Source organism: Shewanella sp. 1180_01, assembly GCF_052850535.1.
Genome location: NZ_VXCT01000020.1, coordinates 1 through 57,671 on the forward strand (window position 1 = coordinate 1; position 57,671 = coordinate 57,671).

A 57,671-nucleotide genomic window follows, 5' to 3' on the forward strand; every position below is an offset into this window, starting at 1 on the left:
GCTAAAGCAATATCAACTGGAAAATAAACCGGTCCTGCGCAGTAAGAAGAAGGATGGGGTGTATTAAGAATTATGGGGGATCTTGACGACCTACAATATTGTTCGGCTAGAGATGGCCGCAATGGCAGTACAGCATAAAGTTGAGCCACAGAGGATAAGTTTCATTAATGCCCTGTTTTTAATCCAGGATGAGTTTGGTTGGAGCGACAGAGGGAATCCTGGAGTGATCCCACAGCACTTAAAACGACTGAGGGAAAATGGCAAAAGGTTGATTTTACCTCCGAAGAGGAAACGACCCAGCTACCCGCGTGTGGTGCTAAAGAAAACGGTGAAATATCCAAGTAAAAATGCCACTCGCTCTTAAGCGAGTGGCATTAAGCAAATAAGCTGGCGTTATTTGTTTAGACTTGAAGGTTCACGCCAACGTTTCTATTATTTTTTGATTATTTTTTCAGAATAGTCGCTGGTGTACGGCCATCATCATGGCAGCTTTCACAGGTCGGTTTTTCACCTACATTCATATCATGCACCGCATGACAATCTGCACAGACTAAATTGCCGTCATGTGGTTTATGCACAGCGTCCATCTCAGCAAGAGAACCGTGACAGCTTTGACACTGTTCAAATTCAAAGGCACCATCCGCAGAAGGTGTGCCATCTTTATGACAGCTTTCACATCCACCCGACTCAGCGTGGAAATCAGACAATTTTTGATCTGCAGCAAATGCGGTTGGCGACAGCGCTAACGCTGCGAGACTAGCCCCGAAAAGCGCACTTAATAGTTTTTTGCTCACAATAGTATCCTCCAATGGCGATTGTCAGTGGAAATTCTTGTCAGGGTGACTTCCATCTCGCAACCAAAAGTAAATAGCACGACTCGATATAACTTAGCTAAGGATGTATGAATAAGCAAACCCATGCTAAGCACCCCAACTTTATCAACATACTCAAGGGTAAAATGTGCGCTGCATCATGTAACCACATGCTTATATAAGAGTTTTACATATGCCTAACCTAGAGGCTACATAATGTAAATCCCTAGAGCGACTAAGGACAAAATAAAAAGCCTGAATTAGACAATATGAGCTCTATTCGAGGGGCTTGAAGACAAATGACAAACCCCGAAGGCAATAACGCTAAACAGGAAATATAGCGAGTGATTGATGAATATGTGTAATGGAGACGAAACGTGGCGCCTATATATGTGCCTAAATGTGCGCCTGAACGCCCTACTCGTCTCTGGCATTGAAGTTCCATGACGGTACTCAATGCTCACAAGGACAAGCTAAGCAAACCGTTCAGCGAGTCGGCATCAACTCGCATCGAGTCCATGGAGAGTTTCAACCTCAGTTTTAGGCCAAGCGTTAATCACGGCTTTAACCAAGGAAGCCAATGGAATAGCAAAGAATACCCCCCACACGCCCCATAAACCACCAAAGACTAATACCGCGGCTATGATTATCACTGGATGCAAATCCACCGCATCGGAGAACAAAATCGGCACGAGTAAATTACCGTCGAGCGCCTGAATAATGCCGTAACCCAACATCAAATAGCCGAATTCAGAACTAAAACCCCACTGAAAAAATGCCACTAAGGTGATCGGCAAGGTGACTAAGGTTGCGCCAACATAGGGGATCAATACCGACAAGCCAGTCAACACCCCGAGCAACATTGAATACCTCAGCCCCATTAAGGCAAACAAGATATAGCTCGCGACACCAACCACCACGATTTCAATCACTTTGCCACGAATGTAATTGAAAATTTGCTGATGCATTTCAAACCACACTTTGCGGGCTAATTGACGATTAGCAGGGAAAAAACGCTTACTGCCACTGATCAGCTGATCTTTATCCTTTAAAAAGAAAAACACCAACAGAGGCACTAAAATCGCGTATACCATCAAGACGAGTAATGACGCTGAATAGCCAATTAATTGCTTAGCAATATCCAGTACATGCTGAGTATCGAGCAGTTTTTTAAGCTCTGCGACCATCAAATCTAATTGCTCAGGATTGATAAATTGCGGGTATTGGTTGATCAAGGTTTGTATCGTCAGCAGCCCTTTATCTATCATGCTCGGCAAATCGGCAATTAAGCTCACGCCTTGACGCCACACACTCGGAATTAAGCCAAATGTCAGTAAGACCACAATGCCCAAAAACAACACGATAACTAAGGACGCACCAGCGGTGCGATTAATGCCTAATTTCAGCATTTGCGCCACGGGCCATTCCAATAAAAATGCCAACACCAGCGCGACTAATAAGGGGGCAAGTAAACCTGCGGCAAAATAAATCACTAACGCGAACCCAACAAGAATAGCCATTAAGGTCACAGCTTGTGGATCACTAAAGCGCTCTTGATACCAACGAGAAAAAACAGTAAACATGGATCATTCCAATAGTGATGGTTGGCTAGGCTTCCCAAACGCTCAGGAAAGTTTATTTATCATGGTGTTATCTACGACGTTACTCAAACTACTTTCACTTCAACTTGTTAGCAGAACTGAAATCTTACGCCCAGCTAGCAAACTCATTTGGTGAACTTATCTAGCGTGCACATTAAATTAGGCCGCGACTCGGACAGGATTTAACATGGAAATCCTCAATTTATCCCAGAGATAGATCAACTTTGGTGATCATCAAGGCTAACAGACTCACATCATTACGCAACTCTTGCACGACGTGACCTTGTTTTTTTAAATATTGGGGAACATCTCGCCTCGAGCCTGAGTCAGAGAGTAAGATATGCAATTGCTCGCCGTCTCGCATTGGCTTCAATGCAAGCTTCACTTTAACTAAAGGCACAGGACAGCGAAATAGCGTTAAATCAATAAAAATCATAATGAACTTGCTATAGACGAACTTGGGCTATTATCCTAAGTTGCACCTCAAACTACAAGCTAAGTGCAGTATCTCTGCCTTTAGTTGAGATAATTAGAAATAAAAGGATCCGCTTGCGTAATTTGACTTTTTTGACTCGATTAAAACCTTTTGTTGCAGGCGCACTCTCTTTGATGCTGCTAACCTTCGCCGCCAAAAGCTTTGCTAACAATGACTTACCGGATTTAGGTACGGCCGCAGTTAACACCTTCAGCCTTGAAAAAGAAATGGTTTACGGTGATGCCTACATGCGCATTATTCGCTCCTCGGCGCCTATGTTAAATGATCCCGTGTTAAGTCAATATCTTACTGAGCTTGGCAACAAACTGGTCGCCCATGCCACAGGGGTAAAAACGCCCTTCTATTTCTTCCTGTTACAAAATGATGAAATCAACGCCTTCGCCTTCTTCGGCGGCCATGTTGCCGTGCACACTGGCTTATTTCTCAATGCCGATAACGAAAGCGAACTCGCCTCAGTACTCGGCCACGAAATTACCCACGTTACCCAACGTCACCTTGCGCGTTCGCTCGAAGCACAACAAAAGAGCAATCCTGCGACAATTGCGGGTTTACTCGGCGCCATTTTATTAACCATTGCCGTACCACAAGCCGGTATGGCTGCACTGGCGACGACCCAAGCGATGGCAACACAATCAAAAATCAACTATACCCGTTTGCACGAGAAAGAAGCCGACCGCATCGGTATGCAAATTTTGGTGGATGCAGGCTTTGATCCCAACGCTGCAGCGGATTTCTTTGGCAAGTTAGCCACTCGTTACCGCTTTACCACCACACCGCCACAAATGCTGCTAACTCACCCATTACCAGAGTCGCGGATCACCGAAGCCCGTAACCGCGCCGAGCAGTATCCTAAGCGTTATATTCCCGACAACCTGAATTTCCAGCTGGCGAAAGCCCGTATTCAAGTCCGTTTTTCCAGTTATAGCGACGAAGCGGTTTTAAGCATGTTTGACAGACAACTGAACAAACAGACCTACAGCTTTAAAGAGGCAGCGCTCTATGGCAAAGCGCTGGCCTTGTTTAGATTGAAGAAGTTTGGTGAGTCGGAAAAAATCGTCGATGAACTGTTGAAAATTGATGATAACAACCTGTTTTATATCGATACAAAAGCCGATTTACTGACCGAACGTAAAGACTACGCGAAGGCGATTGCGATGCTTGAAGCCCAGCGAAAAATGAAGCCAACATCGCAAGTGATTAACGCCAACTTAGCCAATATCTACCTCGAAGCTGACCAAGCCCCTAAGGCAATCCCTTTACTAGAAGATATGATATTCCTCGATAAGCAAAATCAGCTGCCCTATCAATTGCTGAGCGCTGTCTATAAAAAAACAGGCAATCAGGCATTGGAATATTTTTCCACCGCTGAGCTCATGGCATTAGGGGCTAACTATAAGGGCGCTATCGATCAGCTTAACTTTGCCTACCGTGCATCCGAAAGTAATCCCTTACAGCTTGCACGTATTGAAGCCCGTATTCGCCAATTCAAAATGGCCGATAAAGAGATGGAAGCACTTAAGTAATCAGTTGTTTTATAAATTAATTTAACTTAATAGCTCACTTATGCGCCCCGAACACACTGACGGGGCGCTGTTTTTTCTGTTATCATCCGCTCCATTGTTATTTCAGCCCGTATTGAGCCTCTAGCACTATGACCCAAGCGACGATTTACCATAACCCACGTTGTTCAAAAAGCCGTGAAACCTTAGCTCTACTTGAGCAACAAGGTTGCGATATTACCCTAGTGGAATACTTAAAAACGCCCCCTACGGCTGAAGTCATCGGCGATATTCTGGCTAAATTAGGCATCAGTGCTCGCCAATTAATGCGCTCCAAGGAAGCGGAATATCAAGACTTGGAACTTGCCGACACCTCGTTGACGGAGCAGCAATTGATTGAGGCCATGGTGAACACGCCTAAACTCATCGAACGCCCGATTGTGCTCGCCAATCAACGCGCTGCCATCGGCCGTCCTCCAGAGAATGTGCTCGCTATTCTTTAACCAATGATTTTAAAACAAAAATCGCTTTAATTTTAATCGTTAGGTAGACATATGACGTCCAACACCTTATTTACCCTTAGCCGTTTAGGTTACTTCGCGCTCGTTCTGCTATTAGGCGGCTGGTTTGTTGGCCAAGGGATTAGCGGTGAATACACTCTGCTATTTAGCCTATTATGGATAGTGCCATTATTACTACCTGCAAAAGGGGTTTTCCAAGGTAATCCATATACTTATGCTTGGGCGAGTTTTGTTCTGTGCCTTTATATGCTGCATGGACTGACACTGCTTTATGTCACTACCGATGCCTTCGCTTTTGCATTAATCGAAGTATTGTTGATTGGTGTACTGCTGATTGCCTTCCCCTTCTACGCTCGGATCCGTGGTCGTGAACTGGGATTAGGCCTGAAGAAAAAGTCTAAAGAATAAGCCATTGCATATTAAGTGATTTCAGTGCCGTCTTGCCTTACTGGGTATGACGGCATTTTTATATCGCAACGCCAAACTCCGCTGCAGATCTGCGTTCAAATATCCCCTTCATCCTCAGTTCAATGCCCAGCTAAACAAACAGTTAAACGAGCTGTTAAATAAACAGTTAAACCGTGCAAAATTAACATTTATTATACTTATGCTTACTTTTTGCAACCTAACCCTCGTGCTATAGTCAGTTTCTCATCGTGGGACTTTAGTATCCAGTGAGTCACAAAAAGTCTAATCGCACTGCTGAGTTAACAAGGGAGAATGCTGTAATGGGGATATCGATGCCACTGAAGCTTTTGGGATTAATGGCCTGCTCTAGCCTACTCATGGCGTGCGGAGGCGGTGGAGAAAGCAACACAGATAATGGCGGAGTAACGCCCCCCTCCGCCTCACTGCCACGCTGCACAGATAGCATTTCGCCACTTCTTGTTACCACATCATCCTCAATCCGTTTTCAAACTGAACCGACTTATGTGGCAGGTCAATCCAGTGCCATCATTGCCAACATCCTTAATCGCGATAGCCAAAACTTAACCTTTCGCTGGCAGCAAATCGATGGACCTATCATACAATTAGTCAGTCAAAACAGCCCGGTATTAGCCTTTGATACTCCCACCGCAGGCGGCTACCGTTTTAGCTTACATGTTACGGGAAGTAATCTAGATGTCAGCGGAGAAATTGGCATTAATGTCGATCCCGCATCGACGGGTATACTGAACGTCCGCCAAGATCACCAAGTGGTTGAAGGTAATAATGTCAGCTTAAGGCTCGGACAACAATCAGGATTAAGCGCAGCGAATATCTCTTGGTGCGTGGCGTCTGGCCCTGATTTAATGGTCGATTTGAGCGACCCATTTAGACCTTTATATACCGCGCCAACGATCGCCCAAGATACAATCACTCGGCTCAAAGTGAACGCCAGTATCAACGGTAACTCACTCAGTGATGATACTTTTGTACTAACAACCGCCGCGCCGGCGATCAGCTCGCAATATTTCGATACCCCAGTGGCGCGCACTCACGCCTATCGTCCAGCTTCGCCTTACGCCAATGTACTAGCGGGCTGCGTTTACTCTAATCAGCTCAATGATAGCTGCACTATCAATATCTTACCTTTGATAGGCCAAACCTCAAGCGATCTAAATCGCGAGACCATTCTTAATCGTGTACTGGTTTCCCACGACTGGATGGGCGATAACTTTGCCGCCTTTTTAGCTCAGATGGACCCCAACAGCGATTTTGCTCGCCTGTTACAATCCGTCACGGCCGTGGTGATTAGCTATGACGTGCGCCCTTCCTTCTATTGGGTGGTAACAGGGGCGATTTATCTCGATCCAGACGATTTATGGCTTACGCCAAGCCAGCGTGACACCATTAATGAAGCGCCGGATTACCGCAGTAATTTCGGTGATGATCTTAACTTTGTGATGCCTTGGCGTTATGTAAAAGACAATCAATATGCATCACTTGGCGTACCTATCACCGTCAGAGCAGACCGAACGTTAGCACAAATCAATCCTGATCTAGCCTCATTGCTGTATCACGAGCTAGCCCATGCCAATGACTTCTTCCCCCGCAGCGTACATGCCTCACTCACAGGGCCAAGACTGCTAGATGATTACAGTCGCCGCAATGCCAACAAGAGCCTGATATCTGATCAAGTCAGCACCAGCTATCCACTAATGAGCACTGAAATGATGGGACTTGCCAATGTCCGTTTCCTCGGCGCAGCGGCGAATAATGTGCAAAAGGCCTATCAACCATCGGATGTGAGTACATTCTTTTCTACCGATATCGCCAGCGACTTCTATGCCTATTCCAGTACCCGTGAAGACACGGCTATGCTGTTTGAAGAAGCCATGATGAGTTATCGCTATCAGATATTACGTGATGTCGCCGTCACCAATAAACCTGCGTTGTTAACCGCTGATACGCTGATTATTGACTGGGGACAAAGAGGTAGAATTGCACAAGACAGCCTAGAGAATCGCGCTGCACTGGTGATTGATGAAATTCTACCAGAGCTTGATGGCATCAGTCTGATAGAAAGCCTACCCGAGCCGATTGCCATGACCCAAGGTCAAAGCTGGCGTCAAACATTAGCCATATCGCCTGCGAATGCGCAGCTCAAAGGCCAAAATAATGCACAGGCAAACGATGTGCTGCCACGCTTTGAGCCTGAACTTCGCTTAAGTGGCGACCGGCACCGACATCCTCAGCAATAGAGGATTTAAGCTTTAGATAAACAAAAAGCCCGTCTGCATTCAGCATGACGGGCTTTTTTTGGGCTTTACGCTGAAGGGATTTTACATTTTTGAGTGTTTACATCGCTCAACGCTAATTCAAAACCAACTCACAACTAACTCACAACCAACTCAAAAGAATGTTCAAAACACGCTAAAAAGCCGACTCAAACCATGTATTAATCCAATCTTGCTTTTAAAGATGCAGCATCTCTTTGGCAAAGGGAATGGTGAGCTTGCGCTGGTGCACTAATGAGGCTTTATCTAACTTATCCAGTACATCGAACAAGGTACGTAAATCCCGCGCCATTCGGTTCAGCAAAAAACGTCCCACGTCTTCCGGCAATTGCAGGCCACGCATGGCGGCGCGGCGTTGCAGTGCGGCAAGTTTCTCATCATCAGCCATAGGTTGCAGTTGATAATTCAACCCCCACTGCATACGTGAAACAAGATCTGGCAAGAGGAAACCCGCATCCGCAGGAGACGAACTGCCACTGACCACCAAGGCACAATTTTTATGTTCGGCGACGCGATTATAGAGATCAAAAATCGCTTCTTCCCAGACGGGGTGACCGGCGATGGCATCGACATCATCGATACAGACTAAATCTAACTGTTCTAGTCCTTCAAGCAAGGCGGTCGAAATGCTCGCATGTATGCCTAAGGGAATATAAAAGCTGCGACGTTCAACTTCATTGGCGTGGGCACAAGCGGCGTGCATTAAATGGGTTCGACCCGATTTGACTGGGCCCCAAAAATAAATGGCGGCTTCACCCTGCCCTTCGGCATTGGCTCTCAGTTTTTGAATAAGCTCATCATTACCCGCGGCAGGGTAATAACTATTAAAGGTTTCGTCGTCTGGCAAATGCACAGGTAACGAGAGTTGCAGAGGTGAGTTTAAGGGCACTCGGTCTTCTCAATATCAAATAAAAACAATGCCGCGCTTAGCATGGCTAAGCACGGCCGATAACATCTTAAGGTAAACGCCATTCATACACAGGCTTGCCTGTTTGGTTAGAGACTGGACTAAATTCCCCCGCGCTAACAGTTGCAACCACAGAAATTCGCGGCTCTAAGCTTAATAAACGTTGTAAATCCGTTTCTGAGCCAAACAAATCTAGCGAGAAGGTCACGGTATGACCTTGAATATGCGTTAACGTGGCATTTTTAATCGCGCTGAGTTGTTTCAAATATTTTTCAACTTCAACTAGTTGCGCCATTTTTTGAATATTCACAAAAGTGACACTCGCGCCTTGCTGTGTACCAGTATCAGCAATCGCGTACTTAGTAAAATAGTATTCGCCTAACGCCGCCATCATGGCTTCAATCGCCTGAGTCGAATTTTCAGCAGTGCCGTTGTAGCTGAATAACGGTGGCGTCAAAGAGTCAATGGTGGCCTTAGTATAGAGATTTAAACGATAACGAACTTGACTGCCAGCGGCATCAATCGCCACCAGCGCCAAAAAGTCAGCTTGATAGCGGCCAGAGACACTCGCCACGATATCTGCAAACATACCTTTAATATCGTTAGGATTAATCCCCATCAACTCATCAAGATCTAAGATAGGCAAAAGTACCGGAATTCCACGTGCATCGGAAAAATCACTAAAGAGTTTACGTTCGGCTAACGCAGACGAGTCACCCAATATCACAGTGTCGCCATCACCTGGCATTGCGACCCAAAATAAGGTCAGCGGGCGTTGTGTTCCCCAAACCGGTAATTGCGCCTGACGCAGTAGCGCCACGATGCGACGGTGTTCAAAACTGGCCGTTAACAGTAATTGGCCATTCTGCTCGATATAACCATACTGGCTCAGCAAGGTATCAGGATTACTGAGCTGAGATTGGATCAGACTGTTATCGAGGGATCGCGCCGTACCAGTGTTCTTGATAATGACTTGCTCAAGTGCACTTTTTAAGGCTTTGTCGCGTTCAGCAACCGCGCGCGAAGACACAGGCACATTGGCCTCATCTAATTTACTCACCTCAACAGCATTGACGCTATTAATCGTGAACAGACAATATAGAAATGCAATTAAGCTCGGCTTCAATAGGAATTTCAGCATCTTTGAGTAGTTGAAGTAACGTCAGATGGGGCAAATTGTACCATAGTTAGCGCCTTAAGCGAGTCTTGGCAAAATTTAGCCCCATTTCGGTGCCAGCCATGGCATGGAAAATCCAAACAGTGATCCGAGTCGGCAAAACGGGCGATTTTCTTCTGCTCAAAATCCAACAAACTGATATCATTTGGCGGTTTACCCTAATATTAACGAGAATAATAAATGAGACGACTCGCAATCCCCCTACAGGGCGCGCAAATGCTGTTTGTAGCCTTCGGTGCCCTAGTGCTAATGCCGCTACTGACAGGACTCGACACCAGTGTGGCATTGTTTACCGCAGGTATCGGCACCCTACTGTTCCAATTGATCACTAAACGCCAAGTGCCTATCTTCCTTGCCTCATCCTTCGCCTTTATTGCCCCCATACTCTATGGCGTGCAGACTTGGGGCATTCCCTCCACCATGGGCGGCATTATGGCCGCGGGCGTGGTCTACGTCATGCTCGGCGCCTTGGTCAAAGTGCGCGGCACCGACTTCATCCATAGGCTATTACCGCCTGTGGTAGTGGGTCCTGTGATCATTATCATTGGCCTTGGCCTAGCTCCAGTTGCCGTGAATATGGCATTGGGGAAAAGTGGCGATGGTAGCTTGACCCTTGTTGACACCAATACTGCGCTATTTATTTCACTCGCGTCACTCTGTACCACAATAGCAGTGGCAATTTTTGCCAAGGGCTTACTCAAAGTCATGCCGATTTTAGCCGGGATTATCGTGGGCTACGGCTTAAGTCTTGCCTTTGGTATTGTTGACTTTGCCGTAGTGACTGCCGCCAGTTGGATTGCGATTCCTAAATTTGTCGCACCCGAATTTAACTGGCATGCCATCGCCTTTATGATCCCAGTGGCAATCGCTCCGGCGGTTGAACACATAGGTGATATTTTGGCGATATCCAATGTTACAGGTAAAGATTTTATGAAAAAACCTGGCCTACACCGCACACTAACGGGAGACGGTGTCGCCACAATTGCCGCAGCGGCCTTCGGTGGCCCGCCAAACACGACTTACTCAGAAGTCACTGGTGCTGTAACCCTAACGCGCAATTTTGATCCAAAAATTATGACTTGGACCGCCATTACCGCCATCACGTTGGCCTTTGTCGGCAAACTAGGTGCGCTGATGCAAACCATTCCCGTCCCAGTCATGGGCGGTATTATGTGTTTGTTATTCGGCTCAATTGCAGCCGTTGGCCTCAACACCCTTATTCGCAATCATGTGGATTTGTCTGAGCCGCGTAATTTAAGCATTGTCGGAGTCACCTTAGTATTTGGTATCGGCGGTATGGCATTTGGCATAGGTTCATTCAGTCTGACCGGTATCAGCTTGTGCGGCATTGTCGCGATTACCATGAACTTATTATTGCCTGCAACCAAGCCACACGATAAGCACAATGTGTCAGATGTCGCCCCTCACTAATTTTTGCTTGGGGGCTTGAGGAATCACAGTGTTATTGAAGTGTTTGTTGTAGTGGTTTTTTAGCAATAGAACTCTGAAAAGCAGCGACAAAAAAGCCGCCATGATATTAATCATGGCGGCTTTTTCATTCATACTTATAAAATAAGCATTAACGCTTATTCTTCAGTCTTGATCTTAGCGGCAGCGGCTTTAATCAAAGGTTGTAATTCGCCTTTTTGGAACATGTCCACGACGATATCACAGCCACCGATCAACTCACCTTCAATCCACAATTGTGGGAAAGTCGGCCAGTTAGCAAACTTAGGTAATTCTGCGCGAATGTCTGGATGCTGAAGAATATCCACGAATGCAAACTGCTCACCGCAGTTAATCATGATCTGAGCTACCTGTGACGAGAAGCCACAGCTAGGCAACTTAGGAGAACCTTTCATATAAACAATGATAGGGTTTTCCGTGATCTGCTGCTTAATTTTCTCTACTGTTTCCATTTTGATTCCTAAGTAGGATGACATTGACTCAATGCAGCTATTGTACGTCAGCTAGAGGCAGAACAAAATCCCACAGTTTGTAAGGTTATGCCCACATTTGATTTTTCGATGGCGTCTATCTAGTCAATTAGCTAAACAATGATTCACATCACAAATTTTATCGGTACAATAGTCCTAAGTGAGCACGTTTAAAAACGATAACCTAAGACCATGGAGAGATACTAATGGCTTTCGAATTACCCGCATTACCATATGCAAAGAACGCACTAGAACCACACATTTCTCAAGAAACCATTGAATACCACTACGGCAAGCATCACAACACTTATGTTGTTAAGCTAAACGGCTTAATCGAAGGAACTGATTTCGCTGGTAAATCTTTAGAAGATATCATCAAAACTTCTACTGGCGGCGTATTCAACAACGCAGCTCAAGTGTGGAACCACACTTTCTACTGGAACTGCCTAGCACCAAACGCTGGCGGCGAGCCGACTGGCCCAGTTGCTGATGCAATCAAAGCTGCTTTCGGTTCATTCGACGCATTCAAAGCACAATTTACTGATTCAGCAGTAAACAACTTCGGTAGCGCTTGGACATGGTTAGTGAAAAAAGCCGATGGCACACTTGCTATCGTTAACACTAGCAATGCTGCAACGCCACTGACTGACAGCTCAGTAACGCCAATCATGACAGTTGACGTGTGGGAACACGCTTACTACATCGATTACCGTAACGTGCGTCCTGACTACCTTGCCCACTTCTGGCAATTAGTTAACTGGGACTTCGTTAACCAAAACTTCGCTGGTTAATTCATTTAACCTATCGTTGTTGACTGCTGTATGAGCAGTGGGTTAATCCCAGTAAAAAGAGCCTTAGTGGCTCTTTTTTTATGCCCCTCGTTTGCCGTACATCCCTTATCCCGCTGATTGCCCCTCCGTAAACTACAAGTGCAATAATTGCGTTTGCAACTATTTGTTATTGTTTTATTTGATATTTTTTTGACACAGATAGTGAGTTTATGTCTAAGATTAGAGTAGGAGGCTGGCTAGCCAGTTATCCGTTCCATGACATCACTGGCGTTTCAGGGGGTTTATATGGGCATTTTCGAGCATTACCAAAAGCGCTACGAACAAAAACTCGATGAAGAATATTCTTTGCAAGAGTTTCTGGATATCTGCAAAGAAGATCGCAGCGCTTACATGTCAGCATCAGAGCGACTACTGCTTGCAATCGGTGAAGCAGAAGTTATTGATACCGCAAAAAATCCAACACTTAGCCGTATTTTTTCGAATCGACTTATTTCACGCTATCCCGCATTTAAAGATTTCTTCGGCATGGAAGATGCCATAGAGCAAATCGTGGCTTATCTAAAGCACTCGGCTCAAGGATTAGAAGAATCCAAACAAATTTTATACCTACTGGGCCCAGTGGGCGGCGGTAAGTCATCACTCGCCGAAAAACTCAAAGCCCTGATGCAAAAAGTGCCCATTTATATTCTGAGCGCAAATGGGGTACGTAGCCCTGTCAACGATCATCCCTTCTGTCTATTCGATTTAGAAGAAGATGGTCAGCTGTTAAAAGATGAGTTCAACATTCCTAACCGCTATCTCAAAACCATCATGTCGCCTTGGGGGGTAAAACGTCTGCATGAGTTTGGTGGCGATATCTCCAAATTTCGGGTGGTGAAAGTCTTTCCATCAATTCTGGACCAAGTGGCGATAGCGAAAACAGAGCCCGGTGATGAAAACAACCAAGATATTTCCTCCCTCGTCGGTAAAGTGGATATTCGTCAGCTCGAGCATTTCTCCCAAGATGATGCCGATGCTTACGCTTATTCGGGTGCATTGTGCCGCGCAAACCAAGGGGTGATGGAATTCGTCGAGATGTTTAAGGCACCGATAAAAGTGCTGCATCCACTACTAACTGCGACGCAAGAAGGCAACTATAACGGCACTGAAGGCCTATCGGCCCTGCCCTATAGCGGAATTATTCTGGCTCACTCAAACGAGTCCGAATGGTCAACCTTCAAAAATAACAAAAACAACGAAGCCTTCCTCGACCGGGTTTACATAGTCAAAGTGCCCTACTGTTTACGGGTTTCGGAAGAACTGCAAATCTATCAAAAACTGCTGATCAACTCTGAGTTATCAAAAGCGCCCTGCGCGCCAGGGACCTTAGAAACCCTAGCGCAATTTAGTGTGTTGTCGCGCATCAAGCCACCTGAAAACTCCTCCACCTACTCTAAGATGCGGGTGTATGACGGTGAAAGCCTGAAAGATACCGATCCTAAGGCTAAGTCTTACCAAGAATACCGTGATTACGCGGGTGTCGATGAAGGCATGAATGGGCTATCCACCCGTTTCGCCTTTAAGATTTTGTCGCGGGTATTTAACTTCGATCATTCAGAAATCGCCGCCAACCCAGTGCATTTATTCTATGTACTCGAACGGCAAATTGAACAAGAACAGTTCCCCGGCGATACCGCCGAACGCTATCTGGAGTTTCTAAAAGGTTATTTGATCCCTAAATACGTCGAGTTTATCGGTAAAGAAATTCAAACCGCTTACTTAGAGTCTTACTCTGAATACGGCCAAAATATCTTCGACCGCTATGTCACTTACGCCGACTTTTGGATCCAAGATCAAGAATACCGCGATCCAGAAACAGGTCAGCTATTCGACCGCGCCGCCCTCAATGCTGAACTAGAGAAAATTGAGAAACCCGCGGGGATCAGCAATCCTAAAGATTTCCGTAATGAAATCGTCAACTTTGTACTGCGCGCCCGCGCGAACCATGAGGGTAATAATCCGCTCTGGACCAGCTACGAGAAACTACGCACTGTGATCGAGAAGAAAATGTTCTCCAACACAGAAGATTTACTGCCTGTTATTTCCTTTAACGCCAAAACATCGAACGACGATCAACGTAAACACGATGATTTCGTCAATCGCATGATGGAGAAAGGCTATACCAAGAAACAAGTCCGACTCTTGTCTGAGTGGTATTTACGGGTTCGTAAATCTTCTTAAACTTGCGCTAACTAAGTACAGGGCTTTGGTGTTGCCAAAGCCTTCGCTGGGTTTTGGGAGGTGCGTATGGCGAACTTTATCGATAGACGGTTGAATGCGAAAGGAAAAAGCACAGTCAACCGCCAACGCTTTATCAATAGATATAAGCAACAAATTAAAAAAGCCGTCAGCGATGCTGTGACTCGCCGCAGCGTAACGGATGTAGATAAAGGCGAAAAAATCAGTATCCCCACCCGGGATATCAGTGAACCTATGTTTCACCAAGGCAAAGGCGGTGTCAGGGACAGAGTGCATCCCGGTAATGACCAATTTACCCGTGGCGATAAAATTGACCGGCCACCCGGTGGCTCTGGCGGCGGTTCGGGCAAAGGTGAAGCCTCAAATTCGGGTGAAGGCGACGATGACTTTGTGTTCGAAATATCTAAGGATGAGTATCTAGAATTACTGTTTGAGGACTTAGAACTCCCCAATCTACAAAAAAATCGCCTTAATAAACTGGTGGAATACCAAATCTACCGTGCGGGATTCACCAATGATGGCGTCCCCGCTAATATCAATATTGTCCGTTCATTACGTTCATCACTGGCACGTCGCATTGCGATGTCGGCCAGTAAAAAGAAATTGTTAAATGAGTTAGAACAAGAACTTGCCGAACTGGAAAATATTCCAGGCACTAAGGCCGAGTTGATTCTGGATTTAAAAGCCCAAATTGAGGAGTTAAAACAAAAGATTGCCAGAGTGCCGTTTATCGATACCTTCGATCTACGCTTTAATAACTATTCCAAAAGGGAAATCCCTTCTAGCCAAGCCGTGATGTTCTGCTTGATGGATGTGTCTGGTTCTATGGATCAGGCAACTAAAGATATGGCAAAACGCTTCTATATCTTGCTGTATCTGTTCCTCACCCGTACCTATAAAAATTTAGAAGTGGTCTACATTCGCCACCACACCCAAGCTAAAGAAGTCGATGAACACGAGTTCTTTTACTCCCAAGAAACGGGCGGCACCATAGTGTCCAGTGCATTGAAATTAATGCATGAAATTCAACAAGCCCGCTACCCCGCTGATGAATGGAATATTTACGCAGCCCAAGCATCCGACGGTGATAACTGGGCCGACGATTCACCAACCTGTAGGCAATTGTTAGAACAAAAAATCTTGCCACTGGTGCGCTACTACAGCTACATCGAAATCACCAATCGCGCCCATCAGACCTTGTGGCGTGAATATGAATCCCTGCAACAGCATTACGACAACATCGCCGTGCAGCACATACGTCAAGCCGAAGATATTTACCCTGTCTTTAGGGAGCTATTCAAGAAACAAGCGGTTTAAGGGGGCACTATGGGGATAACTAAATCAACACCTTGGACACCACTGAGCGATGGTCCTGACTGGAGCTTCGAGCTACTGCAGGACTACCTCAAGGAAATTGAACGGGTAGCAGCACTGTATAAGCTCAGCACTTACCCAAATCAAATTGAAGTCATCACCGCTGAGCAGATGATGGATGCTTATGCGGGCATAGGTATGCCCATTGGTTACACCCATTGGTCCTTTGGCAAACGTTTTATCGAAACCGAGCAAGGTTACAAGCGCGGCCAAATGGGGCTTGCCTACGAAATTGTGATTAATTCTAACCCCTGTATTGCCTACCTTATGGAGGAAAACACTATCACAATGCAGGCACTGGTGATCGCCCACGCCTGTTTCGGACATAATAGCTTTTTTAAAAACAACTACTTATTTAAGACATGGACAGATGCCAGCTCGATTATTGACTACCTTGTTTTTGCCAAAAACTACATCAGTGATTGCGAGCAAAAACATGGCGTAGCACAGGTCGAAAGCGTCATCGACTCCTGCCATGCGCTAATGAACTATGGTGTCGATCGCTATAAACGCCCCTCTGAAATTTCATTCCGAGAAGAACAAGCAAGACAAAAAGATCGCGAGGCGTACCTTCAAAGCCAAGTGAATGATTTATGGCGCACGATTCCTACCCAGCAACATGAACAGTCTCAATTGAAGAAACGTCGTTTCCCCGCAGAACCGCAGGAAAACATCTTATATTTCATCGAGAAAAATGCCCCTTTACTGGAACCATGGCAAAGGGAAATTATCCGCATTGTACGTAAAATGGCGCAATATTTTTACCCGCAAAAACAAACTCAAGTGATGAATGAAGGCTGGGCCACCTTCTGGCACTACACTATTTTGAATCACTTGTATGATGATGGCGTGGTCACTGACCGCTTCATGATCGAGTTTTTGCAAAGCCATACAGGCGTGGTTGCCCAACCCGACTACAACAGCCGCTATTACAGTGGCATCAATCCCTATGCTTTAGGTTTTGCCATGTTTACTGACATTCGGCGTATTTGTGAAAATCCAACCGATGAAGATAAAGCCTGGTTTCCCGACATCGCCGGCAGCAATTGGATTGAAACCTTACACTTTGCAATGCAAAACTTTAAAGACGAAAGTTTTATTAGCCAATATCTTTCACCTAAAGTCATCCGCCAATTTAAGTTGTTTGGTATCCATGATGATGAGAAACGCAATTATCTGTCGGTATCGGCAATTCATGATGAACAAGGTTATCAAGATATTCGCCAGTTATTATCGCAGCAATATAACTTGTCGAATATTGAGCCGAATATCCAAGTGCATAATGTAGAGATCAACGGTGATCGTTCCTTAACCTTGCGTTATGTGCCGAATAACGATATTCCCTTAGCCAGCAGCCATAAAGAAGTATTAAAGCATTTACATAGATTATGGGGTTTCACTGTCACCTTAGAGCAAAAAAATGAGGATGCGAGTGTAACAGTATTAGCATCCTGCCCTGAAGCGGCTAAACCAGAATAATAAACCGAATAAAAAAGCCGTTTCCATTGGAAACGGCTTTTATGTATTTATCGCTATTTTAATGCGACATCAATCGCAGCAATTAATTATCCTGTGCGATAGACGCGGGCATATCATCGCGTAATTGTAACCACATCTTACCGCTGTTCATGCCGTAGGTGCGCATCAGCGCAGGGACGTCGAGATAATTTTTCGCCTGGGCCAGTAGCTCTAACTCTTTGTAAAAGTTCAAAGCCAATAAACGCGCATCGGAACTAGTAAAATAATAGCGACCGACTCGGCTATACAATCCCTTAAATCCATTTAATATCAATACGTAAAGTGGATTTCCAGAGGAAAAAGCTAAAGTGTGATGCAATAAATAGTCAAATTCGGCATAGGATTCCGCCGTATCTTCAAGTTGGTGAATTTTGGCGAGCACATCCACAGCGGTATCTGGGTTATAACGCAAAGCACCGCGGAAATAGATAGCGCTGACGTTAGTACGAGCCGACAAGAGTTGGTCAACCAATACCGGAAATCCTTCGGGATTGAGATCGGCAATCGTCTCAAGAATGTTTAAGCCTGAGGTTTCCCAGAAGTTGTTCACTCGCGTTGGTTTACCGTGTTGGATTTTCAACCAACCGTCACGAGCCAAGCGCTGTAGCACTTCACGCAGAGTGGTGCGAGTCACACCTATCAATTCCGAAAGCTCACGTTCAGCCGGTAAAATGGACCCTGGAGGAAATTTATTATCCCAAATGGATCTCACAATATACTTCTCTGCAAAACTTGCAGGTCCTTTGGCATTGATAATCATCAGCCCACTTATCCAGTTGTTGTGCGTCGTAATGGTCACTGATCATACCAGAGCGGTAAAAAATGGAAACCATTCACTTAAATTCACTGTGTTATCGCCGTGTAAATGTCACACAATCGCTCAAAAAAACGACCAAGATCAAGGCAAGAAACGCCAATTTTGCCGATTAGCTCCGCTTTTTGAAATGTGGGTATCAGTATCTCGTTACATTAGCTTTCTCTTTAGGCTAGACTGATTTAACAAACGCAGGTATTGATATTAAACACGTGCAATTTTTAACATAATTAGAAGAGAGGCTGCCATGCCGGCGACAATGAGTCAGGCGTTTATTGGGAACTTCTTAGGAAACTCTCCTAAGTGGTACAAAACCGCAATACTGTCATTTTTAATTATCAATCCACTACTCTTTTTCTATGTCGACCCCTTCGTGGCCGGCTGGGTATTGGTGCTTGAATTTATTTTTACCTTAGCAATGGCATTAAAATGTTATCCATTACAGCCTGGCGGATTATTAGCAATTGAAGCTGTCGCTATTGGCATGACATCGGCAAGCCAAGTCTTACATGAAATAGAAGCCAACCTCGAAGTATTATTACTCTTGGTGTTTATGGTCGCTGGTATTTATTTCATGAAGCAATTGCTGCTATTTGGCTTCACGAAAATTATTACCAAAGTGCGTTCTAAAGTTTTAGTGTCACTGATGTTTTGTTTGGCATCGGCGTTTTTATCTGCCTTCTTAGATGCGTTAACGGTTATTGCCGTGATTATCGCGGTCGCTGTGGGTTTCTATTCTATTTACCACAAGGTCGCTTCTGGAAAAGATTTCGGCGCCGATCACGATCATACTTCCGAAGGTAAAAACGCTGCGGGCGAAGATCAGTTAAACGAAGAAGAACTCGGTGCATTCCGTGGCTTTCTGCGTAATCTGTTAATGCATGCGGGTGTCGGTACTGCACTTGGCGGTGTATGTACTATGGTGGGTGAACCTCAAAACCTGATCATTGCCGCACAGGCCAATTGGCAGTTCGGTGAATTCGCCGTACGTATGTCACCAGTTACAGTCCCAGTATTGATTTCTGGTATCTTAACCTGCTACTTAGTTGAAAAATTTGGCATTTTTGGTTATGGCGCTAAATTGCCAACGGCCGTTCATCGGATCTTATGTGAATATGCCGCCCATGAAGATGCGCGCCGTACCAACAAAGACAACATGAAGTTAATCGTCCAAGCCCTAGTGGGTGTCTGGTTGATCGCAGGTCTTGCCTTGCATTTGGCTTCAGTGGGCTTAATTGGTCTTTCTGTGATTATTTTAACCACAGCCTTTAATGGCGTCACCGATGAGCATGCCCTTGGTAAAGCCTTCGAAGAAGCACTGCCTTTTACCGCATTATTAGCGGTGTTCTTTGCGGTTGTTGGCGTGATTATCGATCAACACTTATTCGCCCCCGTTATCCAATGGGCACTGGGTTATGAAGGCAATACCCAATTAGTGATTTTCTATATCGCCAACGGATTATTGTCTATGGTGAGTGATAACGTGTTCGTCGGTACTGTGTATATCAACGAAGTGAAGGCGGCATTAATTAACGGCCAAATCACCCGTGATCAATTCGACTTACTGGCCGTTGCGATTAATACCGGAACTAACTTACCTTCGGTGGCGACACCTAATGGTCAAGCGGCGTTCTTGTTCTTACTGACGTCAGCCTTAGCACCGCTGATCCGCTTATCCTATGGCAGAATGGTATGGATGGCATTGCCCTACACTATCGTGCTATCCATTGTGGGCGTTATGGCGATCCAAACGGGATTCTTAGAACAAGCCACTCAATATTTCTATGATTCCCATACAATCATCCATCACAGTGCAAAAGAAGTGTTGGGCACAGTGTCTGGACATTAATCTTCTCTATTGACTGAACTTTATTAAATAAGTAGAGTCCAAAAAACGCCCCATGTCTGAGGGCGTTTTTTGTTGATATGGAGCTCACTTTGACTGTTATTACTCGCTTTGCCCATTCCCGTTCATCTTGGTTTATTCTCGCAGGCACAGCCCTAGGCTTAGAGTTAAGCGCACTGTATTTTCAACATATAATGAAACTCGACCCCTGCGTTATGTGTATTTATCAAAGACTTGCTGTATTTGGTATATTAGCAGCGGGCCTTATCGGCATGACAGCGCCAAAATATCGCATAGTGAGGATTCTCGCGGCTATTATTTGGGCTATCAGTGCGACTTGGGGATTAAAGCTGGCGCTATCGCTGGTAGACATGCAAACCAACCCATCGCCTTTCTCAACATGTTCATTCTTACCTGAATTCCCAGCTTGGATGCCATTACACGAATGGTTCCCCTCCATTATGATGCCTACTGGCATGTGTACTGATGTGCCTTGGGTCTTTATGGGTGTAACCATGGCCGAATGGATGGTAGTGGCTTTCAGTGGCTTCTTAGTGGCTTGGTTACTCTTTATTGTGCCTATCTTGAGTGGTTCAAATAAACCTTCTCTTTATAAGTAACGACTTTGAGATATGGCAGGGATCAACCCTGCCTTTTTTATTAACGATTTTATTCACAGTTTACGACTGATTCCCGCCGCTAATTCCATTCAATACCCGCAACTTAGACTTATGCCAATAGCAAAACAGCGAGAACGCGCTACACTGGCTCAATGAAAAGTGGTGATTTGGAAACTGGTGATTATGGGAAAAAGTTCGACATCTGAGCCACACACTGCCTTAACCCAATGGCAAAACAGTTTGCCGTTCAAATTTAGCCTTATCCAACTCGTCATTGCCGCTATTTTGATTTGCAGCACAGCTTGGGTGATTCTGAGTATTCAGCGTCAACAAGTGCTTGATCAACAAGCCGTGTTAAACCAGAACTATGGCCAGTTAATCATAGCCAAACTGCAGGAAATGACTTCGCAGGTCGAAACCGTTGTAGGCTCCATTTCCAGTATTGCAAAACTTTATCGCTATGATCATGAGCAACTGGTGAAAACCATCCCCAGCTTGCTGACGCTCGATAACCAACAGCGCATCATCTCTGGCGGTGGCGTCTGGCCGGAGCCCGGCGCATTTAATCAGCAAAAATTTCGCGATAGCCTATTCTGGGCCCACAATGTAAACGACGAGTTAGTCGCGATTGATAGCTATAACAAGGACACGTTTCCTAGTTATCACACCGAAGAATGGTATCGCCCGACGCGCTATTTCCCTGCGGGCAAAATTTTCTGGTCAAAATCTTATTTCGATCCCACCACCCATGAATCCATGATCACGGCTTCAGGCGCTATGTGGATGGACCATCAGTTTATTGGTGCCGCTACTGTGGATATCAGCTTAGAAAAGCTCAATGCCCTATTACGCAACGCTATGGTCGATGTCAGGGGTTATGTCATTGCCTTAGATCATCAAAATCAAGTACTCGCCTATCCCCATGGCAATAATAATCTTCAGCATCAAGCCAATACCAGCCACACCTTTGTCACTTTTAATCATCTCGTTGACCAGCAGCCAGACTTCAGCCCCATCGAAGCGGCATTACACAATGCCGATAAAGCCTTTATCGAAGAAGCCGTGGCCGAGCGCGTATTTACCCAAGAACAGATGCAGCATTTGACCCGACTAAGTCATCAAGATGAGCGCGACATGTTAGCCGCCATCGTCAATAACAATGCCTTAAACCATTTCACCACCCCAAAACTACTGACCTCAGTGACCTTAGCCCATGATCCCATTTTGAAAACGGCGTCCCTGGTTTCGGTATTTTTGATGCCCAATACCTATTGGAAAGTGTTAGTTGTCACCCCGATTTCGCCACTGCAAGATACCGCCAAACACTTAGTTGAAAAGGTTGGTATTTATTTAGTGTGCATCCAGCTTTTAGGCTTAATCCTCCTATTCTTACTCCAACACCGGCTGTTTATTACCCCGATTATTGAAATCGTCCAAGCCTTAAAGCGTAATGATTCCGCATCAATTGAACTTAAAGCCAAAGACAGTCACGACGAAATTGGCTTATTAGCCAAGACATTCCTGTCGCGCACGCAACAACTTGAAGTGGCGATGGCGAGTTTAGATGCCAGTAATCTTGCCCTAGAGCAACAATTGCAGAGTCAGAACCTATTCCAACTTGAATTAAAGCGCCATAAAGAACAACTAAGGGCTTTGCTGAAATTTTCCCAAAACCTTATCTATGTCAAAGATCTGCACGGTAAATATATTCTGGTGAATGACAAGTATTGTGAAATTTTAGGCATAGAACGCAGACGCATTATTGGCGCCTCGGATTTTGAGGTATTTCCCAGCCAATTTGCCCACGAGTATCAACAAAATGATCGGCGCGTACTGCACAATAACGAAGCCATTAATTTTGAAGAGGCCATCCCCTCGCCACTGGGGAATCTTATTTATATCGTGACCAAATTTAAGATCAAAGATGATGACGATACTGTGATTGCGGTCGGCGCTATCGCCTTTGATATCACGTTGAAAAAGATTAAAGAGCAAGAACAGGATAAATTACTCTTAGGGCAAGTCGAGACGCTCAATCATCTACAAGAGCAAGTTCGCCTTATCAATCAACATAATAATGAGCTTTACCAAGAGCAAGAAGCATTAACTAAACTGCTTGAGAAGCATCATCAACTCAATCTCAGCCGTGAACAAAGCCAACAGCTAATGCAAAACTTCTTAGCTGAAATGATGACGCAGATCATGCATGAGCAAGATCAGCTACTCGCCAAAGTTTGCCAACTGCAGCAAACGGACGAGGCAAATTACAGAACTCAGATCACCGAAATCATGGTAACTCAGGCAGAGAAATTGCGGCATATTGCCCAGCTGCTGACCAATCATCAAAACGATATTCGTCCATTACATCTGGCGCAATTTATGCGCCATCTCTTAGGTTTGTTAAAAGTGCAATTAGCGAAAGCAAACGTAGAGATAGTGCTCGATTGCGAGGAAAACATCATCATCGATGGCCCTGCTTGGCAATATCTGCAACTCTTCTATCGCTTAATTACTAACACTTTGAATCATGCTTTTAAGACTCACAACGAACAGCGTGAAATTACCATCGCCATCGACAAATCGAACGACGTGCTGCAGATCAGTATTATCGATAATGGAATTGGTATGACGGAGGCGCAGCTCACGCAATTGCGACAGGAACTGGAGCAAGAACTCTGCCTCGGAACCTTAACCTGTATCAATCTGTGGCTCAAAAACGATCTTAATGGCAGCCTGACCATCAGCAGCCAGTTAAACCAAGGCACACACATACAGTGTCATTGGCCGCTTAGTACAAGCTTAGCGTCGCAATAAAGAAGTCGGCTTACTGATCAAGCCATGCTTTTGCTTGGGTTTGCTCATCGGCAGCAAATACCTTTACAGGGCACGGCAGCATGCAGGCAAGCGCATTGACCATAGCGCTTGTTTGAGCTTGGTTAGCAATCATCACCACTCTTGAGAAATCACTTAAGTGAAATAAGCCGAGTACTGCATCGTCCCACAGGGCAGCGACAGATATGCCTTCAAATTCAGGGGAAAACTCGTACCAGAGGCGAATACTGGCGTGATCTTGCAGCTTAGCTTCAATGGCGGGAACTAGATAGCCTTCAATATCCTTATGGTTAATACGACCAGATGCGACGACTGCCAATATGTCATGGGCATGGCCCGAAGAGATCGTTAGCATTGAATACTCCTTATCAATACACGAAGGGGAAAATAGTTAAAGCTCACACACTAAAGATACACAGACAATGGCATAAATGCTGGAAAAGAGAGTGGTTTATTTTACGCTAAGCCGATTTAGTCCTCACCACTCAAGTTTTAAAATCACTCGAGCTAAGTGTCAGCCAGCAGAAAAAGTCACAAAGCGAAGTGGCAATACAAGACTGAAAAGTGATGAACAAGTAGAATAACTCGAAGGGAAACGGATAGCAGATTTAGCCTCACACCAAATGTTTTAAGCTTAACGCTAACTAGCGCAGCGACTTAAGACTAGATTCAAGGTGAGGAAACACATGGCACTCAAGCGTGGCAATCAAGCGGCGAAAACATGACGGTTAAAATAGGCAGTTAACACTAACTGTTACAACGAGCTGAAATTACTCCTTAATTTTAATACCAGCACGCTTGCCACTCAAAGCTAGAGCGCCCTTCTGACTAGGCGCTGACTTGCTGTTTAGCGATTTCTTGATCGAACAAATTCTTAATTAAACCGGAAAATTCGGTAATAAATAACGTCTGCGCGGGCGTGGCTTTATGATTGGCAACCGAAGCTAAAATCTCTTCTAAATCATATACTATCGCATCCACTTCGCGGATAATCATGTTGCGCTGCGTGAAAGACAATGACGGATTTTGACCACACACCATAATGATCTGCGCCGACAATTGCTCTTCAAATAATTCCATCACAGTATCGTCTGAAATCACCTCAGAATTTGGTGTTTCAAATAAGCCAAGATGTTCAGTTAAATACTGGACCAAATGCATGTAACCATCTTTATCTGTGACCATTTTTTACCCTTTAAACTCATTAACTTAATATCTAGTGTGGTGCTATTAATACCACAATCGGAAATATCAAAGAAGCCGAAAGTTCGGCTTCTCATCGAGATCCAGCATACGCCACTTATTCAACTCTAGCCTATCTTCGATAACCGACGTATTGATCTACACCAATCTTATTGAAGTTACTGAGTTAAGGTTAGTACAAATGACACAGGAACAGCTTGGCTAATGCTCGATAAACCCGCAATTTCACGTAATTTATCAATGCCTGCGACAAGATCAAACTCATTGGCATTCACAATTATCGGCTGAAAACTGTTCACTAACAGCTTTTTATCAGAAACTTTAGTGATAATTACCGAAAAAGTTTTAGTTTGCGATTTACCATGCAATGCAATTTTACCATCGATATCAACGACTTTAGTCTCACCAATGCCGAGAGCTTTTAGCATTTTAGTGTCAACTTGAGACGACAGTTTAAGCTCAGGATATAAAGACACTTCGAACAATAAATTCTGCATCCGCTCATCGCGGACATCAATACCAGTGGCGACGCCCATTAACGGAATGGTTAATTCGAATTGACCATCCTCTTTTAGCGTACCTTTGAGCTGTTTAAAGTGATGGACTTCACCAATGTCACCTTTCTTTACCGAAATAAAACTGACTCGCGAATCTTGATCCATTACTTGCCATTGCGCGGCGCAGCTAAAACTGGCGATCGCCGATAAGGCGACAATTCCCATCCATTTTTTCATCGTATCTGTCCTCAAAGAGTGAGTTTAAAAGCCATGCAGTAAAGCAAATCGACATCTGCAGCAGGCGAAAATCCTGCCCAGTTAAACGTGACCCACATCACCTAACTTAAGCTAAAGATACTCTTTTTATCCATTAGCGACCAGTAAACTATGCTTCATACTCTAACTAGCCATTTATCTAAGCTATTGGCAAAAGCCTGTTTATCCGCTTGGGAAAACGAATCCGGCCCGCCGGTGTGCACACCTGAACCCCGCAAATCTTCCATAAAATCGCGCATCGTCAGCTTTTGTTTTATGTTATCGACGGTATAAAGCTCGCCGCGGGGATTGAGTGCCAAGGCGCCCTTTTCGATGATTAAAGCCGCTAAGGGAATGTCCGCGGTGATCACTAAATGTGTCGGCTCTACATGGTCGACAATGTATTGATCAGCCACATCAAAACCCGCACCGACACGAATTTGGCTAATATAAGGCGATGGAGGTATACGGATCATTTGATTGGCCACCAGCACCAGCGGCAAAGCTTTACGCTCCGCCGCGCGGAACAGGATTTCTTTTATGGGATTGGGGCATGCGTCCGCGTCAACCCAAATTTTATAATCACTCAATGTCTTTTAACTCTGTTGGTGTTAGGTTCACTGGCTCAATTATACACAGTGCTATGCCGTACTATTCGCCCTACTATGGTGCTAAACGATCGATTTCCCACTCAGCATCATGGCGAGTATAAATAAAGCGATCATGCAGCCTGTGTTCTCCACCCTGCCAAAATTCGATACTCGAAGGTCTGACTAAGTAACCGCCCCAAAAACTGGGTAAAGGCACATCGCCCTTGGCGAACTTAGCCTTCATTTCGAAGAATTTACCTTCAAGTACTTGTCTCGCGCTGAGTTTACTCGACTGCTGCGACACCCAAGCAGCAATTTGACTGTCCTTAGGACGGGTCATAAAGTATTTAAGCACTTCGGCGGTAGACAGCGCCTGCGCTTCTCCGAGCACAGATACTTGGCGCTCTAAAGGATGCCAAGGGAAATGCAAACTGACTTTATTATTGGCGGCAATTTGCTGGGCTTTGCGGCTGCCTAAGTTGGTAAAAAACACGAAGCCAGTGTCATCAAAACGCTTAAGTAACACTATCCGTTGAAAAGGTTGGCCGTGCTCATCCACAGTCGCCACACACATGGCGGTTGGATCGCTAAGTTCCGCATCCCTCGCCTGCGTCATCCACAATTCAAACAAGTCCATCGGGTTTTGCGGTAAGTCGGCACGTCTTAAGCCGCCTTTTGCATACTCGCGGCGGATATCACTCAGATCTGTCATGGGGTTTCCTTAAACAAATGCCAAAAATTACATGAATTCAGGGATCAGCACTTCAGCATCAAGCTGCTGATAGTGACTAAAACTAATTTCATAACCTTGCTCGGTCGTTAATGAGCCACGCCCTAAGCATAAATGGGCAGGAAATCCCTGCGTTAAGTCGTCGGTATTAAAGCGGATGGTGTCCCAGCTGACGGGAGAAAACAGCGCTAATAGCCGTCCCAAGAGATCTTGCGGATACTGGGCTAAATCAAGATTCGTTTCAAAGCTCACATAGGAACTGGCGCAGGCATTCTCGCTTTGAGGCGTGATATGCAAGGTGACATAATATTTGCCCCAGAGGCCATTCATCGAAAAACCTGAGGGGTCAAATAAATGGGCGTCAATCTCAAATTCGGGGAGTAAATCGTTAAGTTCGAGTGCGGCGCAAATCTCATCTTTGCTTTGCGAACCACCATTAAGATAGTCGGCTAACTTGCCACGAATGTGGTACATCAACAGCTCACTGGCTTGATCATCCTTTGGTGCTCGATAATCACTGTCAGAGCAGAAAAAATAATGATGGTGACTGTCTAAATGCCCCACTCTCATTGCCTTACCCGCGATACGCTGACGCAACTTGCCAACATCATCGGCAAAACTGCTGGCTTGTAGGTGGGCTTGGTATTCGTTTTTACGCTGATAACTCACCAGCGCCATCACAGATACGCCAAGCGCATCGATAAAATAGCAAGCGGCATCCACTAAAGTGCTATTGCCGCAGGTGAGCATGACAAATCTGTCGTGCCACACGAATAAGCTGGATTCGCTCAACAGGTAGGCATCGCAATCAGCATTACTTATCTGCGACAAAATCTCGGCATGGGCACAATTGACTAAGGCTGACCAAAAGCTCACATCGAGTTCGCGTAAATTCGGCGCAGACGCCGCCACGATGATCTCAAGTTTCTTTTCTGAGCCTTCAAAAAACATCAAATCCTTAACTCCATTAAACGCTTTACGCCCTTGCAGTTGACATCCTTTATACCGTAATAGCTCCCACGGACGATAAATAAATATCGTCCAGAAAGCAAAAATCAGCCTAAGTTACCTTAGGCTGATTTATTTTAACACACTAAATCTTAAGAAAAATATCTTAAGAAAAATCTTCCAAATAAGTGTAGCCTTTCAGGCCGACTTGCAATTCTTCTAGAATTTGTGCGCGTTCATCTTCGGCAATATGCAGATTCACTAACTCTTCGTAAGTGCGCATAAAGGCCACTGCATCTAAGTTAACGTAACGCAATACGTCAGCGACAGTATCACCCGCTAATACCGATTCAATGTTCGTCACACCGTTATCTTCGATGCGAACAACTGCAGAGTTAGTATCACCAAACAGGTTATGCATATCACCCAAGATTTCTTGGTATGCGCCCACAAGGAAGAAACCAATCAGGTACGGGCTATCCGCACTCCAGGCTGGTACTGGCAATGTGGTTTCAATCCCTTGACCATCAACGTATTGATCGACAATACCGTCAGAGTCACAGGTAATATCGAGCATGACGGCACGGCGCTCAGGGGCTTTATCTAAACCCGATAACGGCAATACTGGGAACACTTGGTCAATACCCCAAGCATCGGGTAATGACTGGAATAATGAGAAGTTAACAAAGAACTTATCAGCTAACTTTTCATTGAGTTCATCAATGATAGGTCTGTGATAACGGTTCTTCGCACTCAATAGTCCTTGCACTTCATGGCAAACACGTAGGTTAGCTTGTTCAGCCCACGCACGTTCTGCCAAGCTCAATTGACCTAAAGCAAATAGCGAATGCGCTTCTTGTAAGTCACTTTGGCTATCGTGATAAATCTCAATCAAAGCACGTTGATCGGCGCGGCCACTAAGCTCAGACCATGAATGCCACATGTTATGCAATAACTGTGGTGACTCTTCCGCAGGCGGTTGAATATCTTCAGGCTGATAAGCTTCAGTACCGATAACATCGGTGATAAGCACAGCATGGTGCGCGGTTAAGTAACGGCCAGACTCTGAAATAATACGTGGCATAGGCTGCTCGTATTCATTACAGATGTCGGTCAATACATTAACGATATTGTTGGCGTATTCGGTCAGGCCGTAGTTCATCGAGTTATTACTTTGGCTACGTGTGCCATCGTAATCCACCGCTAAACCACCACCGACGTCGAAGCAGTTAACGCTTGCGCCTAATGCACGTAATTCACAATAGAAACGACCCGCTTCACTCACACCTTGGCGAATATCACGAATGTTAGCGATTTGCGAACCTAAGTGAAAATGCAGCAATTGCAGCGAATCCAGCATATCGTTTTGCTTAAGTTGTTCAACAACCAGCAAAATTTGCGCAGCAGATAGACCGAACTTAGACTTCTCGCCGCCGCTCGCCTGCCATTTGCCTTTGCCTTGGAACGCTAAACGCGCACGCAGACCTAAACGCGGTGTTACACCAAGACGTTTAGATTCCGCTAACACCATTTTCAATTCAGACAGTTTTTCTAAAACGATGTAAACCTTGTGGCCTAACTTTTCACCAATCAATGCTAAACGGATATATTCATTATCTTTATAACCATTACATACAATGACTGAACTGGCTTTTTGCGCCATGGCTAACACAGCCATCAGCTCAGGCTTACTGCCTGCTTCTAAACCCAGTTGTGGTACTTCTTTTGATGCCTGACTCGCCAGGATCTCTTCCACCACAGTTTGCTGTTGGTTTACTTTAATGGGGTAAACCAGCAAATAGTCCGCCTGATACTCGTATTTCTGTATCGCTTGGTCGAATGCTTGGCACAAACTGTTCACTCTGTGGTGCAGGATCTGCGGAAAACGAACTAGTACAGGTAAAGCGACGCCCGCTTTAACCATGTCTTTGGCTAGCTCATTTAAGCCAATCTTGTAATCAGGATTTTTTGGGTCTGGTGACACTGTCACCTCACCGTGATCGCTGATCCCATAAAAACCTTGGCTCCAGTGAGTAACATTGTACCCAGCACGAGCATCATCAATAGACCAATCATTCATTATTATTTAGCCCGTCTATTAAAAAATGGGTTAAACGGTTATGGCTTAATCGCACAACCGCCCGTTCGACAAACCCAGGCAAAGGGACACCTTACCTGACATACACGAAGGTGGATTTCACCTTCTACTTAATGCTGCAACGTCACGCTAGTGTAAGTGACATTGCCGCGATTTTCATTAATAGCGCAAGAGGCAACTCATCTTAGCGCACTACATCCTATCATATTGACGGGAAAGCTGATTCCCTAACCCCAGTAAAGCTATCTTTACTTGCCCCACTTGTATCTATCTTGAGGCTAAAGGGCGTTAATACCGCCAAAAAGCCGAATGAAGTCCTGAGTCGCATCCTTAAAACATCAAGCTAATAAGCAGCTTAAAGACGTTCGAAAGAAGTTAAGACCTTCAGAAACCGATAACACAAGTAGAAAACGAAAACCGATAACACCGAACTAGCGAAAACGCCAAACCAGCTTATCTCTAGGCAAGATTATTTTAACAGGGGACTATTGGCTTCTTCGCGGCCAGAATTGATGCGGATCAACGTGAGATGCTTAAGGCCAGTATCATCGTATGGCACGACAATCGAGCGTTGGCATTGGGACACTTTTAGGCAAAGTGCAAAAAATGGATGCTTGTGCATTAGCTAATAAAAACCCTCTTAACCCCATGTAACTACATCTATTTGTTAATTACACGGTTAATGACTGCTGAACCATAAAACCTTTACTACTCACGTAATATTTGTAATGTCTCTAACGAGCGAAGTCGTTGAACGGCGCAATTAAACCGCGCAATGTCACAGAATGCAAGCAAGAATCTCATTTAATATTTTGCATTAAAATATAATAAACACTCGCTTAACAATCACTCACCTTGCATTAGGATTAAGCTGAATAATATTAGCCAGTTAGCGCATGAACGCCGCACTCATCTGTTCAATATTTTTTAATAGCCTTTGTAACTTTTTTGACATTTATCCCAGAAAATACCCCTGAATTTTGTGTGTCACTTTAGCCCCGCCCATGTGCAGCCATTGACTAAAGCCGAGCGCTCAATATCACAGTGCAAAATTCAGCATCAATAAGCCGTAAACCGAGGCGCAAATACCGCCTCAAACTTAGACCTAATACTAGATACAATCCTACTTACCAACATGGGTTCAGGCCTAGTCACATTACTAGCCGCATTTCTAGTCACAGCCCAGCCACAATCCGAAGTACCACAATCCGAAGTAAAAGTGGTGATGATTAACGGCTGAGTCGCCACTAAGATAAAACCCAAAGACAATAATGCTGCAGTTTCAGCCCCGAAGTGTATAATCGCAGCCGAATCACATTCCATTATGCACAGAGAGATCCATGGTACAGATAGGTAAAACCTGCAAACTTGAGGTTGTAAAACAAGTCAGCTTTGGCGTGTATTTAAACGCCCACGAATTAGGGCAAGTACTGCTGCCAAACAAAGTCACCCCCAAAGACTGCCAAGTCGGTGATCTACTTGACGTGTTTCTGTATCTAGATTCTGAAGATATCGTGATAGCCACCACGCGCCGTCCATTGGCACAAGTAGGCGAATTTGCCTATTTAAAAGCCGTTGCAACCGGTCCTTATGGCGCCTTTTTAGACTGGGGCTTAGATAAAGACTTATTACTGCCATTTGGTGAGCAACACAAGCCTATCGAAGAAGGTCGCTCTTATCTGGTTTATGTGCACGCTAACCGTGCCGATGAACGCATCATGGCCTCTTCAAAAATCGATAAGTTCCTCGATAAGACAGAGCCTGAGTACACAGTGGGTGAGCAGGTCGATTTATATATCGGCGGCACCACAGATTTAGGCTACAAAGCCATTATTAATCATGCCCATTGGGGCGTGATTTATGAAAACGAAGTGTTTCAAAAACTGCGTTTCGGCCAAAGACTCAAAGGTTTTATCAAACAAGTGCGCCGCGATGGCAAAATTGATCTTGTGCTGCAACAAGGCAGTAAACAAGAGTTAGATAAGCACGCCCACATTATCCTGATCAAACTCAAACAGGCTGGCGGCTTCTTAGCCCTAACCGATAAAACCGATGCCGAAATCATTTACGATCAGCTTGGTATGAGCAAAAAAGCCTTTAAAAAAGCCATAGGTGGCTTATTTAAGAATGGGCAACTGAGCATAGATAATGATGGTCTACGTTTAACTGAAACTGCAGAATAATCAACTCTATTCAGTACTTAGCGTTAAAGTTGTACAGTTTACCGCCACTAAGGCAGAGTTTGACTGACAACTCCTAGGATATTAAGCATGGCTCTGTTATAAACAAAGCCATGCTTTTTTCTTTGGAGCTTATATGGAACTCACGTTACACGAAGCCAGAGTCATCGGATGCCTGCTTGAGAAAGAAATCACTACCCCTGAGCAATATCCACTCTCGCTAAACTCTTTGACCTTAGCCTGCAATCAAAAAACCAGCCGCGAGCCGGTACTCGAACTCAGCGAAACCCAAGTGCAAATCGCCGTTGACTCCCTTAATCGGAAACGTTTGATCAGCGAACAGTCGGGATTTGGCAGCCGCGTCGTTAAATACAAGCACAGATTCTGCAATACCGAATTCAGCGAACTGCAACTGTCCCCCGCCGCACTCGCCATCGTCTGTTTGTTGCTATTACGTGGCCCACAAACGCCGGGAGAATTGCGCACCCGCAGCAATCGCCTACACGAGTTTAAAGACGTGATCGAAGTGGAAGATTGCATCCGCCAATTGATGAGCCGCGAAAAACCTTTCTTAAAACAGTTGCCCAGAGAAGCCGGTCGCCGTGAATCCCGTTATGTGGAATTATTCTCCGCCGCCTCATCGCAACTCGAAACTGCGCAGCCCGAAAGTGCGAGCCATACCGTCGCCCATGTCGCTGTGTCTTTGGATGCTAAGCCGCTTGAATTGACTAAAAGAGTGACCGAGCTTGAGCAACAAGTGGCTGAACTGACGCAAAAACTTGATGAGTTAATTGCCTCATTAAGCTAATCGCCTTTTTAAGCGAATCGTAGCGTTGTTTAACTCGCTTTTAATGCTGGAACCTAGTCTGTATGTTATAGCAGGATGCTTTGATCATATGTTTGAGAGCATCAATAGGAAGTCGAAAACCGATTGAATACAGTGCCATTTGGGCAAAATGGCACTTATGGACTAATTCACTGTCTACCCAAGGGTAAGAAACTTAACTGCCCCAGAATCATAGCGCCAAGAATAATAGAGACAGCACATGACCAATAATCCACCCAGCAGTTTCAACAACATGCTTATCATCGCCATGTTTGAACTGCGCAAATTTTTATTTAATACCCGAGGGATCATCGCCTTGGTCGCCTTTGGTTTAGTGTGGGGCGTACTCCTGCTTTATCCCATTCAAAGCGCATCGGCGATGTTATTGCAGCCGAATGTGAAAGATGTCATCGACAGCTTATTTGGTGCCAATACCCTCAATGTGCTCTTTGAGTGGCCCGTGGCCGAAATGGCGGTGTTTTGGTGCTTTGCGCTGTATTTGTTCCCAATGTTCAGTATTTTGATCGCCGCCGATCAGTTCTCCTCCGATAAAACCCGTGGCACGCTGCGTTTTTTAACCATACGCACTAGCCGTGACAGCTTATTGTTCGGGCGTTTTCTCGGCCAAATCCTGATCCAAGGCTTGCTGATCCTATTGACGATTATCGCAACTGTCGCCCTCGCACTCAGCCGTGACAGCCAGCTCTTTTTACCGGCGTTAACCTCTGGCGCCTTAGTTGGCCTTAACCTCATCATAGTGATCTTGCCCTATACGGCAGTGATGACCTTATTGTCCCTGTATGCGCGCACGGCACGCCAAGCTATGGTGTTTGCGACCATTTTATGGACAGTGATTTCCATCACCATCATGTTTTTAGGCAGCCAATCTAGCGTATTGGCACAGCTGCAATGGGTATTACCCGGTGCTCAGCTGTCGGACATGCTCAATACAAATGGACTCAACAGCTTAGCTTATGCTCCGATTCCACTGATCCAAACCGCTGCGGCCCTCTTGCTCGGCAGAATTTATATGCAAAGGAGCTCGCTATGAGTCTGATCCAATGCCAAGGGCTGTCGCAACTTTACGGCAGCAAAAAGGCGCTGAATGATGTTAACTTCAGCCTAGAAGCAGGTGCGCCCATCGCCCTTGTCGGTCCAAATGGCGCGGGTAAAACCACGCTTTTCAGTCTGTTATGCGGCTATTTGTCGCCAAGTGCAGGGACAATAACCCTGCTCGGTGAAGCGCCTAATAGCCCTAAACTTTTAGGCAAAATTGCCGCTTTACCCCAAGATGCGGTGCTCGATCCCAATTTGACCATTGCTAGCCAGTTAAGCTTTTTCGCGCGTCTGCAGGGCATGGGCGTAGAACAAGCCAGACAAGAGGCCATTCGCGTATTGACCTTAGTCGATTTGGCGGATGTCGCCGAGCAAAAACCACCAAGCCTCAGCCACGGTATGAGTAAACGTGTGTCGATTGCGCAGGCGCTGATTGGCTCGCCAGAGTTAGTGTTATTAGATGAGCCGACGGCGGGACTCGACCCTGCCAACGCGAAAAAAGTCCGTGAACTGGTTAAAGCCTTATCGCCCACCACGACTTTTATGATCAGCTCCCATAATCTCGATGAGCTCGAAAAGCTGTGTGATCAGGTGTTGTATTTAGATAAGGGCCAACTGAGCCAAGCCGTGTCTATGCATGCATCGACCGGCAGTGATTACCTGACGTTAACCATGCAAAGCTGTGACAGTGAGGTGCTGCAAGCGGAAGTGGCGAAACTGGCGGGCGTGATGAATGTCAGCTCAAAACAGAGCAATGTGTTTATTATCCAACTCGCAACGGATGAAGAAAAAGCACAGAGCAGTGATATCGAAATGCGCCTATTTGCCCTGTTTAACCAACATAAGTGGCAATACAAGATGCTGCTGAAAGGTCGTACCTTGGAAGAAACGCTCTTTTCATAGGCGAGCTTTAAAAAGTTGGTATCTCATCAGCCAGCTGTTGAATAGTGTTACTCATGGCTTAAGCGCAACACGCCTTGCGCTTAAGCCTTTTAACTCAGTCTTTAGGCCACTCAACACTGACAAACTGCTGCTCACTTTCGCAACGCTCAGCCACCAAAAGCATCACAAGTCTGTCAATAAAACACCAATCAACCGCGCTAAGCTAGCTATGACTTTCAATCTTAAGGCGAGCTTGTTATAACTCCCCTTCGATTGAACCTAAGCTGACTTCAGAGGTATCTATGAACAAAGCACAACTTATCCAACGTATTGCCGCCGAGCTCAATGCATCGCAAGCGAGCACTAAACCTGTGGTTGAGCAGATTTTGCAACAGATCCACATCGCCTTAAGCGAAGGCGAAAAAATCTACCTGCCACAATTTGGCACCTTTGAATTGAGATACCATGTCGCTAAAACGGGCCGTAATCCACAAACGGGCGAAACCATCGAAATCGACGGCTACAATCAGCCCAGCTTTAAAGCCTCAACGGCATTGAAGCAACAGATCAATCGCTGATAGCGACGCTTAGCGTTAATGTGCAGTCACTCATTTGCGAACATTAATCGGCAGCCTTGATAGAAATAAGCCTCACCTAATGTGAGGCTTATTTTTTGTCTAAAGACATTAGCGGTAACGCTTAGCGGAAAACATTAAGCCGCTCAGCGGCTAAACATTAGTTAGGCACTGCCTATGCATTAGCCTCTGCGCTTTGAAAAAGCGGCGAAGTATTAAGGTAATCGGCGGCATTTTCAGCACTGGGATCATCAAGAAAAGGCACACAGCCGAGGAAAGGCGCTGACATCATCTCTTTAAGGCTCGCCAAGTTTTCCGCAAACATACTCATATTCGGGTCGACACAATTGGCGACCCAGCCCGCAATCTTAAGCCCATCGGCCAGTATTGCCTCTTGAGTGAGCAGTGCGTGATTTAAGCAACCGAGCTTCATGCCCACCACGAGTATCACTGGCAGTTCTAATCTCTGTACCACTTCCGATAAATATCGGCCTTCGCCTAAGGGTAAACGCCAGCCACCCGCGCCCTCAATCAAGCAAAAATCCGCTTGAGCAAATGCCGCTAAATCCAAACTTTCGAGAATAGCTTCAGGTGCTAAGCTCACGCCCACTTGGGCGGCAGCAATATGCGGCGCAATCGCAGGTTCAAAGGTAAAAGGATTAATGACAGGATAAGTAAGTTTCAGCGACGATGAAGTCATCAACTGCAGTGCATCGGCATTACGCAAGCCTTCGGAGGTTTGCGCGCAGCCAGAGGCGATGGGCTTAACGCCTAAGGTCGACAGCGTATTAGACGCCAAAATACTCACAGCCGAGTCAGCACTGGCTATCGCGCCCAAACGGTTTACTGCGGTTAACAGCGCCGATGAAACTAAGGTTTTACCACTGTCGGTATCTGTACCTGTTACAAAAAACATATTAGGTCCTTATCTGTCGCTACTGAGTGGTCTTTATGAAATACACTCTGGATGAAGCTAAAAGCAACCAATCCATAAATCTACACACTAAAGCCGCTCACCAATGCTAAATATATTTGCATGATGATTGCTGTAGCTGAAACACTGCTTTAGCTTAAACATAGCGCGAAACTGTTATATCCCGCGCCGAGCACGTATCTGCACTATCTGATAGGTTAACGGTAAACCTTGGGGTACACGTAAAGATTCGGCTTTGGCCTGCATTGCCAGCCAATCTTGGCGACCACGCAGCCGCGGAGCTAAATCTGCAGTGGCTATTGCACCAGCAACTTCTCCTGCTGACTGAATCGTTGAACTATCTAAACTGATTGAATTGGCTAAACTGATTGAATTGGCTGAATGGGTTACACTGGCCGATTGCACCGAGGCGCCCACCCCTTTGATGGAATAGAGTAATGCTTTGAGAGTATCAAAATGCACTGTCATAGGAATGAGCTGCACCTCTAAGAACTGCCATGTATTGAGTTTAAATGCGGTTTTTAGCGCCTCCAGTGTCGAAAAGTCATTCACTCTTAAGCCTAATTCGGCCAATTGATTCAAACTCCCCTGCGACACTAAGCTCAAATGACACTCGCCATCCGGCTTTAGCACCCGTGCCATTTCAGCTACCGCGGCGGGAAAATTCGCACACCACTGCAAAGCCAGATTCGAATAAATCACATCGATGCAACCATCGACAAAGGGTAAACACTCGGCATCGGCACAAACGCCGTGATAATCGGGATAAGTTTGTTTTAGCTTGTGTAACATGCCAAGGGCGATATCCACGGCAAACACAGCTGTCGGTGGATTTTGTATCGAACCATGCGCAGAGTGACGCTCTGATTGATACCCTGATTGATGTGCCGATTCATTATCAGAGTGATGTTCAGATTCATTATCAGAGTGATGTTCAGATTCATTATCAGAGTGATGTTCAGATTGATGCGCATAGTGATACGCCGAAAAATCGGTCCCAGGGCCTGCGCCAATGTCTAACAGATGACCTTTGGCGGTAAACTCACTGAGTAAACTGGCCGCGCTCAGACGCTGTAACTGATTATGGTCTTGATAACTATGGGCCGCAGCGGAGAATCGTTCAGCAATCTGAGCACCGTGAACATTGGATTCTTTGTCAATTGCTCTTTTTCCAACAGCTGGTTTTTCAAAAGCTTGCATTACAGCAGATTCGCTCACACTCAACTCGTAAGGTGTTAACTCGCAAGATTTGGACTCACTCGACTTGGGCTCACTAGGCTTGAGCACGTTAGAGCTTGATTCACTCGCCTTGGGCTTGCTGGATTTAATCGGGCTTGGCATTGCAGTTAACACTCAACCATAAAAACTTAAAATTCAATAGAATAACGCGTTCTATAGCGTACATTTATCTGTGATCATCCGTAGCTTGTCGTTCAGTCACAAGCGGCACACCGACGCGACTGAGCACTTGAGCTAATTGCGCAACACACGTTGCGATATCTTCCGTGGCGTGGGCTGCCGTTAAAGTAATACGTAAACGCGCAGAGCCTACAGGCACGGTCGGCGGGCGAATCGCGCCAACCCAAATTCCTGCAACCCTTAGCTCCTCGGCCACTTGCAATGTTTGCCGCGCATCCCCAATGATCAGCGGCTGAATCGCGGTATCTGAACCTAAAAGGGGTACATTCGCCTCAAGGCATAACCGTTTGAATAGCGTGATATTCTCACGCAGTTTTTGCTGTAACTCGGGATGTGCTGTGCTGTACTGAGTCGCGGCTAAGGCTAGCGCCGCATTGGCGGGCGATAAAGCGGTCGAGTAAATATATTCGCGGGCGTTACTGACCAAAAAATCGATCAGCGCCTGACTCCCCAACACGGCCGCGCCTTGGCAACCTAAGGCTTTACCAAAGGTCACCACTTGCACATCGATAAGCTTGGCGGCCTCTGCATTGTGATAGCCATCGAGCACCGCAAAACCATGGGCATCATCGACAATCAACCAAGTATGATGTTGGCGACAAAGCGCCGATAACTCAGAAATCGGCGCGCAATCTCCGTCCATGCTAAACACGCTTTCAGTGATTAACGCCGATGTTTGATTTCGAGCGAGTAACCGCTCAGCGCTTTCTGAGGAATTGTGTAAAAAACGTTTCAGCTGCGCGCCACTATCTTGCAAACCATCAATAATGGAGGCATGTACGAGTTTGTCGGCAACCACAATATCGTGCTGATCAAACAGGGTTTTCATCAGCGCCGTATTAGCACTAAAGCCTGAGCAAAATAATAATGCCGCTTCATGTCCCGTTAAGGCGCAAAGTTCACGCTCCAGCGCCAAATGTGCGTCACTGTAACCTGTCACTAAGGGCGATGCGCCGCTGCCCACACCGTAGGTTTGTGCGCCAAGGTGCAAGGCCTCAGCGAGCTCAGGTACGCGGGATAAACCTAAATAATCATTACTGCTGAAATTGATATAGGCGCGACCTTCGAACACAAAGCGCGGACTCGAAGTGGATGCGTTGGTGTTAAGGTCATGATCGACACTCAGCACTTTACGTTGTCGCAGTAATCCTTGCTCACGCAAAGCGTGCTGACGGGCGACAATTTTAGTCTCAAGCAGAGAACTCATCGATGTAGCCTCAAGCATGACTGTCTCAAATATGACTGTTTCAACAATGGTCTCAACAATGATTACCCTATGAGCGTTCGGTTCTAGACGGTTGCCTTAGAAATGGAGCACAATGAATAAGCCTATCAGCCGCAGTCAAAACAGACTACGACCAACAGGATTGACATGTTATTCAACGATGTGCGTCAGATGACATGAACTCAGTATTCTTACAAAGCACCCGCGTCATAGAATTGTGCCGATGACTTATCTTGATAGGCCGCCGCTTTGGCTAGAACAGCACTTTCTTCTTCCAATTTTGCCGCAGCGCCCTGTTCTGGGCGTAAGCCTAAACGTCGGAATAGCCCCATATCATCGCTTTCTTCTGGGTTTGGCGTGGTCAGCAATTTACAACCGTAGAAAATCGAGTTGGCGCCAGCAAAGAAACACATAGCCTGCAGTTCATCACTCATATTTTCGCGCCCCGCCGATAACCGCACGCGCGAAAGTGGCATTAAAATACGTGCCACGGCAATGGTACGCACGAACTCGAGTGGATCGAGATCGTCAAGCTTCTCAAACGGCGTGCCCGCCACTTTGACTAACATATTGATCGGTACTGAATCAGGATGCTGGGGTAAATTGGTCAGCTGTTGCAGTAAGCCTGCACGATCCGTCGCCTTTTCACCCATGCCGACAATCCCGCCAGAACACACTTTCATGCCAGAGGCACGCACATGTGTCAGGGTATCTAAACGATTTTGATAGGTACGAGTGGTGATCACATCGCCGTAGTATTCAGGCGAAGTATCTAAATTGTGGTTGTAATAATCTAAGCCTGCGCCAGCTAAATCGTTCGCCTGCTCTTCAGAAAGCATGCCAAGCGTCATGCAGGTTTCCATGCCTAAGGCTTTGACTTCTTGTACCATTTGCTTAAGGTACGGCATGTCTTTTTCTTTCGGGTTACGCCAAGCGGCGCCCATACAGAAACGAGATGCCCCCGCGGCTTTAGCACTGCGCGCTTCGGTCAGCACAGTTTCCATTGCCAGCAAACGCTCTTTCTCTAAACCTGTGTCATAACGGGCGCTCTGTGGGCAGTATTTACAATCCTCAGGGCAAGCACCGGTTTTAATCGATAACAAGCGGCTAATTTGCACTTCATTGGGATCGTAGACTTCACGGTGAATGCTGTGGGCTTTAAATAACAAATCATTCATCGGCAGCGCAAATAAGGCTTCGATTTCTTCCCGCTTCCAATCATGACGAACTTGCAACTGCGACATTGAACACCCTTTTTATTCTGTCTTTTATCTTGGCTAGGATAACCTCAGCCCTTAAACTGTCAACGCCAACCAGTGAACTCAGTTTACTACTGGCTACTTTACCACCAACCTAGTGAGCATTTATGCGCAATTTACTCGATTTTGATTTTGATAGCGCCCATATTTGGCATCCTTACACCTCAATGACCCGTTCTCTTCCTGTTTTTGGTGTACATAGCGCAAAGGGCTGCGAGCTCGAACTCGTCGATGGCCGCAAGCTAGTCGATGGCACTAGCTCATGGTGGGCCTGCGTGCACGGTTATGCGCATCCCGAGATATTAACCGCGATGGAAAAACAACTGCATCAGCTGAGCCATGTAATGTTTGGCGGCATCACCCATGAGCCCGCCATTGAACTGTGTAAAAAACTTATCGCTATGACCTGCGAGCCGCTGACGAAAGTCTTTTTATGCGACTCTGGCTCTATCTCAGTGGAAGTGGCGATCAAAATGGCGCTGCAATACTGGCAAGGCCAGAGTTTACAAGGTAAGTGTTTGCAAGGTCAAAGCTCGCAGGAACAAATCGCACATCAAGATCTACCGCTAAAACAACGTATTCTTACCGTTAAGAAGGGATATCACGGCGATACCTTTGCCGCCATGAGCGTGTGCGATCCCGAAGGTGGCATGCACACTATGTTCGGCGATGCGGTCACTAAGCAATCCTTTGTGCCTGCACCACAAACCGCCTTTGGCGAAGCCTTACAAGCCGATGATTTAACAGCAATGCGCGACATATTAAGCATTAATCACCATGAGATTGCCGCTGTGATCGTAGAGCCGATCATGCAAGGCGCAGGCGGAATGCGTTTCTACAGCGCAGATTATTTAGTGGGTCTTCGTGCCCTGTGTGATGAATATAATGTGCTGCTTATCCTTGATGAAATCGCCACGGGTTTTGGCCGAACCGGTAAGCTGTTTGCCTATGAACATGCCAATATTACCCCAGATATCTTATGTTTAGGTAAAGCGCTAACGGGCGGTTACATCAGCCTAGCAGCAACGCTATGTACCGATAACGTCGCCCAAGGAATCAGCCAATCTCCCGCCGGCGTGTTTATGCATGGGCCGACGTTTATGGGTAACCCGCTGGCCTGCGCGGCCGCGTGTGCAAGCGTAGACTTAATCAATCGCAATGAATGGCAAGCGCAAGTGGCCGCTATCGAGCAGCAAATGCGCTTAGAACTTAAGGATGCGATTGATTTACCGAGTGTTAAGGACGTGCGAGTCCTCGGCGCTGTCGGTGTGTTAGAGATGCATGATCCCGTCAATACCGCAGAGCTACAGCAACAATTTGTTGATTTAGGGGTGTGGGTTCGCCCCTTCGCTAACCTTATCTATATCATGCCACCCTATGTGATTAGCTCGGCGCAATTAAGCCAACTCACCGGTGCGATGAAGCAAGTGGCAGCAGGTATTCGCGCATCATCAAACAGTGCCGAGCCACAGCTTATCAGCCACGGCTAACCATGGCTGATGCTTTTTGAGCGAAGCTTATTTTACTAAACTGGAAATCAATGCACGCAGCGCGGCAGGTTTTATCATTTTCGCCATATAGTGATAGCCGCGGCGTTGCACATCTTCCACCAGCTCTTTACGGGTATTGGCGGTGATCAAAATGCCGGGCAAGTCTTTGCCATACAGGGCACGAATACCGTCCATCGCATCGACGCCATTTTGGCCATCATCTAAGTGATAATCGGCGAGCACAATATCGGGCGCGACGCCTTTCAGCCCCAGCTTAATGCGTGCATCGGATAAATCTTTGGCGCAAATAACCTCACATTGCCAACGACTTAATAGACTTTCTAAGCCAGCCAGAATCGCCTCTTCGTTATCGATACACAGCACTTTGATACCCGATAATGGCTGCAACAGCGATGGCAACGCCTTCACTTGTGGCTGGCGTACAGTCTCCCCGAGCGGCACACAAATGGAGAATACCGAGCCGCGCCCTAAATGGGACGAGACTTGAATACCGTGTTCCAGCACTTTACTAATGCGATCGGCAATGGCTAAACCTAAGCCTAATCCGCTGACATTGTTGCTCTTAAGATTATTCAGCCGTTTGAATTCTTTGAAAATCTCTTGGGTTTCTTTTTCATCGATACCACAGCCTGTGTCTAATACTTGGATCTCAAGGTAATGACCCCGATGGCGACAACCAAATAACACTCTGCCACCACGGGCGTAGCGGTAGGCATTGGTTAAAAAGTTTTGTAGGACACGGCGTAATAGCGAAGGATCGGAATTAACGGTCGCGCTGCATGGGATCATCTTAAAACGGATTTGGTTGTCCGCTGCCATCGCTTCAAATTCAACGGATAAGCCATTGATCAGTTCTGAAATCGCAAAGTCACGCCGATTAACATCTACCATGCCAGAATCGAGTTTAGAGATATCCAGCAGATCGGTAAGCAACTCGCCGGCGATCTTAAGCGAGCTGTTCACATGGGATAAGGTGGTTCTGGCCTCGCGATCTAAATTGGGATACTGAGATAAAGATGCGGTAAACAGCCGCGCGGCATTCAGCGGCTGCATTAAGTCATGGCCAACGGCGGCCAAGAAGCGACTCTTCGAGGCGTTGGCTATTTCTTCCTGCGCCTTAGCCTCGAGTAACTCACTGTTCAACATGGCTAATTCGTAGGTACGTTCGTTAACGCGGCTTTCTAAGGTTTCATTGGCCTCGAGCAGCGCGCGCTCCTGCTCGCGATACTGAGTAATATCGGTAAAGGTCATCACAAAGCCACCGTCTGGCATGGGATTACCTTGAATTTTAATCACTTTACCGTCCCTGCGATGGCGCTCAGAAGTATGCGGCGTGCCATTACGCATGTGCTGCACCCGCTGTTCAACCTGCTGTTCGATTTCCCCTTCACCGCAATAACCCCGCGCCGCATTAAAACGGATGACTTCGCTGATGGGCATGCCCTGCTGCAAGAATCCATCGGGATATTGGTACAGCTCCACATATTTATAATTCCAAGCTACTAAATTGAGATCGTTATCTATCACGCTCATGCCTTCATAGGCGTGCTCAATCGCGCCGCGCAGCATGTCTTGGCTAAGCATAATTTTCGATGAAGCTTCATCCACTAGACTGAAGACTTCATCCAGCGCCAAATCACGCCCTTGCAGCACAGAATCCATCACCAGCGCTGCGCTTGAGGCGCCGAGTACGCCCGCCAATAAACGTTCCGTGTGGAAAATCAGCTCAGGCGGCGCAGCTTTATGCCAACTATCACTTTTTACTGCATCAATAGAGAAACGGCTAAAACTCTCGTAGGCGCGTGTTGGGCTGACGAATCGACTGGCAAGAATAAGCAAATCCTGCTGTGAAATCGGACCATTTTTCTTATTGGCGCTGTTTTTCAACTTGCCAGGGCTCACAAAAGCACTGGCCTGAATACGCTCGGCCACACCCGCCCTAAACCAAATCGACCCCAAAATATAACAGGCGATATTGGCAAAAAGTGCCGTCAGCGCATCACGCACATTGGGCGTTATCGCATCTAGCAGGCCTTTCTCGCTCGCGACGCCAGACAAGAACACCGATGAACTTTGCACATCTGTCATGCCCTGCAACATGATGTAAAACCACAGCGTAAAGCCCACGCCGAGCCCTAAAAATACCCCAGCACGATTGCCGTGTTTCCAATAGAGTCCGCCCACTAAGGCAGGCGCTAACTGAGCAAAAGCCCCGAAGGACAACATGCCGAGATGGGATAAGGAATCACTGTCCGCTAAGGCCAGATAACTGCCATAACCTAAGCCAAGAATGATCACGATCGCCAAACGGCGGGCATTGAGCAACAACTGCGAGAACTGGCTGAAGTTTTTCTCGCGGATATGGCCCGTGCGCAGCATCACGGGCACTAGCCATTCGTTACTCACCATCACACTAATAGTCACCACCGCCACTATCACCATGCCGGTTGCCGCCGAAAGTGTGCCCAGCAGTGCAATCACCGCCAGCAAAGGTTGATCTAAAGCGAGTGGTAGATTAATCACATAGGTATCGGCCGACACAGAATCGCCGAGGATAATTTTCCCTGCTAAAGCGAGCGGTCCAACGAATAAACCAAAAAGCGCTAAATAGATGGGAAATAGCCAACGTCCTTTCGACAGCACAGACTCATCGGCGCATTCCACCACCATCACATGGAACTGCCTTGGCATACACAAAAACGCCGCCATTCCGACAAGTAACTCAGGCATTAAAGCTTCGATACGGGGATTGGGATAATTAATCAGCGACTGCGCATTCGCCTGCTGCCAAATATCCCCAAAACCATCGAACACCCCAAAACTAATGACGACGCCGACCAATAAAAATGCGGCGAGCTTCACCAGAGACTCAAAGGCAATCGCAAGCATCATGCCGGGATTGTGCTCGGTGGCATCGAGTTTGCGGGTACCAAATAAAATGGCAAATATGGCTAATAAAGACGTGATCAGTAACGGAATTGTCACGCCATCGAGGGGATCGTTTGCGGGTTGAAACAGGTTAAGGCTGAACACCATAGCCTTAAGCTGCAGGGCGATATAGGGCATGATGCCAAACAAGGCTATTAAGGTGACTAAGGCGGCTAAGGTTTGAGATTTGCCGTATCGGGCGGCAATAAAGTCGGCCACTGAGGTGATATTTTGTGCCTTAGACACTAATACCATCTTGCGTAACATGCCAAAACCTAAGGTGAAAATAAGAATGGGGCCGATAAAAATCGGTAAAAAAGACCAGAGATCCTTAGCCGATTGGCCGACTGTGCCTAAAAAACTCCACGAGGAACAGTAAACCGCTAAGCTCAGGCCATAAATACCGACCTGTAGCTTTTTGGTGATCCGGCTAAACCAACGCTCCGCCCCCCACGCTAATAGGAATAAAAGCGAGACATAACAGACGGCAATAACGGCGACGACTAAGGTTAAATTCATACTTTGCTCTTTTTTCTGATTATTGTGCGATAAAACCTGTCTAAAATCTAGCCGAATTTTTAATGCAACAGACTAAATATAAAGGAAAATTTAAAACTAGACCAAGGTCTAATGGAGTTGCCGCCCCCTTGCATACCATACTCAGTCCACGCAATTTTTCAAAAGGGAAGCCCTATGAGCTCGCAGTCTCTCTACAAAGTCTCCGGCAATATCGCTGCCAATGCACTTGTAAACAACGATAAATATAAAACAATGTACCAAGAGTCGATTGTCAATCCTGAAGGTTTCTGGAGAGAACACGGCAAGCGTATTGATTGGATTAAACCCTATACCAAAATTAAAAAAACCTCTTTTGATGATCATAACTTATCGATCAACTGGTTTTATGACGGCACCCTGAATGCTTCTGCCAACTGTTTAGATCGTCACTTAGCCGAGCACAGTGATCGCGTGGCGATTATTTGGGAAGGCGACAACGCCAGCGAACAACGCAAAATTACCTACGGTGAATTACATGCAGAGGTGTGTAAATTCGCTAACGCATTACGCAACCAAGGCGTGCGCCGTGGTGACATAGTCACGATTTATATGCCTATGGTGCCAGAAGCCGCAGTGGCTATGCTCGCCTGTGCCCGTATCGGCGCGGTGCACTCTGTGGTCTTCGGTGGTTTCTCACCTGATTCTATCGCCTCTCGCGTGATTGATGGCAAATCAAAAGTCATCATTACCTCAGATGAAGGTATGCGCGGTGGCCGTGCTATCCCATTGAAACGCAACATCGATGATGCCTTAAAAAACCCTGATGTCACTACCGTTGAAAAAGTCATAGTGCTTAAACGCACGGGCGGCAAAGTGGATTGGGTAGAAGGTCGTGATGTGTGGTGGCATTCACTGATGGAAACCGCATCAGAGCACAGCCAACCAGAGGAAATGGATGCCGAAGCGCCGTTATTCCTGCTGTATACCTCAGGTTCAACCGGTAATCCCAAGGGCGTATTGCACACCACTGGTGGCTACATGGTTTATGCGTCTATGACCCATGAGTATGTGTTCGACTACAAAGCGGGCGAAGTGTACTGGTGTACCGCCGATGTGGGTTGGATCACTGGCCACTCTTACATGGTTTACGGCCCACTCGCCAATGGTGCGACAGTGCTTATCCATGAAGGTGTACCGAATCATCCAAGCCCTGCCCGTTTAGGTGAAATGATTGACCGCCATAAAGTGAGCATTCTTTACACGGCACCAACCTTAATTCGCGCGCTGATGGCCGAAGGTAAGCAACACTTCGATAAGTTCGATGGTAGCAGCTTGAGGATCATGGGCTCGGTAGGCGAACCCATCAACCCAGAAGCATGGCGTTGGTACCATGAGGTCATAGGTCATGAACATTGCCCTATCGTCGATACTTGGTGGCAAACTGAAACCGGCGGTATTTTGATCACGCCGCTACCAGGGGCGACCGACACTAAACCTGGTTCAGCAACCCGTCCATTCTTTGGTGTTCAACCTGCCTTAGTCGATAACATGGGTAACATTTTAGAGGGTGAGAACGAAGGTAACTTAGTGTTACTCGACTCTTGGCCGGGCCAAATGCGGACTGTGTATGGCGACCACGAACGATTCGTACTGACCTATTTTAAAACTTTCCGCGGCATGTATTTTACCGGTGACGGTGCCCGCCGCGATGAAGACGGCTACTACTGGATAACAGGCCGCGTCGATGACGTGATCAACGTATCCGGCCACAGATTAGGTACGGCAGAGGTCGAAAGTGCGCTGGTATCACATGAACTGGTTGCCGAGGCAGCAGTAGTTGGCTACCCACACGATATTAAAGGCCAAGGTATTTATGCGTACGTCACGCTAACCCGCGGCACTGAAGAAACCGAAGAGCTACGTCAAGAGCTGCGTCAATGGGTGCGTAAAGAAATTGGTTCGCTGGCAACCCCAGATCTTATCCAATGGGCAACGGGCTTACCTAAGACACGTTCGGGCAAGATCATGCGCCGCTTCCTGCGTAAGATTGCCGCTAACGAAGTGACCAATTTAGGGGATGCATCAACCTTGGCCGATCCAGCTGTGATCGAGACCTTGATTGAATCACGCTTGAATCGTACTGAGTAATATCCGAGTTACGAACAACGTCCACAACGCTTAGTCTATACCCAATAGGCTAAGCGTAACCTGAACCTCCCTTTTTAAACCTCAGGTTAAAAGTGAACCCTGTTGAGAGAGTGTGTGTGATTGATCCTTTCTCTAGCTTGCCCCTCCAACCAGGGGCATTTTTTTTGCCTGTTATGTTAAGCTTACGACCTCACTTATTTTCAGCATAGATTTTTTATCAGCGTGTCAGTCAAACTCAGAGACTATCAACAGCAAGCGGTTAATGCCGCCATCGCCCATTTTAGGCAAAGCCAAGCTTCCGCCGTACTCGTATTGCCCACAGGCGCCGGTAAAAGCATAGTGATCGCCGAACTGGCACGCATCGCCAAAGGCAGGGTTTTAGTACTCACCCACGTGAAAGAATTAGTCGCGCAAAATGCCGAGAAAGTCGGCCTACTCACGGCACAAGCCAGTATCTATGCGGCGGGACTCAATCAAAAAGCCACTGAGGGGAAAACCGTCGTCGCCAGCATTCAATCGGCAGCGCGGGGGTTAACCCAGTTTGATCAGCCGTTCTCGTTAGTGATTATTGATGAATGCCACAGAGTCAGCCTAGAAAAAACCAGCCAATATCAGCAAGTGCTCAATCATTTACGCACGAAAAATCCCCAATTAAGATTGCTCGGCCTCACCGCCACGCCCTATCGCCTTGGCACTGGTTGGATTTATCAGCAGCACTATCACGGCAAAGTGGGGTCTCCCGAACATGCCGTGTTCGAACATTGTGTGTTCGAGCTGCCCATAAGGCCGCTCATTAAACAAGGTTACCTCACAGCGCCAACCCTGTTTGATGGCTTAAGTGCCCAGTACGATTTCAGCCAACTTAAAGCCAACGAGAATGGCGAGTATGCCGAAACCGAGGTTAACGATTTACTGGGGCATTACGGCCGCGCGACCACTGCGATTGTGAAACAGCTCATTGAACTGGGCCAACATAAAAAAGGCATTATCATCTTCGCGGCAACGGTGCGCCACGCCAATGAGATTTTTGGCCTACTCAACCAAGCTCATGCTGCACAGAGCGCCATTATCACGGCACAAACGCACGACAATGAACGAGATGCGACGATTGAACGCTTTAAAGCCCAAGAGCTTAAGTTTTTGGTCAACGTTGCTGTGTTGACGACAGGCTTCGACGCGCCCCATGTGGATTTGATTGCAATTTTGCGCCCTACCGCCTCAGTCAGTCTGTTTCAACAAATGATCGGCCGCGGTTTACGCATAGCTGAAGGTAAAAAAGATTGTCTTATCATCGACTACGCTGCCAATGGTTATGACTTGTATTTCCCCGAGGTCGGCCAAGCGAAACCCAACAGTAAATCGGTACCCGTGCAAGTGCATTGCCCTGTGTGCGATTTTGCTAATATTTTCTGGGGACTCACCGACGACGATGGCGACATCATCGAACACTTTGGTCGCCGTTGTCAGGGCATTGTCGAACAGCATGGTAAAAAGCTACAGTGCGACTTTCGATTTAGATCTAAATCTTGCCCTTATTGCGGTGAAGAGAATGATATTGCCGCGCGCATTTGCCAGCACTGCCTATCGACTCTCATCGATCCCGATAAACGCCTGCGGCAAGTGCTCAGTCAGCAGCACCATCATTTGTTCCGCTGCCAACATATGACGCTCATCGACAATGACGGTAATCTGAAAGTGCAATACCTCGATATCGACGGCAATGAATTTAATCGCCGCTTTAAATTGCAAACTCCGGCCCAGTGGCGAGCCCTATATGCCTTATTCATCTTTTCCCATAGCCGTACACCGGGATTAAAACCGAAAAAGTACACTAAGGTGACAGAGTTAATCAGCGACGCGGATAAATTCCGCATGCCCGATCTCTTGCTACTGAAGAAACATAAAAAAGGCTGGGATCTGCTCGAAAGCTATTTTGATTATCAAGGCCGCTATCAAACTGAAAATAAACACGGCTGACATTATCAATTCACTTAGGCCTATGGTATAAAACGACTAAAGTAATCCTAAGGAGCTATTATGTTCGTTGTTATTTTTGGCCGTCCAGGCTGTCCTTATTGCGTTCGTGCTGTGCAATTATCTGAGCAACTCGTTGAAAAACGTGATGACTTTAAGTTCAGATATGTCGATATCCACGCAGAAGGCATCTCTAAAGCAGATTTAGAGAAAACTGTCGGTAAGCCAGTTGAAACAGTACCGCAGATTTTTGTCGATGAGAAACACGTCGGTGGCTGCACAGATTTCGAACAATATGTTCGCGAAAACAATCTGTTAGATTAAGCTCTACACATATGTGACCCGCTTAATGCAAAAGGAGACCTAAGGTCTCCTTTTTAGTTTTTATCGCAAGTAAGTAAGATTAGAGCACATACTTAGCCGAGAACATGATGCGGCTCAAATCACCATCATCGCCATTTTCTTTACTGTTCTTGGCGTACATATACTCGACACCAAAGGTCAGCGGTTTGCTTGGCGAGTAAAGTAAGTTGATATAACCTGAATAAGCATCCTTATTCACGCCTGAACCGGTTAAAGCCGCATCGTTATCCGCTTGCATGCCTGACAAGGTTATACTGCTGCGCCACTGCTCATTCCACCAATGACGGTAAGACACAAATCCACCTAAAGTACGAATCGACTCGATATCACCGTTAGCATCCAGCACACCCGCATTAATGTAATTGAGTGCCATATAACGACCTAAGCCTTCACCATAGGTGGCCGTGAAGCGAAGATCATCTTTGCCGACCGGAATAATGCCTGCAAAACTCGCGCCATATCCTAGGGCTGAGCTATCAATCTGAGTTGCACCAATCTTAGTTTCTAAATTTAACTGACGGGCAATACCCGCAAAGGAGAACGCCGCGCCGCCGTCTGTTTTGAGGTTATACCGCGCGATAACATCGGGGATGACCCCGCTACCACTGGTAATGCGGGCACCGCCCTGATTTGGCGTGACTGTGGTTTCAGGATTTTCGATCGCGAATTGGAAATTACCTTGGGTATAGCGCAATAGCGTTTGGCGGGCGAACGGGGTTCCGTCGGCAGCACCAACAAAATCGAGATTCTCAGGTAACGCAGCAGCATTTTGGAAGGTTGTCCATGTTTGACCTACGGTCCAATTGTCATAGGAGACAAATGCATGGCGAATACGAGGTGAATAGCTGTTGGAAGTACGTTCATTACCATCAGTGTGGGTCATAAAATCGAGTTCAATAAAGCCAGAAAGTTTATGACCATCGACATCGGTCGTCGCTTTGAAATTAAAACGCGTTTCGCGAGCTTGAAAATCCACGACTTGATTGCCATTACCCTCTTTTCCATAAATAGTACCAGGAACATAAAACTGCCTAGAGAGATCGCCCGAATCCGGGGCGCCATTGCCATAATCACTGAACATAATGTCAGCTTTGATATAACCGCCAAACTCAACATCCGTATCTTTTAGTGATGCCGCATTGGCCGAACTTGCTAATGCCAATAATATTGCACTACCCATCAAGCTTAGTTTTGCTTGTTTCATTTTTTGTCTTTCCCCAATTGTTATTATTTATCCGCAACCAATATGGACAAATTAACAAGTGAGAAACATTGGCAATAGGTCTATGAGACAAAAGTAGAAAATGTCAGGATAAATAATATGTTAGGAAAATATTTGAAATGAAATAAGTAAAACGAAGGTATTAAATCTAGTACTGAGAATTGGAATTTAACTTGGGAAATTCATGGAGGAACTTGAGAGAGATAAAGTGGGGTAATAAGTGGTGGGTCGTGAAGGATTCGAACCTTCGACCAATTGGTTAAAAGCCAACTGCTCTACCGACTGAGCTAACGACCCATCTAGGTATTGCGATATAACTGTTCACTTATTTGTTGCATTTATCATGCTGATAATAAGTGGTGGGTCGTGAAGGATTCGAACCTTCGACCAATTGGTTAAAAGCCAACTGCTCTACCGACTGAGCTAACGACCCATCTGGTGTTGCACTGAATTATGCACTTTCAGTAAAGTGGTGGGTCGTGAAGGATTCGAACCTTCGACCAATTGGTTAAAAGCCAACTGCTCTACCGACTGAGCTAACGACCCATCTGGTGTTGCGCTGATTTATGCACTTTCAGTAAAGTGGTGGGTCGTGAAGGATTCGAACCTTCGACCAATTGGTTAAAAGCCAACTGCTCTACCGACTGAGCTAACGACCCATCTGGTGTTGCGCTGAATTATGCACTTTCAGTAAAGTGGTGTCTCGTGAAGGATTAGAACCATTCGACTGATTGGTTAAAAGCCAACTGCCCTAGCTTTATAAAAAAAGCGACTGAGCTAACGACCCATCTAGGTATTGCGATAAAACTGTTCACTTATTTTAAGCATTCAAAATGCGAATAATAAGTGGTGGGTCGTGAAGGATTCGAACCTTCGACCAATTGGTTAAAAGCCAACTGCTCTACCGACTGAGCTAACGACCCATCTGGTGTTGCGCTGATTTATGCACTTTCAGTAAAGTGGTGTGTCGTGGAGGATTAGAACCATTCTACTGATTGGTTAAAAGCCAACTGCCCTAGCTTTATAAAAAAGCGACTGAGCTAACGACCCATCTAGGTTTTGCGCTGATTTATGCACTTTCAGTAAAATGGTGGGTCGTGAAGGATTCGAACCTTCGACCAATTGGTTAAAAGCCAACTGCTCTACCGACTGAGCTAACGACCCATCTGGTGTTGCACTGATTTATGCACTTTCAGTAAAGTGTTGTGCCATTAAGGATTAGAACCATTCAACTGATTGGTTAAAAGCCAACTGCCCTAGCTTTATAAAAAAGCGACTGAGCTAACGACCCATTCTACTACTGACTATCTCATTAAATACCACTAACTTATTCTATTTATTAGAGTAAGTGGTGGGTCGTGAAGGATTCGAACCTTCGACCAATTGGTTAAAAGCCAACTGCTCTACCGACTGAGCTAACGACCCATTTACTGGTATTTTACGCCCCGAACGACCTCGCCGCTCTGAGGGCGCCTATAATACCTTTTTCATCTTCTCATGCAAGCGCAAATTCCCAATTTTTTGTCGTTTGCATGAAAAACAGACTAAGAGTATGTTTTTTAGTTAATTACGCTTTAATTGCAGCCAGTTGCTGCTGTGCAATGCGCGCTGCTGCGCTGTTTGCGTAATCTTTGACGACTTGTTGGTAGTATTGCGTCGCCCCAGCCTTGTCACCGGTTTTCTCGGCGATCATGCCAAGCTTCACTAAACTGTCACCCCGTTTATTGGAATCACTAAAACGGTCAACCACAGTTTTGAAGGCTTGTTTGGCTTCTGCAAATTCGCTCTTATTAAATAATAGCTGCCCTAACCAATAGTTAGCATTCGCGGCATACACAGAATCTGGGTATTGTTTGATAAAAGCACGGAAGGCAGGAATAGCGTCGTCATACTTACGCTCTTTCAAGACTAAGTTAACGGCACTCTCATAGCTTGCAGTTTCACTTAAACTACTTGAAGCCGCATTCGTCGAGGCTACAGAAGGTGTGGATGTCGCGGCTGCGGCAGCAGGAGCGGCAGATGCCTTTGAGGATAAATTAGCAAGTTCATCATATAACTGACGCTGACGCTGTTGCATCTGCTCAATCTGATAATTCTGTTGTTCGGTTAAACCACGTAAATCGAGCACTTCCTGCTGCAGTGTATCAAGACGGCGCTGCATATCGAGCTCGCTTTGTTGTCTTGATTTTACAATACGTTCTATGCGAGCAAGTCTGTCATCACCCGAACCACCAGCAATATCTTCCACAGGAGCAGGTGCTGCAACTGCAGCACCCGCACCAAGGAACATTGCCGTAATTAAGACGGCACGTTTCATTGTGTTACTCTCCGAGATTCAATCTTAGTAAACTAAAACTGCACGACGGTTTTTGCCAAAACCTTCATCAGTGCGAGAAAAATCAAGTGGTTTTTCTTCGCCATAGCTGACTACGCTCATTTGGCTTGGCTGTACGCCCATACCTTGTAGGTATTTAGCAACGGCTTTAGCACGACGTTCGCCCAGAGCGATGTTGTACTCAGGCGTGCCACGCTCATCAGCATGACCTTCAATCAGTACGCGCACGCTTGGGTGCTCAACTAAGTAAGTGCCATGGGCTTCTAATATTGCGGCGAAATCAGTTTGAACTTCACTGCGGTCAAAGTCGAAGTAAATGATGTGTTGCTTTCTCAAGTCTTCTAACTGCTGACGTTGTTGCTCTTCAGCAGACAACATTGCGCCTACACCACCAGTTTGAATGCCACCATTCAGTTCACTACCTGAACCGTTTGTTGAGCCCATTGCATCAGTTTCTGATTCTGAAGTTGAGCTACATGCACTAAGAGCCATAATTGGAAGTGCTACCAACATAGCTTTTAACAACTTATTCAGATCCATTACGTGTTCCTTATAAAATTAAATGTGATTAAATCAAGGTATAACATTAGAGAAACGGTGACCAAGAAGGTGATTTCACCTCACCTTGACCTGCCGGTAATCTTGCTTTAAAACGTCCATCCGTAGAAACAGCTGCTAATACTTGCTTGCCTTGGTATGTGGTGCCATAGATCACCATAGTACCATTAGGGGCCACACTTGGAGATTCATCCAAACGTGTCGATGTCAGCACCTGCATAAAACGCGTACTTAAATCCATACGCGCAATATTAAATTTACCGTTCGTGCGATTAACAAAAATCATACTGCGACCATCAGGTGTAATTGAACCACCGAGGTTCCATTCACCTTCAAAGGTTTCGCGACTCACTTTACCTGAACTCAACTCTACGCGATAAATCTGTGGTCTACCACCGCGCTCTGATGTAAAAATCAACGACTTTCCATCAGGATACCATGATGGCTCAGTATCGATAGCATAGTGATTGGTAATACGCTTAATGGCTTTGGTCGCAATATCTATGATGTAAATTTCAGGCTGACCATCTTTAGATAAAGTGATCGCCAAAGATTTTCCATCGGGTGAGAACGCCGGCGCACCGTTAATACCAGGAAAAGAGCTCACTTTAGTGCGCACTTGGGTATAAAGGTCTTGCACGAAGATCTCAGCTTTTTTGTTTTCAAAGCTTACATACGCTAAACGACGACCATCGGGTGACCAAGTCGGTGACATCAACGGCTCTGGCGAGCGCAGTAACATTTGTTCATTAACGCCATCATAATCAGCAACCATCAATTGATATGGGGCTTTTTGAGTATGATTGACCACAACATAGGAGATCCGCGTTAAGAATGCACCGCGAATACCAGTTAACTTTTCGTAGACGATATCGCTGATCCTGTGTCCATATTGGCGAAATTGCGCCGCTGAAATCACAGTTTGACGGCTGTCCATCAAAAATTCTGTTGCACTAACTGGGCCTTTCAACGCTTGGTTTTGGGCTTTAACTAAATCGATTAAATCAAAGCTCACCAAATATTGATCGGTACCATAAGGTTTAACGGTACCTAGCACTAACGCTTCGGCGCCAACACTTGACCAAGAATTAGCTTGAAACTGTGCCACAGTGCCAATATTACGCTGAGGCAGTCCAAGTTCGTCTAAAGGTTTAAACGTACCGCTACGCACTAAGTCCGACATCACTACATCCGCAATCGCTTGCGGTGCGGCGCCAGGACCTTGCCAAACAAAAGGCATCACAGCGATGGGACGCGCAGCGTCAACACCTTCTGTGATCACAATATCCAATGCCGCTTTTGCGGGGGGGGTGCACAGCAGAACTGCCAATGCTAACCATTTTGCCAATATTCTCATGGGACTCCTTTAATTAAAACGTTGGTTCAACGATTAAGTTAATTTCTTTCATCAAGTTATAAACTGCAGGGTCCGGAGACACTGGCAATTTACCCGCCTTCAAAATCGCTGCTTTTGCTGCACGACAAACGTTAGGATCACCGCCTTTAGTTTGACTGCTGATCACAAAACCATCATTTGCTAATCGTACAGAGACAGTACAAGTCTTGCCACGCATAGATTCATCCACTACCAAATTACGTTGGATAGTCGATTTAATCATTGCCTGATACTTACCCACTTCACTCTGCATCTGCTTATTCATGGTTTGCGACAACGCCGCCTGCTCCGCCGCTAATGCATCAGCCATTTCTTGCTCCTGCTGGGCGCGGGCTTTGGCTTCAGCATCGGCTTTGGCCTTAGCATCGGCTTTGGCCTTAGCATCCGCTTTAGCTTTAGCATCTGCTTTGGCCTTAGCTTCGGCTTTCGCTTCTGCATCAGCCTTGGCTTTTTCAGCTTTGGCCTTAGCTTCCGCCTCCTTCTGCTTCCGATCGGTCTCGGCTTTTGCTGCAGCGCCTTCTTCCACTTTGCGTTTTTCCGCAGCTTTCTGCGCGGCATCTTCAGCGACTTTACGCTCCTGCTCTTTCAGCTTACGGTCGGCTTCGGCTTTAACTGCCTTTTCCTTTTCCTGCTGCTGTTTCACTTGGGCTAGCTTGGTCGCTTCATTGGCCTTTTGGGTTTCAATTTCTTGCTGCTTACGTTCTTGCTCTAACTGTTTAATCTGAGCTTGTTCACGTTCGCGCGCTTGCTTCGCTTCTTGCGCTTTGCGCTCAAGCTCGGCTTGACGTTCTTGCTCACGGCGCTCGGCATCACGCTTTTCTTGCTTAAGTTTCTCAACTTGATTAGCGACTTTTTGCTGATCAACCATAACGGCTTTAACCGCTGGCGCACTAACTTGTTGCATAGGCTCAGGTTTGTGAGAGAAATCGATCCCCAACGCCAGAATAATTATCACGCCAATATGAATACCCGCTGAAATTGACAGAGGTAATGTTACATCTGACTTATCTGCCACCTATTTCTCCTTGGGTGAATCCGTCATCAAACCGACTGATGGCACGCCAGCACCTTGCAAGGTCACCATCAACTGAATCACTTTATCGTAAGGAATATTTCTATCGGCCTTAACCACCACTGGACGCTCAGGCTCTGTCACCATAAGCGCAGCAACTTCCGTCGCGAGCTCTTCCAAGTCCATCGGTACGTTGGTCGAACCGCCTTTATTCAGATAATAATCACCATCACCGTCAATCGAAGCCACCACTGGTGGCTTACTGTCAGCAGGTAAAACTTCCGCAGCCCCTTGAGGCAGCTCCACTTTTACCCCTTGGGTGACTATGGGCGCTGTTACCATAAAAATAATTAACAGCACGAGCATCACGTCGATATAGGGCACCACGTTGATTTCGGCAACGGGGCGACGACGTTTGCGCTGATAAGCTGGTTGCATTATGCCCCTTCCTTCTCACTGTATGCTTGGCGATGCAAAATGCTGGAGAACTCTTCCATAAAGTTTGCGTAGGCCATTTCCAATTTATCGACTTGAGTCGAGAAACGGTTGTACGCAATAACCGCAGGTATAGCAGCAAATAGACCCATAGCCGTTGCAATCAAGGCTTCAGCAATACCGGGGGCAACCATAGCTAAGGTCGCGTTTTCCATCGAACCAATAGCGATAAATGAATTCATAATCCCCCATACCGTACCAAATAAACCGATATAAGGGCTAGTCGAACCAATAGTCGCTAATAAGGGTAAGTTAGCTTCTAACTTTTCCATTTCGCGAGAAAGTGTCACACGCATAGCACGTGATGTACCGTCCATCACGGCATCGGGCACTTTGCTATTTAATTTATTCAGGCGTGAATATTCTTTAAAGCCAGTCACAAATAATGACTCTAAACCGCTATTATCAGGACGAGTCGATAATTCTTTATATAAACGGTTTAAATCAACGCCTGACCAAAATTTGTCTTCAAACTTCGCCGATTTACTTTTTGCGGATGTCAGTAAGCAACGGCGTTGTAAAATCACCGTCCAAGACATCACTGACAAGCAAAGTAAGGTGAACATAACAAATTTCACTAATAAACTGGCTTGTAAAAATAACCCAACAATCGACATATCAGCTTGCACTGTCAAACTCCTGCACAATATTTAAGGGAATAGCTCGGGGACGCATTCGTGACAGCGCAACACAAACAACCAGCACTGTGCCTTCACAATAACAGTCTCCCTGTTTATCGACCAAGCGTTGATGAAAGATCAACGAGGCCTTTTTCAACTCTATGACCTTAGTTTCAACAATAAGGTTCTGTTCAAAACGTGCCGCTTTGCGAAAATCTAATTCCGCACGCT

General features: G+C 46.1%; 49 protein-coding genes and 8 tRNA genes (1 of these 57 running past the window's edge). 21 read left to right on the forward strand and 36 right to left on the reverse strand.

Annotation, left to right across the window (positions count from 1 at the left end):
* Positions 1 to 443 precede the first annotated feature (443 nt).
* The 3 genes from cctA to FW758_RS12015 form a co-directional block, all read right to left on the reverse strand.
* Entirely contained in the window at positions 444 to 794 is a 351-nt protein-coding gene (gene cctA, locus FW758_RS12005) for a tetraheme c-type cytochrome CctA (RefSeq protein WP_006081299.1), read from the reverse strand.
* Positions 795 to 1,312: 518 nt separating this feature from the next.
* Positions 1,313 to 2,395, reverse strand: coding sequence for an AI-2E family transporter (locus FW758_RS12010; RefSeq protein ID WP_446445506.1), 1,083 nt, complete (start codon positions 2,393 to 2,395; stop codon positions 1,313 to 1,315).
* 220 nt (positions 2,396 to 2,615) lie between these two features.
* Positions 2,616 to 2,849, reverse strand: coding sequence for a sulfurtransferase TusA family protein (locus tag FW758_RS12015; protein WP_446445507.1), 234 nt, complete (start codon positions 2,847 to 2,849; stop codon positions 2,616 to 2,618).
* 113 nt (positions 2,850 to 2,962) lie between these two features.
* Between FW758_RS12015 and bepA the strand changes: the two genes are divergently transcribed.
* From bepA to FW758_RS12035, 4 genes are all read left to right on the forward strand, one after another.
* Positions 2,963 to 4,432 carry a beta-barrel assembly-enhancing protease gene (gene bepA / locus FW758_RS12020; protein WP_006081296.1) on the forward strand — a complete coding sequence of 490 codons (1,470 nt, stop codon included), beginning with the start codon at positions 2,963 to 2,965 and terminating at the stop codon, positions 4,430 to 4,432.
* A 128-nt stretch (positions 4,433 to 4,560) separates the two neighbouring features.
* A complete protein-coding gene (arsC, locus tag FW758_RS12025; RefSeq protein WP_446445508.1) occupies positions 4,561 to 4,911 on the forward strand; it encodes an arsenate reductase (glutaredoxin) in 351 nt (116 codons plus the stop codon).
* A gap of 51 nt (positions 4,912 to 4,962) precedes the next feature.
* On the forward strand, positions 4,963 to 5,337 hold the full coding sequence (locus tag FW758_RS12030) for a DUF2069 domain-containing protein (protein WP_006081294.1): 375 nt from the start codon (positions 4,963 to 4,965) through the stop codon (positions 5,335 to 5,337).
* A 320-nt stretch (positions 5,338 to 5,657) separates the two neighbouring features.
* Complete coding sequence (locus FW758_RS12035; protein ID WP_446445509.1) at positions 5,658 to 7,613, forward strand: hypothetical protein; 1,956 nt, start codon at positions 5,658 to 5,660, stop codon at positions 7,611 to 7,613.
* A 214-nt stretch (positions 7,614 to 7,827) separates the two neighbouring features.
* Here the strand turns inward: FW758_RS12035 and hda are convergent, their stop codons facing one another.
* The gene (gene hda / locus FW758_RS12040) at positions 7,828 to 8,538 is read right to left on the reverse strand and encodes a DnaA inactivator Hda (protein WP_446445510.1); all 711 of its coding nucleotides are present in this window, start codon (positions 8,536 to 8,538) and stop codon (positions 7,828 to 7,830) included.
* A gap of 67 nt (positions 8,539 to 8,605) precedes the next feature.
* Positions 8,606 to 9,697 (reverse strand): DUF2066 domain-containing protein, encoded by a 1,092-nt coding sequence (locus tag FW758_RS12045; RefSeq protein WP_446445511.1) that lies wholly within the window; start codon positions 9,695 to 9,697, stop codon positions 8,606 to 8,608.
* Between the two features lie 216 nt (positions 9,698 to 9,913).
* Between FW758_RS12045 and FW758_RS12050 the strand changes: the two genes are divergently transcribed.
* Complete coding sequence (locus FW758_RS12050; protein WP_106650264.1) at positions 9,914 to 11,164, forward strand: uracil-xanthine permease family protein; 1,251 nt, start codon at positions 9,914 to 9,916, stop codon at positions 11,162 to 11,164.
* Positions 11,165 to 11,319: 155 nt separating this feature from the next.
* Here FW758_RS12050 and grxD read toward each other — a convergent pair whose 3' ends face one another.
* Positions 11,320 to 11,652 (reverse strand): Grx4 family monothiol glutaredoxin, encoded by a 333-nt coding sequence (gene grxD / locus FW758_RS12055; RefSeq protein ID WP_011846572.1) that lies wholly within the window; start codon positions 11,650 to 11,652, stop codon positions 11,320 to 11,322.
* Between the two features lie 224 nt (positions 11,653 to 11,876).
* Between grxD and sodB the strand changes: the two genes are divergently transcribed.
* The 4 genes from sodB (at position 11,877) to FW758_RS12075 (ending at position 17,552) form a co-directional block, all read left to right on the forward strand.
* Positions 11,877 to 12,461 (forward strand): superoxide dismutase [Fe], encoded by a 585-nt coding sequence (gene sodB / locus FW758_RS12060; protein WP_446445512.1) that lies wholly within the window; start codon positions 11,877 to 11,879, stop codon positions 12,459 to 12,461.
* A 285-nt stretch (positions 12,462 to 12,746) separates the two neighbouring features.
* Complete coding sequence (locus FW758_RS12065) at positions 12,747 to 14,681, forward strand: PrkA family serine protein kinase (protein ID WP_446445513.1); 1,935 nt, start codon at positions 12,747 to 12,749, stop codon at positions 14,679 to 14,681.
* A 66-nt stretch (positions 14,682 to 14,747) separates the two neighbouring features.
* Positions 14,748 to 16,016 (forward strand): YeaH/YhbH family protein, encoded by a 1,269-nt coding sequence (locus FW758_RS12070; RefSeq protein ID WP_259521433.1) that lies wholly within the window; start codon positions 14,748 to 14,750, stop codon positions 16,014 to 16,016.
* 9 nt (positions 16,017 to 16,025) lie between these two features.
* Positions 16,026 to 17,552 (forward strand): SpoVR family protein, encoded by a 1,527-nt coding sequence (locus tag FW758_RS12075; protein ID WP_071938850.1) that lies wholly within the window; start codon positions 16,026 to 16,028, stop codon positions 17,550 to 17,552.
* 82 nt (positions 17,553 to 17,634) lie between these two features.
* Here FW758_RS12075 and fadR read toward each other — a convergent pair whose 3' ends face one another.
* Complete coding sequence (gene fadR, locus FW758_RS12080) at positions 17,635 to 18,351, reverse strand: fatty acid metabolism transcriptional regulator FadR (RefSeq protein ID WP_006081284.1); 717 nt, start codon at positions 18,349 to 18,351, stop codon at positions 17,635 to 17,637.
* 301 nt (positions 18,352 to 18,652) lie between these two features.
* Between fadR and nhaB the strand changes: the two genes are divergently transcribed.
* The 3 genes from nhaB (at position 18,653) to FW758_RS12095 (ending at position 23,685) form a co-directional block, all read left to right on the forward strand.
* Positions 18,653 to 20,254: a sodium/proton antiporter NhaB gene (nhaB, locus tag FW758_RS12085; protein WP_006081283.1), complete on the forward strand. Its 1,602-nt coding sequence runs from the start codon at positions 18,653 to 18,655 to the stop codon at positions 20,252 to 20,254.
* 89 nt (positions 20,255 to 20,343) lie between these two features.
* Positions 20,344 to 20,871 carry a disulfide bond formation protein DsbB gene (gene dsbB / locus FW758_RS12090; protein ID WP_106651810.1) on the forward strand — a complete coding sequence of 176 codons (528 nt, stop codon included), beginning with the start codon at positions 20,344 to 20,346 and terminating at the stop codon, positions 20,869 to 20,871.
* A 183-nt stretch (positions 20,872 to 21,054) separates the two neighbouring features.
* Entirely contained in the window at positions 21,055 to 23,685 is a 2,631-nt protein-coding gene (locus FW758_RS12095) for a PAS domain-containing protein (protein WP_445781706.1), read from the forward strand.
* 10 nt (positions 23,686 to 23,695) lie between these two features.
* Here FW758_RS12095 and FW758_RS12100 read toward each other — a convergent pair whose 3' ends face one another.
* The 8 genes from FW758_RS12100 to FW758_RS12135 all read right to left on the reverse strand — a co-directional run bounded on the left by FW758_RS12100 (position 23,696) and on the right by FW758_RS12135 (position 30,646).
* Positions 23,696 to 24,058 carry an STAS/SEC14 domain-containing protein gene (locus FW758_RS12100; protein ID WP_311891169.1) on the reverse strand — a complete coding sequence of 121 codons (363 nt, stop codon included), beginning with the start codon at positions 24,056 to 24,058 and terminating at the stop codon, positions 23,696 to 23,698.
* 473 nt (positions 24,059 to 24,531) lie between these two features.
* Complete coding sequence (locus FW758_RS12105) at positions 24,532 to 24,888, reverse strand: DUF3802 family protein (protein ID WP_006081279.1); 357 nt, start codon at positions 24,886 to 24,888, stop codon at positions 24,532 to 24,534.
* A 176-nt stretch (positions 24,889 to 25,064) separates the two neighbouring features.
* Positions 25,065 to 25,640: a YceI family protein gene (locus FW758_RS12110; protein ID WP_446445514.1), complete on the reverse strand. Its 576-nt coding sequence runs from the start codon at positions 25,638 to 25,640 to the stop codon at positions 25,065 to 25,067.
* A 155-nt stretch (positions 25,641 to 25,795) separates the two neighbouring features.
* The gene (locus tag FW758_RS12115) at positions 25,796 to 26,248 is read right to left on the reverse strand and encodes a YaiI/YqxD family protein (protein WP_012587870.1); all 453 of its coding nucleotides are present in this window, start codon (positions 26,246 to 26,248) and stop codon (positions 25,796 to 25,798) included.
* Positions 26,249 to 26,321: 73 nt separating this feature from the next.
* A complete protein-coding gene (gene pdxH, locus FW758_RS12120) occupies positions 26,322 to 26,960 on the reverse strand; it encodes a pyridoxamine 5'-phosphate oxidase (RefSeq protein ID WP_006081276.1) in 639 nt (212 codons plus the stop codon).
* A gap of 27 nt (positions 26,961 to 26,987) precedes the next feature.
* Positions 26,988 to 27,929 carry an adenosylmethionine decarboxylase gene (locus FW758_RS12125; protein ID WP_446445539.1) on the reverse strand — a complete coding sequence of 314 codons (942 nt, stop codon included), beginning with the start codon at positions 27,927 to 27,929 and terminating at the stop codon, positions 26,988 to 26,990.
* Between the two features lie 163 nt (positions 27,930 to 28,092).
* Positions 28,093 to 30,006, reverse strand: a complete 1,914-nt coding sequence (gene speA / locus FW758_RS12130) for a biosynthetic arginine decarboxylase (RefSeq protein WP_006081274.1) — start codon at positions 30,004 to 30,006, stop codon at positions 28,093 to 28,095.
* A gap of 487 nt (positions 30,007 to 30,493) precedes the next feature.
* Positions 30,494 to 30,646, reverse strand: a complete 153-nt coding sequence (locus tag FW758_RS12135; protein ID WP_011846564.1) for a hypothetical protein — start codon at positions 30,644 to 30,646, stop codon at positions 30,494 to 30,496.
* A gap of 718 nt (positions 30,647 to 31,364) precedes the next feature.
* Between FW758_RS12135 and FW758_RS12140 the strand changes: the two genes are divergently transcribed.
* The 5 genes from FW758_RS12140 to FW758_RS12160 all read left to right on the forward strand — a co-directional run bounded on the left by FW758_RS12140 (position 31,365) and on the right by FW758_RS12160 (position 35,546).
* A complete protein-coding gene (locus FW758_RS12140) occupies positions 31,365 to 32,207 on the forward strand; it encodes a CvfB family protein (RefSeq protein ID WP_006086322.1) in 843 nt (280 codons plus the stop codon).
* A gap of 133 nt (positions 32,208 to 32,340) precedes the next feature.
* Positions 32,341 to 33,012, forward strand: coding sequence for a YceH family protein (locus FW758_RS12145; RefSeq protein ID WP_261273048.1), 672 nt, complete (start codon positions 32,341 to 32,343; stop codon positions 33,010 to 33,012).
* Positions 33,013 to 33,250: 238 nt separating this feature from the next.
* The gene (locus FW758_RS12150) at positions 33,251 to 34,081 is read left to right on the forward strand and encodes an ABC transporter permease subunit (RefSeq protein WP_446445515.1); all 831 of its coding nucleotides are present in this window, start codon (positions 33,251 to 33,253) and stop codon (positions 34,079 to 34,081) included.
* The gene (locus FW758_RS12155; protein WP_446445516.1) at positions 34,078 to 34,989 is read left to right on the forward strand and encodes an ABC transporter ATP-binding protein; all 912 of its coding nucleotides are present in this window, start codon (positions 34,078 to 34,080) and stop codon (positions 34,987 to 34,989) included. The genes FW758_RS12150 and FW758_RS12155 overlap by 4 nt, the downstream gene beginning before the upstream one ends.
* A gap of 263 nt (positions 34,990 to 35,252) precedes the next feature.
* Positions 35,253 to 35,546, forward strand: a complete 294-nt coding sequence (locus tag FW758_RS12160; protein ID WP_259511687.1) for an HU family DNA-binding protein — start codon at positions 35,253 to 35,255, stop codon at positions 35,544 to 35,546.
* A 172-nt stretch (positions 35,547 to 35,718) separates the two neighbouring features.
* Here the strand turns inward: FW758_RS12160 and bioD are convergent, their stop codons facing one another.
* From bioD to bioB, 4 genes are all read right to left on the reverse strand, one after another.
* Positions 35,719 to 36,459, reverse strand: a complete 741-nt coding sequence (gene bioD, locus FW758_RS12165) for a dethiobiotin synthase (RefSeq protein WP_446445517.1) — start codon at positions 36,457 to 36,459, stop codon at positions 35,719 to 35,721.
* 174 nt (positions 36,460 to 36,633) lie between these two features.
* Entirely contained in the window at positions 36,634 to 37,818 is a 1,185-nt protein-coding gene (locus FW758_RS12170) for a methyltransferase domain-containing protein (RefSeq protein WP_446445518.1), read from the reverse strand.
* Between the two features lie 64 nt (positions 37,819 to 37,882).
* Positions 37,883 to 39,103: an aminotransferase class I/II-fold pyridoxal phosphate-dependent enzyme gene (locus tag FW758_RS12175; RefSeq protein ID WP_446445519.1), complete on the reverse strand. Its 1,221-nt coding sequence runs from the start codon at positions 39,101 to 39,103 to the stop codon at positions 37,883 to 37,885.
* 209 nt (positions 39,104 to 39,312) lie between these two features.
* Positions 39,313 to 40,365 (reverse strand): biotin synthase BioB, encoded by a 1,053-nt coding sequence (bioB, locus tag FW758_RS12180; protein WP_446445520.1) that lies wholly within the window; start codon positions 40,363 to 40,365, stop codon positions 39,313 to 39,315.
* Positions 40,366 to 40,487: 122 nt separating this feature from the next.
* Here bioB and bioA point away from each other — a divergent pair, with 122 nt between their 5' ends.
* Positions 40,488 to 41,870, forward strand: a complete 1,383-nt coding sequence (bioA, locus tag FW758_RS12185; protein ID WP_446445521.1) for an adenosylmethionine--8-amino-7-oxononanoate transaminase — start codon at positions 40,488 to 40,490, stop codon at positions 41,868 to 41,870.
* A 27-nt stretch (positions 41,871 to 41,897) separates the two neighbouring features.
* On the opposite strand, the gene FW758_RS12190 is transcribed toward bioA, so the two are convergent.
* A complete protein-coding gene (locus FW758_RS12190) occupies positions 41,898 to 45,338 on the reverse strand; it encodes a hybrid sensor histidine kinase/response regulator (protein WP_446445522.1) in 3,441 nt (1,146 codons plus the stop codon).
* A 174-nt stretch (positions 45,339 to 45,512) separates the two neighbouring features.
* Here FW758_RS12190 and acs point away from each other — a divergent pair, with 174 nt between their 5' ends.
* From acs to FW758_RS12205, 3 genes are all read left to right on the forward strand, one after another.
* Positions 45,513 to 47,465 carry an acetate--CoA ligase gene (acs, locus tag FW758_RS12195; RefSeq protein WP_446445523.1) on the forward strand — a complete coding sequence of 651 codons (1,953 nt, stop codon included), beginning with the start codon at positions 45,513 to 45,515 and terminating at the stop codon, positions 47,463 to 47,465.
* Between the two features lie 222 nt (positions 47,466 to 47,687).
* The gene (locus tag FW758_RS12200) at positions 47,688 to 49,442 is read left to right on the forward strand and encodes a DEAD/DEAH box helicase (RefSeq protein WP_446445524.1); all 1,755 of its coding nucleotides are present in this window, start codon (positions 47,688 to 47,690) and stop codon (positions 49,440 to 49,442) included.
* 60 nt (positions 49,443 to 49,502) lie between these two features.
* Positions 49,503 to 49,763 (forward strand): GrxA family glutaredoxin, encoded by a 261-nt coding sequence (locus FW758_RS12205; protein ID WP_006081259.1) that lies wholly within the window; start codon positions 49,503 to 49,505, stop codon positions 49,761 to 49,763.
* Between the two features lie 79 nt (positions 49,764 to 49,842).
* Here the strand turns inward: FW758_RS12205 and FW758_RS12210 are convergent, their stop codons facing one another.
* From FW758_RS12210 to ybgC, 16 genes are all read right to left on the reverse strand, one after another.
* Positions 49,843 to 51,006 (reverse strand): DcaP family trimeric outer membrane transporter, encoded by a 1,164-nt coding sequence (locus tag FW758_RS12210; RefSeq protein ID WP_446445525.1) that lies wholly within the window; start codon positions 51,004 to 51,006, stop codon positions 49,843 to 49,845.
* A gap of 239 nt (positions 51,007 to 51,245) precedes the next feature.
* A tRNA-Lys gene (locus FW758_RS12215) sits at positions 51,246 to 51,321 on the reverse strand.
* A 60-nt stretch (positions 51,322 to 51,381) separates the two neighbouring features.
* Positions 51,382 to 51,457 (reverse strand) — tRNA-Lys (locus FW758_RS12220).
* Positions 51,458 to 51,494: 37 nt separating this feature from the next.
* A tRNA-Lys gene (locus FW758_RS12225) sits at positions 51,495 to 51,570 on the reverse strand.
* 37 nt (positions 51,571 to 51,607) lie between these two features.
* Positions 51,608 to 51,683 (reverse strand) — tRNA-Lys (locus FW758_RS12230).
* A gap of 188 nt (positions 51,684 to 51,871) precedes the next feature.
* A tRNA-Lys gene (locus tag FW758_RS12235) sits at positions 51,872 to 51,947 on the reverse strand.
* Positions 51,948 to 51,984: 37 nt separating this feature from the next.
* A tRNA-Lys gene (locus FW758_RS12240) sits at positions 51,985 to 52,074 on the reverse strand.
* Positions 52,075 to 52,112: 38 nt separating this feature from the next.
* A tRNA-Lys gene (locus FW758_RS12245) sits at positions 52,113 to 52,188 on the reverse strand.
* Between the two features lie 185 nt (positions 52,189 to 52,373).
* A tRNA-Lys gene (locus FW758_RS12250) sits at positions 52,374 to 52,449 on the reverse strand.
* A 142-nt stretch (positions 52,450 to 52,591) separates the two neighbouring features.
* Positions 52,592 to 53,341: a tol-pal system protein YbgF gene (ybgF, locus tag FW758_RS12255; protein ID WP_011846551.1), complete on the reverse strand. Its 750-nt coding sequence runs from the start codon at positions 53,339 to 53,341 to the stop codon at positions 52,592 to 52,594.
* Between the two features lie 24 nt (positions 53,342 to 53,365).
* Positions 53,366 to 53,899, reverse strand: coding sequence for a peptidoglycan-associated lipoprotein Pal (gene pal / locus FW758_RS12260; RefSeq protein WP_071938868.1), 534 nt, complete (start codon positions 53,897 to 53,899; stop codon positions 53,366 to 53,368).
* A gap of 46 nt (positions 53,900 to 53,945) precedes the next feature.
* On the reverse strand, positions 53,946 to 55,274 hold the full coding sequence (gene tolB, locus FW758_RS12265; RefSeq protein WP_446445526.1) for a Tol-Pal system beta propeller repeat protein TolB: 1,329 nt from the start codon (positions 55,272 to 55,274) through the stop codon (positions 53,946 to 53,948).
* Between the two features lie 13 nt (positions 55,275 to 55,287).
* Positions 55,288 to 56,328, reverse strand: a complete 1,041-nt coding sequence (gene tolA, locus FW758_RS12270) for a cell envelope integrity protein TolA (RefSeq protein WP_446445527.1) — start codon at positions 56,326 to 56,328, stop codon at positions 55,288 to 55,290.
* Positions 56,329 to 56,763 (reverse strand): protein TolR, encoded by a 435-nt coding sequence (tolR, locus tag FW758_RS12275; protein ID WP_006081253.1) that lies wholly within the window; start codon positions 56,761 to 56,763, stop codon positions 56,329 to 56,331.
* Positions 56,763 to 57,449 (reverse strand): protein TolQ, encoded by a 687-nt coding sequence (tolQ, locus tag FW758_RS12280; protein ID WP_446445528.1) that lies wholly within the window; start codon positions 57,447 to 57,449, stop codon positions 56,763 to 56,765. Before tolQ ends, tolR begins: the two co-directional genes overlap by 1 nt.
* A protein-coding gene (gene ybgC / locus FW758_RS12285; protein ID WP_006081251.1) for a tol-pal system-associated acyl-CoA thioesterase crosses the window boundary here: on the reverse strand, positions 57,439 to 57,671 show its 3' portion. 169 nt of this gene lie beyond the right edge of the window; the window shows 233 of its 402 coding nt (coding positions 170-402); its start codon lies beyond the right edge, outside the window — the gene reads right to left on this strand; it ends in the stop codon at positions 57,439 to 57,441. Before ybgC ends, tolQ begins: the two co-directional genes overlap by 11 nt.

What these genes read in the sequence shown, in the direction of transcription:
- FW758_RS12010 (WP_446445506.1), bottom strand. Translation starts at nt 2,395, where the DNA reads ATGTTTACTGTTTTTTCTCGTTGGTATCAAGAGCGCTTTAGTGATCCA.
- FW758_RS12015 (WP_446445507.1), bottom strand. Translation starts at nt 2,849, where the DNA reads ATGATTTTTATTGATTTAACGCTATTTCGCTGTCCTGTGCCTTTAGTT.
- arsC (WP_446445508.1), top strand. Translation starts at nt 4,561, where the DNA reads ATGACCCAAGCGACGATTTACCATAACCCACGTTGTTCAAAAAGCCGT.
- FW758_RS12030 (WP_006081294.1), top strand. Translation starts at nt 4,963, where the DNA reads ATGACGTCCAACACCTTATTTACCCTTAGCCGTTTAGGTTACTTCGCG.
- FW758_RS12035 (WP_446445509.1), top strand. Translation starts at nt 5,658, where the DNA reads ATGGGGATATCGATGCCACTGAAGCTTTTGGGATTAATGGCCTGCTCT.
- FW758_RS12045 (WP_446445511.1), bottom strand. Translation starts at nt 9,697, where the DNA reads ATGCTGAAATTCCTATTGAAGCCGAGCTTAATTGCATTTCTATATTGT.
- FW758_RS12050 (WP_106650264.1), top strand. Translation starts at nt 9,914, where the DNA reads ATGAGACGACTCGCAATCCCCCTACAGGGCGCGCAAATGCTGTTTGTA.
- grxD (WP_011846572.1), bottom strand. Translation starts at nt 11,652, where the DNA reads ATGGAAACAGTAGAGAAAATTAAGCAGCAGATCACGGAAAACCCTATC.
- sodB (WP_446445512.1), top strand. Translation starts at nt 11,877, where the DNA reads ATGGCTTTCGAATTACCCGCATTACCATATGCAAAGAACGCACTAGAA.
- FW758_RS12065 (WP_446445513.1), top strand. Translation starts at nt 12,747, where the DNA reads ATGGGCATTTTCGAGCATTACCAAAAGCGCTACGAACAAAAACTCGAT.
- FW758_RS12070 (WP_259521433.1), top strand. Translation starts at nt 14,748, where the DNA reads ATGGCGAACTTTATCGATAGACGGTTGAATGCGAAAGGAAAAAGCACA.
- FW758_RS12075 (WP_071938850.1), top strand. Translation starts at nt 16,026, where the DNA reads ATGGGGATAACTAAATCAACACCTTGGACACCACTGAGCGATGGTCCT.
- fadR (WP_006081284.1), bottom strand. Translation starts at nt 18,351, where the DNA reads ATGATTATCAATGCCAAAGGACCTGCAAGTTTTGCAGAGAAGTATATT.
- nhaB (WP_006081283.1), top strand. Translation starts at nt 18,653, where the DNA reads ATGCCGGCGACAATGAGTCAGGCGTTTATTGGGAACTTCTTAGGAAAC.
- FW758_RS12095 (WP_445781706.1), top strand. Translation starts at nt 21,055, where the DNA reads ATGGGAAAAAGTTCGACATCTGAGCCACACACTGCCTTAACCCAATGG.
- FW758_RS12100 (WP_311891169.1), bottom strand. Translation starts at nt 24,058, where the DNA reads ATGCTAACGATCTCTTCGGGCCATGCCCATGACATATTGGCAGTCGTC.
- FW758_RS12105 (WP_006081279.1), bottom strand. Translation starts at nt 24,888, where the DNA reads ATGGTCACAGATAAAGATGGTTACATGCATTTGGTCCAGTATTTAACT.
- FW758_RS12110 (WP_446445514.1), bottom strand. Translation starts at nt 25,640, where the DNA reads ATGAAAAAATGGATGGGAATTGTCGCCTTATCGGCGATCGCCAGTTTT.
- pdxH (WP_006081276.1), bottom strand. Translation starts at nt 26,960, where the DNA reads ATGACAGATCTGAGTGATATCCGCCGCGAGTATGCAAAAGGCGGCTTA.
- FW758_RS12125 (WP_446445539.1), bottom strand. Translation starts at nt 27,929, where the DNA reads ATGTTTTTTGAAGGCTCAGAAAAGAAACTTGAGATCATCGTGGCGGCG.
- speA (WP_006081274.1), bottom strand. Translation starts at nt 30,006, where the DNA reads ATGAATGATTGGTCTATTGATGATGCTCGTGCTGGGTACAATGTTACT.
- FW758_RS12135 (WP_011846564.1), bottom strand. Translation starts at nt 30,646, where the DNA reads ATGCACAAGCATCCATTTTTTGCACTTTGCCTAAAAGTGTCCCAATGC.
- FW758_RS12140 (WP_006086322.1), top strand. Translation starts at nt 31,365, where the DNA reads ATGGTACAGATAGGTAAAACCTGCAAACTTGAGGTTGTAAAACAAGTC.
- FW758_RS12145 (WP_261273048.1), top strand. Translation starts at nt 32,341, where the DNA reads ATGGAACTCACGTTACACGAAGCCAGAGTCATCGGATGCCTGCTTGAG.
- FW758_RS12150 (WP_446445515.1), top strand. Translation starts at nt 33,251, where the DNA reads ATGACCAATAATCCACCCAGCAGTTTCAACAACATGCTTATCATCGCC.
- FW758_RS12155 (WP_446445516.1), top strand. Translation starts at nt 34,078, where the DNA reads ATGAGTCTGATCCAATGCCAAGGGCTGTCGCAACTTTACGGCAGCAAA.
- bioD (WP_446445517.1), bottom strand. Translation starts at nt 36,459, where the DNA reads ATGTTTTTTGTAACAGGTACAGATACCGACAGTGGTAAAACCTTAGTT.
- FW758_RS12170 (WP_446445518.1), bottom strand. Translation starts at nt 37,818, where the DNA reads ATGCCAAGCCCGATTAAATCCAGCAAGCCCAAGGCGAGTGAATCAAGC.
- FW758_RS12175 (WP_446445519.1), bottom strand. Translation starts at nt 39,103, where the DNA reads ATGAGTTCTCTGCTTGAGACTAAAATTGTCGCCCGTCAGCACGCTTTG.
- bioB (WP_446445520.1), bottom strand. Translation starts at nt 40,365, where the DNA reads ATGTCGCAGTTGCAAGTTCGTCATGATTGGAAGCGGGAAGAAATCGAA.
- bioA (WP_446445521.1), top strand. Translation starts at nt 40,488, where the DNA reads ATGCGCAATTTACTCGATTTTGATTTTGATAGCGCCCATATTTGGCAT.
- FW758_RS12190 (WP_446445522.1), bottom strand. Translation starts at nt 45,338, where the DNA reads ATGAATTTAACCTTAGTCGTCGCCGTTATTGCCGTCTGTTATGTCTCG.
- acs (WP_446445523.1), top strand. Translation starts at nt 45,513, where the DNA reads ATGAGCTCGCAGTCTCTCTACAAAGTCTCCGGCAATATCGCTGCCAAT.
- FW758_RS12205 (WP_006081259.1), top strand. Translation starts at nt 49,503, where the DNA reads ATGTTCGTTGTTATTTTTGGCCGTCCAGGCTGTCCTTATTGCGTTCGT.
- FW758_RS12210 (WP_446445525.1), bottom strand. Translation starts at nt 51,006, where the DNA reads ATGAAACAAGCAAAACTAAGCTTGATGGGTAGTGCAATATTATTGGCA.
- ybgF (WP_011846551.1), bottom strand. Translation starts at nt 53,341, where the DNA reads ATGAAACGTGCCGTCTTAATTACGGCAATGTTCCTTGGTGCGGGTGCT.
- pal (WP_071938868.1), bottom strand. Translation starts at nt 53,899, where the DNA reads ATGGATCTGAATAAGTTGTTAAAAGCTATGTTGGTAGCACTTCCAATT.
- tolB (WP_446445526.1), bottom strand. Translation starts at nt 55,274, where the DNA reads ATGAGAATATTGGCAAAATGGTTAGCATTGGCAGTTCTGCTGTGCACC.
- tolR (WP_006081253.1), bottom strand. Translation starts at nt 56,763, where the DNA reads ATGCAACCAGCTTATCAGCGCAAACGTCGTCGCCCCGTTGCCGAAATC.